Consider the following 57,671-nt stretch of genomic DNA (forward strand, 5'->3'; position numbering starts at 1 on the left):
GTGGTCGCTTGTTTATGCAGCTTGATGTCCATGAACTTGCTCCCGGATGAATTGCTGAAGAAGCTCTCTCGCTGCTAGCAGAGGATAACTTCTATAGGCGATCCTATCATCCGGGACCCTACACGTATTAGGTAATATTCCGTCAAAAGGTAAAAGGAGATTACTAACGAATTGATCGATATGGACAAATATCGTTGAAAGTCGCCGTTATTCGGCTAAAGAGCGCTGGATGGAGGCAATTAAATTCAGAGATTAAACTTTAGTGGTGTTTATACCATGGTCAAAATGAAAACTTACAACATCTTGCTAATAATGTCGTACATGGCAGACGCCACGCAGTCATCGCGTTTCGAGAACCACGGTATTCGAGAACAACAACAAGGGAACTCACATGCCAGCGCTCGACGGTTTCTGGTTCGACACGCTCCAGGCGTGGGCCAATGAGCCTTCGCCCATCATCCGGCCCCCGGGCGGCGGGCAGGCCGTCCCCACGCCGCGTCCCGATGTAACGCCGCGTGGCAAGGCGCCACGCATCCTGTTCACCGCCCCCAAGGGAGGAATTGCCGCACACCGCATGCCGGTGGCGAGCACGCCTGCCCGTGCCTTCGCCGCCCCCCTAGCGCCAAGCCGCGCTGCTCGCGTTGCGCTGACGCGAGTCACCAAGACCCACGACACGACCCATAACACAACAAGGGAAACTTCATGAGCACTTCACGCCAGTTCATGCGCCGGCCGCTACTCGCGACCCTGGTCGGCGCTTCCTGTCTCATGCCGGCGCTGGCCCATGCCGACATCAACCCCAACTTCTTCGGCTACGCGCGCTCGGGGATCGGCTCGACCGCCGGCGGCGGCAGCCAGACATGCTTCAAGGCGGCCGGGGCACCGGCCAAGTATCGTCTGGGCAACGAGTGCGAAACCTACGCCGAGCTCGGCCTGGGCGCCAACCTGTTCGACCAGCGCGGCACGAGTTTCGACTTCGCCAGCCGCGTCGCCTATGTCACCTCGCAGGCCAACGACGACGAATCGCTCAAGGACGACGACAACAACATCGCCCTGCGCGAAATGTACGTCACCGGCACCAACGCCATCGGCGGCCTGCCGGACGGCTCCACGCTGTGGGCCGGCAAGCGCTTCTACAAGCGCCACGACATCCACATGAACGACTTCTACTACTGGGACGTCTCGGGCCCGGGCGTGGGGATCTCCGACATCGACATGGGCATCGGCAACCTCAGCCTCGCCTGGGTGAGAAGCTCGGGCTCGGATAGTGAAAACTTTCCCGACGGAGAGCAGCGCCTCTCCGATGACACCGTCGACCTGCGCCTGACGGACATTGCCACCAACCCCGGCGGTTCGCTGCAACTCGGTGTCGACTACGGCCGCGCCTCGACTCCGGAGTGGCTTGAGGATTACTACGACGACAACGACATCGATTACGACGAAGGCGACAAGGGCTGGATGGGCACCATCGAGCATACCCAGTCGAACTGGTTCGGCGGTTCGAACACCGTGGCCCTGCAATACGCCACCGACGGCATCATCACCAGTAACGGCAATGCCGTTGGCCGTCCAACGAGCGGCCGACTCAGCCAGGACGGCGACATGTGGCGCGTGCTCGACCACGGCCATGTCTGGCTGATGCCCGACAAGCTCGACCTGCTCTACACCGCCATCTATGAAGACAAGAACATGGATGACGATACAGGCCGCAAGTGGTTCTCTGCGGGCGTGCGTCCGGTGTATTACTGGAACGACATCATGAGCACGGCGGTGGAACTCGGCTACGACCACATCGAGCCGCAAAGCAATGTCAGCAGCTACAATGGCGACGACCATCACGTCACCAAGCTGACCATCGCCCAGCAGTGGTCCGCCGGGCGCGGCGCCATGATCCGCCCCACCATCCGCTTGTTCGCCACCTACGCCAAGTGGAACGGCGATGCCTACGAAGAACGCGGCGTCGCGAATTCGCTGGACACCGGCGCGGGCCCCAACAACGTCGATTTCAACGACACCGACGGCCTGACCTTCGGCGCACAGATGGAGGTCTGGTGGGGCAGTTGATCGTACGGCGGGCGCCCCGGCGTCCGTCGACACCGTAGTGAGCTGTTTCGATCCTTCGGGCCCCGCCGCGTGAGCGTCGGGGCCGCTTTTGCCTTCGGGAGTTCATCGCATGCCGTTACGCCATTTCGCCGTCCTGCTCTCGGGACTGGCGCTCACCAGCCTGGCGGGTTGCACCTCGCTGTCACCGCAGAACGCCGCGCCGGCCCCCGCCGAGCACGGTCAGCAAGCGCTCGTCCAGGCCGTGGATTGTTGCGCGTCGCTCGCCGCGCTGCCCTTTCAGGCTCTGGACGCGGACCAAACACAACGATTGAAGCTGGATACCAGCGCCCCCGCGCACCGTTTCGAGGACGGCAAGAGCTTCTTCCAGGCCTTCGCGCTCCCTCGCGACGCCGGCCCGCTGTCGTTCGAGCTGACCAGCACCATCGTCGACGGGCAGGTCTTCGCCCCCACGGTGCTCGTGCTCGACGAGGCATTCCAGCCCTCGCAGCGCATCGCCAGCGACAAGTTCCGCTACCGGGGGCCCAGCGGCTTCGCTCCCGCGCGCCTCGCCGCCGCCTTCGACCTCACTCCCGGCCCCGAGGCCGCCTATCTCGTGGTCTACAGCAACGACGCCGCCCGCCAGGGAAGCACACGTTACGAAAGCGCGGAGAAAGTCTATGCCCGCGTGCGCGGCCTCGCACCGCCCCCGGGCCCCGACCCCGTGGCCGAGCATACCGCCACCGGCAACGTCACCCTGGCCAGCGAGCCGCATGACGGCGGCGGTGGCGGCCTGCTGACGCCGATCCTCGGGGATCGCGCGACGACGCCCACCCCCGAGCCACGCCCCGGCGCGACGACGGACACCTCGTCGACCGCCGTGGAACGTACGCGCGACAGGGATTTCGATTACCGCCGGATGATCGACGCCGCCCTCAAGGCCGGCGACATCGAGCTGGCCATGCAGCTGGCCGAGCGTGCCGAACGCGAAGGCCAGCACGGCACTCGCGCCTGGCTCGCCGAGCGCCTGCGCGCCGTCTCGCCGTAAGCATCGCGGCCGTCCCGGCGCGGCGGATGGGAACGCTCATTCGCCGCGCAGGCGGCCGCCCATCTCCTGGGCCAGATCGACGGCGTAGTGGTCGGTCATGCCGCCGATGAAATCGAGCATGCGCCGGTAGCTGGCATACAGCGACCAGGACGACTTGGGCGTGTTCTCGCCGATCAACGCCAGCACGCGCTGATGCTTGAAGGAGGACTGGCCGCTGTAGTGCAACTCATGGGCGGCACCGATGAAGGCTTCGAGCAGGATACCCAGCGTCGTGTAGGCACCGATCTCCAGCTTGGCCTTGCGCTCGTTCTGGAAGATGCGCTCGCGGGCGATGCGCTTGGCCGTACCCACGCCCCAGCCCAGGTCGGGGTGGCAGAGCTCGAGCAGATCCTCGCTCAGCGTACCGCCGAGCAGCGCGCTTTCATGCGCCACGAACACCGCAGCGACATCGTTCACCGCGCGCTCCATGGCCGCCCCGCGCAACGTCGCGATGCGTCGGCGCTGCGACACGCCCCGCGCGCGCATGCCGTCGTAGCCCTCGGGCGCGCCCCCGGCGATCTGGATCAGGATCTCCGCCACTTCGTCGAAGCGCAGGATGCCCATTTCCAGGCCATCCTCGAGATCCAGCAGCGCATAGCAGATATCGTCGGCGGCCTCGACGAGATAGGCCAGCGGGTGCCGGCACCAGGCGGTCTCGCCGCGCGGCAACAGTCCCAGGCGCTCGGCGACCTCGCCCAGCAGCTCGCGTTCCGATTGATAACAGCCGAACTTGCCGGCCCGCGAGGCGCGCTCCACGGTCCACGGATACTTGAGCATCGTGCCCAGCGTGGCGGCGGTCAGACGCATGCCGCCGTTGAACTGGTTGTACTCGATCTGGGTGACGATGCGGAACCCCTGGGCGTTGCCCTCGTAGGTCAGCAGGTCCTCGCGCTCGGCCGGCGCCAGATCGGCCAACAGCCCGCTGCCATCCGCCTCGGCACGCTTGAACCAGTCGCGGATCGCGTACTCCCCGGCGTGCCCGAAAGGCGGATTGCCGATATCGTGCCCCAGGCAAGCCGCCTGCACGATCACCCCCAGGTCGGCCGGCGTGATCCAGGCCGGCAACCGCTCGCGCAGCTGTTCGCCGACGATCATGCCCAGCGAACGTCCCACGCAGCCCACTTCCAGCGAATGCGTCAGGCGCGTGTGGATATGGTCGTTGTCGGTCAGCGGGTGGACCTGTGTCTTGCGTCCCAGGCGCCGGAACGAGCCGGCGAAGACGATGCGGTCGTGATCCTTGTGGAACGGACTGCGACCGATCTCCTCGCGCGAACCTCCGTGCTTGTCGTTGAGGCGGGTCGGGTCGAGTAGACGTTCCCACTGCATGGCACTCATCGCATTCTCCGGGTATCGGGTGGTCAACGGCCGCGAGCGGCAGGCGGCGACAGCTTGAACCACCCATGAGCGTGGTCAGCCATTCCCTGCTCGTGGCTCGTCAGCGTAACGCTACTCCTTGACGTCCATATAGTCGCGCGCCCATTCGCGGTATTCGTCGAGCGTCGAGTAGCGTGTCGCCAATTGCGAGGCGTTCAGTTCGCTGGCCGCGATGTCACGCTGCTCGCGCAGGCAGTCATAGGTCGCCTTGATGGCGGCGAAGTAGGCCGCATGGCCATTGACCACGACCCGCACTCCCAGCGCGGCCAGACGCGCACGGTCGCGCAGCTCGGGATTGCCGTAGGTGACCAGCATCAACGGAATGTCCAGCGGCGCGGCCAGGCGCTCGAGGTGGTCGAAATCGCGCACGCCCACCAGGCAGATGGCATCGACACCCGCCGCCTGATAGGCACAGACGCGCTCGACGGCGGCCTCGTCGTCGAGCTGACCGGCATTGGTGCGCGCGATGATCGCCATCGCCGGATCGATGCGCGCCTCCAGGGCCGCGCGCATCTTGCCCACGCCTTCGTCGAGGGGAATCAGATCGGTGGACTTATGCCCATACTGCGCCGGCAGCAGGGTGTCCTCGATGGTCAGCGCCGCCACACCGGCACGTTCCAGCTCGGTAATGGTCCGCATGACATTGAGCGCGTTGCCATAGCCGTGGTCGGCATCGGCGATCACCGGCAGGCGCGTCACTCGGCCGATGCGGGTCGCCTGCTCGACGAACTCGCTCAAGGTGATCAGGGCGAAATCGGGTGCCGCCAGTACCTGCAGCGAGGCCACCGAGCCCCCCAGAATCCCCACTTCGAAGCCCAGATCAGCGGCGATGCGCGCCGACATCGGGTCGAACACCGAGGCGGTGAAGTAACACTCAGAGGACGCCAGCAAGGCGCGAAAGTCATTACGCAGGTCATGTTGCGAGGGGGTTGCCACTAAAAACTCCTGTAATCACGCAAGCACCGCGCGCCTGGCTGGCAAGCGGCGGCACCCGGGTTGGACATGGCCAGACTGGCTGGCGGTGAACGACGACGCCTCCCGCTGACGATTACCTGTCAGAACCGACGGGAGGACTCGATTAGACCTTAGGGGGAGAAGGATATTACGCCGCCTGCCAAGATGCACGGGGCTTGGCGACGGCGCGACGATCACATGATGGCTTGGCGCACCCGCGCCGAGACCCACTCGCTGACGAGTACCGTGGCCAGGATGACGAGAAGGATCGTCGCCACCTGCGGCCAGGCCAGCACGTTGATCGATGCCTGCAGCTTGAGACCGATGCCGCCCGCGCCGACCAGGCCGAGGATCGTGCTTTCCCGGATGTTGATGTCCCAGCGGAACAGCGCGATCGCCCAGAATGCCGGCATCACCTGGGGCACGATGGCATAGTCGAGGCGTTGCGCAGCGCTCGCGCCGGTGGCGCTGATCGCCTCGACCTGACGTGCATCGGTCTCCTCGATGGCTTCGTAGAGCAGCTTGCCGACGAAGCCGATCGAGCGCAGGGCGATCGCCACCACGCCGGCGAGCAACCCCGGCCCGAGCACGGCGACCAGCAGCAATGCCCAGATCAGGGAGTTGATCGAGCGCGAGGTGACGATCACCCATAACGCCACCGGTCGCACCCACAGCCGCGAAGGCGTGGTATTGCGCGCGGCGAGGAATGCCACCGGCACCGCCATGATCACCCCGCCCACGGTGCCCAGGGTCGCGATGTTGAGCGTATCCCAGAGTGGCGCCAGCAGCTCGGGCAGATACGTCAGGCTCGGCGGCCACATGCGGCTGCCGAGATCGGCGGCCTGACGTGGCGCATCGGCGACGAACACCCACATCGTGTCGGCATTCATTACCCGCCAGCAGTAGACGAACAGCGCCACCAGGGCCAGCCAGCCAAACCACAGGGCCAGCCGCGCCCGGGGCGTGCGAAAGGTCCACGCGTCGGCATGACTGGCCGGCGCACCGGCGTTCGCGGAAGTCGACTTCATTGCAGGAACCTTCTCAGGTAGCTGGACCCGTATTCCGCCACCATCACGATGGCGATGACGATCAGCAGGATGGCGCCGGCGCTCCCGTATTCGTAACGGTCGATGGCGGTATTGAGGGTGGCGCCGATGCCCCCTGCACCGACGATGCCGATCACCGCGCTTTCGCGGAAGTTGATGTCCAGCCGGTAGAGCGACAAGCCGATCAGGCGCGGCATCACCTGGGGTTGAATGGCGTAGTGCAGTACCTGCCACCACCCCGCACCGGTGGCGCGAATGGCTTCCACCTGACGGGGGTCGGCCTCTTCGATGTCGTCGGCCAGCAGCTTGGCAATGAAGCCGATCGACGCGAACGACAGCGTCACGAACCCCGCCAGCGGACCGAAGCCGAACATCGCCACCAGGAAGATCGCCACGATGATTTCCTGCAGCGAGCGGCTGACGGCGATGATCGCCCGGCAGCACCGGTATATCCACGCGGATACCAGGTTGCGCGCGGCACCGATGCCGATGGGCACCGAGATCGCCACTCCGACCACGGTGGCGGTGAGCGTCATGGTCAGGCTCTCGATGAGTCCCTGGCGGATATCGCTCCAGCGGCTGGTGAAATCGGGTTGCAGAAATCCGTGGGCGAAGCGTTGCGCGCGTGACAGCCCTTCCACCACCCGCGCCCACTCGACGTCGAAGGACCCCAGCGCCAGGACCAGGTAGGCCAGCACCGACGCCTGCACGAGCCACCGCCAGCGACGGTCATGCAGCATTCGCGCCGGTCGCCGCCAGTGCGTGGGATAGGCGGGTGTCGCCTCGTTCATCGCCCCACCTCCGCCAGGTGCCGTTCGGTGTCCTCGGGCTCCCGTTCCGGAGCGGGCTCGCGGCCCGACGACGCCCAGTCCTCGGCGCCGTAGATAGTGGCGAGCACCGTCTCGTCGAGGGCCGTCGGCGCCCCGTCGAAGACCACTTCTCCCGCATGCAGCCCCACCAGGCGATGCATGAACTGCTGGGCCAGCGGTACGTCGTGAATGTTGACGATGGCCGGCAAATCGCGCTCTTCGCAGACCTCGAGAATCAAGCGCATGATCTGACGGCTGGTCTTGGGATCGAGGCTGGCGGTGGGCTCATCGACCAGCAACAGTGCCGGCTCCTGAGCCAGGGCACGGGCGATGCCCACGCGTTGACGCTGACCGCCCGACAAGGCATCGGCACGCTTGTCGGCATGCGCGAGCAGGCCCACGCGGTCGAGCAGACGGTAGGCGTTTTCGATATCGCGCCCCGGAAAGCGCCGCGTGAAGCTGCGCCAGAACGGCACGTACCCCAGGCGCCCCGAGAGGACGTTTTCCATCACGGTGAGCCGCTCGACCAGCGCGTATTCCTGGAAGATCATGCCGATCCGGCGCCGCTGCCGACGCAGCTCGGCACGGCCTACCGCGGCGAGGTCGACGTCGCCGAGCAGGATACGCCCGCCGCTGGGTGCCACCAGGCGGTTGATGCAGCGAATGAGCGTCGACTTGCCGGCACCGGAGGGACCGATCAGTCCCACCACCTGACCGCGCGGCACCGCCAGCGAGACCTCTCGCAACGCCGTGTCGCCGGTGGCATACGTCTTGGTGAGTCGTTGTAGTTCCAGCACATCCATCTCCCTGCCAAAACGGGCCGAGCGTCGCGTGGCAACGCCCGGCCCCCCCGTCGCGCACGGCTAGCCGGCGCTTACGAGCACTGGTAGTCGACGCCGTTGGCAGCGTCGATCTGGCGGATCACCGACCAGTGTTTCTTGAAGGTGATGGGAATGAACTGCGACTCGCCGTTCTTGCCGAATTCCTCGGCCAGCGCGGAGCCCTCCCAGTCGAAGCCGAAGAAGGCTTCCTTGATCGCTTCCTGCAGCTCGGGCGCGAGGTCGTGGGCCACCCCGTACGCCGTGGTCGGGAAGGTATCCGACTGGTAGATGACCTCGATCTGATCCGCGTCGATCACGTCGCGCTCGAGCATGCGCGCCTTGACCGAGTTGGCGATGGTGGCGACTTCATAGTCGTGATTGGCCACGCCCAGGATCGAGTTGTCGTGCTTGCCGGAGAAGTCGACCTCGTAATCCTCGCCGGAGGTCATGCCGAATTCCGAGGCCATCAGCGCGGTGGGCGCCTTGTAACCGGAATTGGACGTCTCCGAGGTATGGGTCAGGGTCTTGCCCTTGATGTCCTCGACCTCGTCGATGCCCGAACCGGGGTAGGTGATGATCTCCATCTCGTAGCCGAAGGAGCCATCCTCGGCGGCCATCATCGCGAAGGGCCGAAAGCCCGCGCAGGCCACCGCCAGCGGGTTGGAACCGGTGTTGAAACCGGCCACGTGCAGGCGGCCGGCGCGCATCGCCTCGATCTGGGCAGCGTTGGACTGCACGGGGAAGAAGCGCACTTTCTTGCCGGTGACCTCCTCCATGTGATCCAGGAATCCGGACCACACGTCCGCGTAGACGGCAGGATCTTCCACCGGGGTATAGGCGAAGACCAGCGTGTCCGGATCGCGCCACTGGGATTCGTCTTCCGGCACGTCGGCGACGAGGTCGCCATCGGCATCGGTGTAGCGTTCACTGAGCTGGAAATCGGCCTGGGCGGTGGACACCCCGGCGACCAGGGCAGCGAAGGCAAGCCCCAGGGCGGGGCGGGTCAGAGGAAGCGTCTGCGAGAACATGCGTTGTCACCTGGTTGCGAACGAATGAGCGATGCCCATTGTTCGGTCCAGCGAATGACAATGCCGCGTCCGTTCGATGACGTTCCCGTGACGTCGGCATGACCGCGCCTCGACGCCCCGCGCCGTCGTGGGTCATTCGTCTGCCAGCGCCGGCAACAGCACCTTGAGCTTGCGGGTGAGAGTGTTGCGCCCCCAGCCCAGCAGCTCGGCGGCTTCGCCCTTGCGCCCGCCGGTGTGCTTGAGCGCCGTCTCGATGAGGATGCGCTCGAAATCCGGCACCGCCTCCTCGAGCAGGTGCGTATGCCCGGCGGCCAGGGCGCGATCGGCCCACTCGCGGAAGGCGCCGCGCCAGTCGCCGCCGGCGCTCTCGGTGCCTTCGACATCGCGGAGCTCCGGCGGCAGGTCCTCGATCAACACCTCGCGCCCCGAGGCCATCACCGTCAGCCAGCGGCAGGTATTCTCGAGCTGGCGCACGTTGCCCGGCCATGGCAGGCGGGTGAGATGCTGCTCGGCCTCCTGGGTCAGCACCTTGGGTTCGGTGGCAAGCTCCTTGGCGGCCTCGGCGAGGAAGTGCTGGGCCAGACGCGGAATGTCCTCGCGGCGCTCTGCCAGACGCGGCAGGTGCACGCGGATCACGTTGAGGCGGTGGAACAGGTCCTCGCGGAAACGGCCGTCCTCGACCAGCCGCTCCAGATGCTGGTGGGTCGCGGCGATGATGCGAACATCGACCTTGACCGGCGTATGCCCCCCGACCCGGTAGAACTCTCCGTCGGCCAGCACCCGCAGCAGGCGGGTCTGGGTCTCGGCGGGCATGTCGCCGATCTCGTCGAGGAACAGCGTGCCGCCATCGGCCTGTTCGAAACGCCCGCGCCGCTGCGAGGTCGCCCCGGTGAAGGCGCCCTTTTCATGACCGAACAGTTCCGATTCCATCAGGTCCTTGGGAATCGCCGCCATGTTGAGCGCGATGAACGGCGCGGCGTGTCGCGGGCTGTGCTGGTGCAGCGCCTGGGCGACGCGCTCCTTGCCGGTCCCCGACTCGCCGTTGATCATCACCGTGATGTGGGATTGCGAGAGCCGGCCGATGGCACGGAAAACCTCCTGCATCGCCGGCGCTTCACCGATGATCTCTGCCGACAGTCCTTCGGGCACCGCCGCCGGCGTGCGTCGCTCGCGGGCATGCGCCACGCCGCGCCGCACCAGCGCCAGCGCCTCGTCGACGTCGAACGGCTTGGGCAGGTACTCGAAGGCACCGCCCTGATACGAGGCCACCGCGCTGTCGAGATCGGAGTGGGCGGTCATCACGATCACCGGCAGATCCGGATACTTTTCACGGATGCGCGCCATCAGGTCCAGCCCGTCCAGCCCCGGCATGCGGATATCGGTCAACAGGACATCCGGTGGCTGTCGCAGAATGCGCTCCAGGGCACTATCGGCACGCTCGAAGCTCTCGACCTCGAGGTCCGGCTGAGCCAGCGCGCGCTCCAACACCCAGCGAATGGCGCGATCGTCGTCGACGATCATGATGCGTGCGACGTCAGTCATGGGGCCTCCCAAGCCTCAATGATGGCTCTCAAGCGGAATCAACAAGCGGAATTCGGTACACCCGGGCACCGAGTCGCACTCGATCAACCCCTGGTGCTGATGCAGGATCGACTGGGCGATGGACAGCCCCAGACCACTGCCCTCGGCACGCCCCGACACCATCGGATAGAACAGCGTCTCGCGCAGCGTCTCGGGAATGCCGGGGCCGTTGTCGAGAATGCCCAGCTCGCAGACCAGCCGGTGGCGCTCGGCGCCCAGCGTGAACTGGCGTCGCGCCCGCGTGCGCAGAATCAGCCGGGGCGTCTCGACGCCGTGTTCCTCCATGGCCTGCACGGCGTTGCGGGCGACGTTGAGCACCGCCTGAATCAGCTGCGCTTCGTCACCTTCCAGATCCGGCAGGCTGGGGTCGTAATCGCGCACGTAGTCGATGCGCGGATGTTCGGCCTCCAGCAGAGTACGCACCCGCTCGAGCACCTTGTGAATGTTGAGCGGCTCGTGACGACTCATGCTGTTGGGCCCCAGCATGCGATCCACCAGATCGCGCAGCCGATCGGCCTCTTCGACGATGACCCGGGTGAACTCGGCGAGCTGCGGATCGGGCAGGTCTCGCTCGAGCAACTGCGCCGCACCGCGAATGCCGCCCAGCGGGTTCTTCACCTCGTGCGCCAGCCCCCGGGTGAGCACCTTGATGGTCTCCTGGCGCGCGATCAGCGCCTCCTCGCGGGAAATGCGCAACAGCCGGTCGCGCGGCTCGATCTCGATCAGCAGTTCATCGGCGGACAACGGCGTGACGGTGAAGTCCACCGTGGCCGTATCCCCCGACGGCAATACCAGCGTCGCCTCGCGCTGCGTGAAGGGATGCAACTCGTCGCGTGCCTTGATCAACACCGCCTCGACACTGCCCTCGACGCCCGCCAGGCTCTCCAGACACTGGCCGACGACCCGCACCCGGCTGGTCGCCAGCAGCGACTCGGCCGCGGGGTTCATCCAACGCAGCCGCAGCTCGCCGTCGAGCAGTACCACGGCGGTCGTCAAATGTTCGAGCAGGCGCTGCTGTTCGAAAAACTGCTGCTGGGAAGGTTCCGACATGGCCCGTCCATTATCCATCGTCATGTCCGTTAACAGTGCAAGAAGCGCGCCAGTCCCGACCGGCCCGGCATACGGCAGTGCAGCCGACATGGGATGACGCCACCATGCACCAAATTAGTGCAAAAGCAGCACTATCGATAGCGGCAGGCGCCAAATCGGCTCATGGGTTGCCGGAATTGCGAGGATTGTTGGGATTGGCGGGCAAGTACACGCTGGCACGTTGCACATAGAGGGTGACCGGCGCGCTACGCTGGCGCACCCGACCCTCGGCGTCGACCAGTTCGACGCGCAGGGTATGCTCGCCGCGCTCCAGCCCGGTGAGCGAGAACGTCGTGGCTTGCTGGGGAGGCTGGCGCACCTCGTCGTCGACCACCAGGCGCAGGCGGTGCCCCTCGCGCAGCTCGGGCGAGAGCGCCACGCTGACCTGCGTGTCGCCGGCCGCGCCGGTGGGCAGCGTGGACTCGTTCGTCGGTGCGGCGATGCGCAAGCGTTCGTAGGGGGTGAAGGTAGAGGCCTCGGGCTCGCCCGCTCCGGACGCTGCCTCGTTCGCCGCGGTCTCCCTTGGCGCGGGGGCCGGCCGGCTCGGCACCGTGTTCACCGGCGCGACCTCGACCTGATCGCCGCCGGGGCGATCCGAATAGGTGACGTTCCCTTGTGAGTCGACACTGCGGTAGATCGGCGTGGCCTGCGCCAACGAGACGCTCAGGCACGCGCCGACCATGAGCACTGTCCAGCCGCCGATGGGGATCAAGCCACGCATGTCGCTCTCCTTACGCCCACGATTCCTTGCGCCAACGCTTCATTGCGAACCGCCTGCCTCGCACCGAGGCGCATCTCGCGCCCGTGGCGTCCCAGTGTAGCGCACGCCCGGCCCCGCGAACGACCACGTAAAAGGCCCCGTCGTCCGACGGGGCCTCGATCAGCGCTACGGCTGGGATCGGTCGCGGTCGCGCGGGATCAGCAGCTGTAGTACATGTCGAACTCGATCGGATGCGTCGCCATGCGCAGGCGGTCGACTTCTTCCTGCTTGAGCTCGAGATAGGCGTCGATCATGCTGTCGGTGAACACGTCGCCCTCGGTCAGGAAGGCGCGGTCCGCATCCAAGGCTTCCAGGGCCTGGTCGAGGCTGCTGGCGACGGTGGGAACCGACTTGCCTTCTTCCGGCGGCAGGTCATAGAGGTTCTTGTCCATCGCATCGCCGGGGTGGATCTTGTTCTTGATGCCGTCGATACCCGCCATCAGCATGGCCGAGAAGCACAGGTACGGGTTGGCGGTCGGATCCGGGAAGCGCAGTTCCACACGCTTGCCCTTGGGGCTCGCGGTGTACGGAATGCGGATGGAGGCACTGCGGTTGCGGGCACTGTAGGCCAGCATGACCGGCGCCTCGAAGCCCGGGACCAGACGCTTGTAGGAGTTGGTCGAGGCGTTGGTGAAGGCGTTCAGCGCACGGGCGTGCTTGATGATGCCGCCGATGTAGTACAGCGCGGTTTCGGACAGCCCGGCGTATTCGTCACCGGCGAACATGTTGGTGCCGTCCTTCCAGAAGGACTGGTGCACGTGCATGCCGGACCCGTTGTCACCGACCAGCGGCTTGGGCATGAAGGTCGCGGTCTTGCCGTAGGCGTGAGCCACGTTGTGGATCACGTACTTCATTTCCTGAACTTCGTCGGCCTTCTTCACCAGCGTGTTGAACTTGACACCGATTTCGTTCTGGCCGGCGTTGGCGACTTCGTGGTGATGCACCTCGACCGACTGGCCGATGGCTTCCAGGGTGTTGCACATCGCGCTGCGGATGTCGTGGAAGCTGTCCACCGGCGGAACCGGGAAGTAGCCCCCCTTGACGCGCGGACGGTGCCCCAGGTTGCCGCCTTCCACGGTGGTGGAATCGGTCGCCCAGGCGCCTTCCTCGGACGTGATCTTGTACATCGCGCCCTGGATGTCGGCATTCCAGTGCACTTCGTCGAAAATGAAGAACTCAGGTTCCGGGCCGAAGAAGGCGGTATCGCCCAGACCGGTGGACTTCAGGTACGCCTCGGCACGCTTGGCGATGGAGCGCGGGTCACGTTCGTACCCCTGCATGGTGGCCGGCTCGATGATGTCGCAGCGCAGCACCAGCGTGGCATCTTCGGTGAACGGGTCGAGGTAGCCGCTGCCGTCTTCCGGGCGCAGGATCATGTCGGACTCGTTGATGCCCTTCCAGCCGGAAATGGAGGAGCCATCGAACATCTGACCGTTCTCGAAGAACTCATCATCGACGGCGCCGGCCGGAATCGTGACGTGCTGCTCCTTGCCCTTGGTATCGGTAAAGCGCAGATCCACCCACTTGATATCGTGTTCTTCGATCAGGGCGAGGGTCTTCTCAGACATGATTTCCTCCACTATGAGCCCACGGCTCGGGTCGTTTGCTTGCGTGTTCAGCGTCGTTTGTAGCATGCCCGCCGACGACTGCCCACGGGTATGCGTTTACGTTTTGCAATGCAGAAGCTGTGCCAACCATTGATGCATTTCGGGGCAAAAACGCTAAGCGCATGATCAAGCGATAAAAAATCGACCGGCGTTGTGCATGGCTCGGCACCAGGATAGCGCCCGCCCCGCCACATAAAAGTGCACGGGCACCACATGAGCATCATGAAGGTGCAGCCTTGCTGCCCAATGCACCATTTGTGTGCAATCGGTGACCTCATGCCATCAGGCGCCGATTTTCAGTCATGCCAAGCTAGAAAAACCAGCCACGACGGTGATTGCCAGGCGCCCCGCCGCCCCGCAGGCTTGAACCAGATTCCCGATTTCTTCCACGGGCTTGCACCCAAGGCATACTCGAGCGATGCGTACCTACAGCCTGCTGATCGACGCCAGCCATGCCCCCGAGCACCTGGAACGCTGCCTGAGCGCCCTGGCACGCAGCATATCCGGCTTTCGCGGACATACCGAAACGCTGGTCCAGTTGCGCACCCTTGATACGCGCACCCAGCTGCTGCTGGAGCAGCGCGACATTCGTTTCGCGCTACTGCCCCAACATGGACAGGGCGCACTGCGCCATCATGGCGCGACCCACCTCAATGGCGAGGTGCTGATCTTCCTGGATGCGGCACTGGAAGTGCCCGACGACTGGCTGGACCGTCTGGCGGAGGCGTTTCGCAAGCAAAGCGCCGATGCCCTCGTCTTCGCGCAGGCGCCGGCCGACCCGCTCGTTCCGGCGCTGGCGGACTGGTATGCCACACGCATCCGGCGCGGCTTCGGCGACCACCCCTGGGAGTGGCCCACCGGACAACTGGCCATCACCCGAGAGTGGTATGAACGCCTTGGCGGCCACGACCCACGCCTGGAGACCTGCGCCGACCTGGACATCCTGGTGCGCCTGTGGCGTTGCCATGCACGCCTGCGCTGGCAGACCTCGCCCTCGCTGATCGACCACGGCGCCCCTCGCCGGCTCGGCCCCTGGTGGCGCCGGCAACGTCGCCACCAGGCCCGCTATCTGTATACCGCCAGCGCCGCGCGCCACCCACGCTTCGTGATACCCCGGCTGGGTGGCACGCTGGTGCAATGGGGCAGCGTGCCACTGGCACTCTTGCTGTGGATTCCCCCGGCGCCGACGCCCGGCGTGGCCAGTCTCGTCATCAGCGCCTGGCCGGCCACCGTCATGACCTGGCGCGACGGCATGCCGCCCCGGTCCAGGGCGTGTCGCCTGGCACTCTGGCGCTGGTGTCTGCATGCCCTGCAACTGACCGCCACCGGAGCGGCATTGCTGAGCCCGCCCTGCCGGCGACGCCTGCGGCGCGACCCGGTGTGACTGGCTAAATCACCACAGCGAGATATGCTGATAGGCATCGCAACCGTCATCACAACGCCTATCAGAGGAGCCCACGAACGCCGCCCGCGACAGGACGTCCCGGCACGGCACCGTACCGACGGCATTGCGGAGGGACACGCCATGAGCCATCTCAGTCTTGCCTACGATGTCGTGCAGCGCCTGCGCGGGCACTGGCGACGCAGCCTCAGCGAACCGCTGCGCGGGCGTAGCGCGATTCTCGTGCTGCCGCGCGTGCTGGCCGACGACGCCACGGCGCGCCTGCCCCACCATGCGCCCTATGCCCTGGGGCCGGAGAGCTTCCGGCGGCTGCTCGACCATCTCACCGATCACGCCCAGATCGTCACCCTGGCGAATGCCCGGCGCCTGCACCGCGACCCACTGCCGCGCATCGCGCTGACCTTCGACGGCGGCTGGCGCGACACCGCCGAGGTGGCCCTGCGCCAGCTCGAACGCCTGGCGCTGCCGGCGAGCATGTTTCTCACCACCGGCTGGGTGAACCGTGCCCGCGGCGACTGGTGGAACACGCTCGGCGACGCCCTGTGGGAAGGCATTCAGCCGGCGCGCGTGCGCGACTGCCTCGGCGATGCCGGGCTGCCCCTGCCGCCAGCACGCCCCGCGCACCCCGGTACCGCCTACAGCCACGCCCTGCGCGCTTATCTCGAGGGGCTCGCTCACCACACCGATCCGCTGACGCTGACCCGGCTGGGCGACGCCCTGGGTGACGAACTCGACACCCCGCCCCAGACGCTCGACCCGTTCAGCATCCGACGCCTGGAAAGCAGCGGGCTGGTGCGCTTCGGCGCGCGCGGCGTCTCCGCCACACCGCTGGACGCGCTCGACGACGCCCAGGTTCAGTGGCAAATTCGCCAGTCTCGCCGACAGCTCGGCGTGCTGTGCCGCGACCCGCTGCCCGGCTTCGCCTATCCCCAGGCGGAAGCCTCGCCACGGGTCCGCCTGCTGGCCCAGCGCTGCGGCATTCAGGAAGGCCTGCACGGGCATGCCGGCTGGCTCTCGCACCGCGACGATCCACTGGCGCTGCCGCGCTTTCCGATCACACTGCCCGTTGCCAGCAGCGCAGGGCGTCTCTATGATTGGCTGCTCGGGCAACCATAGCCCATCCGAACCGGTGCGCTTTTCCGGCGTCAGGCCACCCAGCCGACGCTGTCGACGGCGACTCGCGAGCGTGCCGCCATTTTTTTGCGTATTTCCGTCCTGCCGCACAAGCGACCCAAGTCCCTGATAGCGCCACGGTTATCGCTGCGCCAACGCGCCTTTTGACGAGCCGCGCTCATGCGCAACGGTCATCAAACTGGCAGTCGTCGGCACCCTGACCCTATAATGCGCCCCAATTTCCCAGCAGGATCCCGTCGTGATCGAGAATCTTCGCAACATTGCTATCATCGCCCACGTCGACCATGGCAAGACCACCCTGGTCGACAAACTCCTGAGTCAGTCCGGCACCCTCGACCGCAAGGCCGAAGGGCAAGAGCGCATCATGGACTCCAATGACCAGGAGAAAGAGCGCGGTATCACCATTCTGTCCAAGAACACCGCGATCCGCTGGCAGAGCCCGGACGAACGGGACTATCACATCAACATCGTCGACACCCCCGGACACGCCGACTTCGGCGGCGAGGTCGAGCGCGTGATGTCGATGGTCGACTCCGTGCTGCTGCTGGTGGATGCCGTCGACGGCCCCATGCCGCAGACGCGCTTCGTCACCCAGAAGGCCTTCGACCGTGGCCTCAAGCCGATCGTCGTGGTCAACAAGATCGACCGTCCCGGCGCGCGCCCGGACTGGGTCATCGACCAGATCTTCGACTTGTTCGACAACCTCGGCGCCACCGAGGAACAGCTCGACTTCCCGATCATCTACTGCTCGGCGCTGGACGGCGTCGCCGGTCATGAGCCGGATCAGCTGGCCGACGACATGACCCCGATGTTCAAGTCCATCGTCGACATCGTCGAACCGCCCAAGGTCGAGCTCGACGCACCGTTCCAGATGCAGATCTCCGCGCTCGACTACAACAGCTACGTCGGCGTCATCGGCCTGGGCCGCATCAAGCGCGGCAGCGTGCGTCCGGGTCAGCAGATCAGCGTGATCTCCAAGGAAGGCAACGTCCGCAAGGGCAAGGTCGGCCAGGTCATGACGCACCTCGGCCTCGAGCGCGTGCAGACCGAAGAAGCCAGCGCCGGCGACATCATCTGCATCACCGGCATCGACGACCTGGCGATCTCCGATACGCTGTGCGATCCGGCCGCCGTCGAAGCCATGCCGGCACTCACCGTGGACGAGCCCACCGTGTCCATGACCTTCCAGGTCAACGACTCGCCGTTCGCCGGCAAGGAAGGCAAGTTCGTCACCAGCCGCAACATCAAGGAGCGCCTCGAGCAGGAACTGATCCACAACGTGGCGCTGCGTGTCGAACAGGGCGACTCGCCGGAGAAGTTCACCGTCTCCGGGCGTGGCGAACTGCACCTTTCGGTGCTGATCGAATCCATGCGCCGTGAAGGCTACGAGCTGGCCGTGGGCCGTCCCGAGGTGATCATCCGCGAGATCGACGGCGTCAAGCAGGAGCCGTACGAAGAGGTCATCATCGACTGCGAAGAGCAGCACCAGGGCGCGGTGATGGAAGAGCTCGGCTACCGCAAGGGCGAGATGACCAACATGAATCCGGACGGCAAGGGTCGCGTTCGCCTGGACTTCATCATCCCCGCACGCGGGCTGATCGGCTTCCGTGGTCAGTTCCTGACGCTGACCTCCGGCACCGGCATCCTGACCAGCCGCTTCGACCATTACGGCCCGCTCAAGCCCGATGCCTCCATCGAGCGTCGCAACGGCGTGCTGGTCTCCATGGTCTCCGGCAAGGCGCTGGCCTACGCGCTGTTCGCCCTGCAGGACCGTGGCAAGCTCATCGTCGAGCACGGCACCGAGGTCTACGAAGGCATGCTGGTCGGCATCAACAACCGCGCCGACGACATGGCGGTCAACCCGACCAAGGCCAAGAAACTCGACAACATGCGCGCCTCCGGCAACGACGAGAACCTCGTCCTCACGCCGCCGGTTCGCTTCACCCTCGAACAGGCCATCGAGTTCCTCGATGACGACGAGCTGGTGGAAATCACACCCCAGCACATCCGTCTGCGCAAGAAGCACCTCACCGAGAACGAGCGCAAGCGCGCCAAGAAGAAGTAATCGCGGCAACGCTCGTACGGCCCCACGAAGCCCACCTCACGGTGGGCTTCGTCGTTTCCGGTGACCATTCGCGAGCCTGGCGCGGCCTCCGGGGCCACGAAACCGCCAGGCGTCGATCGGCATTGACCAACATGCCTCTCCTCGGCGCCATGCCAGCGTTCTTGTCCTGGATTAATCATCGAGGAGATTGGGCGTATCCCTTTGATATACAACAAGCAGACGGCGGCTAAACTCAACAGGCCTCAAGCGGAAATGAAGCGATCGTCCTGATCGCTGACGCCGCTTGCCAATGCATTCGAGGACGCTCGCCCCAGGAAATCGTCAGGAGAGACGCCATGGCCGAATTGGGAATCTGCGCCTGCCCAGGTTGCGAAGAAGACGTCACCAGTGAGAATGCCGCGCTCAGCGAGGGCCAGGCATTCTGCTGTACCGGATGCGCCGCCGGCCATCCCGAGGGACTGCCCTGCGCCCACGAAGGCTGCCCTTGCACCGAACTCAACCGCCCCTCTTCCGGTGAACCGACGCGGGAAGGGTACTAAGCCGTGAGCCGGCGCCCCGGTGGAAGGAGGCACATATGCAAAAGCAAGCGCGCGTGGAACCCGTCTTCGACAGCGATGACCTGCAAGAGAACATCACCGGCTGGGTGGTGATCGACGAGAGCCAGCCCGACAACGAAAACGTCGTCTCCGAGCACGACACGCGGGGAGAGGCATTGCGTGCAGCCGAGCAGTTCGAGCAAGACGAGCACTGAGCCACCCCGCCCGACGCCACGCGGTCTGGATGGGAATGGCCATGCGCTCGCACTCCCACCAGGCCGCGGCATGTCGGGGTGGCAGCTCTCGCCTCTGACGGCACGCGGCAAGAACGCCTTTCGTGTCGCTCCTTGTGGAAGGCACCCCGTTCGCATCGGCAGCCAGGATGAGACTGCCGTCATCTGCTATCGACAGACATCAGTACAGGAGGTACTGACATGGCTGGAGCATTCGACAACGTCCCCCCGCCCCCTTCCGTCCGCATGGAACGGGATCCCCTCGAACTCGCCGCATTCGACGATCGCCATCGGGTAGCGCATCTGGACGCCGACAGCCCCGCACCGGGGGCCGACGCTCCCCAAGCCTGCTGCATGGCCGGGCCGACCAGCTCGGTAGCGCATCTCGGTTGCCGCCGGGAGGAGACCGTATGACGCGACTTGTCGTGATCTCCAACCGCGTTTCCGTGCCCGAACCCGGCAAGCCCCAGGCCGGCGGCCTGGCCGTCGCGATCACCGGCGCCCTCGAAGAATGCGGCGGGATGTGGTTCGGCTGGGATGGCAAGATCAGCCAAACGCCCTCCAACCACCCTGCCACCGTGCAACACGGCAACATCACCTATGCGACCCTACCGCTGTCCCGGGAGGACTACGAAGACTACTACCTGGGCTTCTCCAACGAAGTCGTCTGGCCAGTCTTTCACTTCAACCTTGGCGCCATGGACTTCCGCCTGAGTTACGCCAGGGCCTATCAACGCGTCAATGAGCGCTTTGCCGGCGTTCTAAGCACGCTGCTCGAAGGTGGCGAACTGATCTGGGTACACGATTATCACCTGATACCGCTGGGAAAGGCGCTGCGCCAACAAGGGGTTCAGGACCCGGTCGGGTTCTTCTTGCACATTCCTTTCCCCTGCTACGACTTGCTGCGCGCCTTGCCCGGCTACCGTGGCCTGCTCGACGACCTGCTGCACTACGACCTGCTCGGCTTCCAGACCGAAAACGACCTGCATGCCTTCCGACAAGCGGTGGTCGAGACCTTCGGTGCCGTGATCGTCGACGACACCATCGAGTGCAACGGCCAGCAGGTGCGCACCGGTGTCTACCCAGTGGGCGTCGACGTCGAGGAGCTGCTGGCCGAGGCCGAGCGCTCAAACGTCAACGAGCAGGCCCGCCAGCTCAAGGTGGATCTCGGCGATCGCGACCTGGTCCTCGGCGCCGACCGGCTCGACTACTCCAAGGGTCTGGTGCAACGTTTCAACGCCTTCGAGGCACTGCTCAGGGATTTCACGCACCGCCACCAGCGGACGGTCTTCATGCAGATCGCCAGCCCCTCGCGCTGCGCGATCCCCGAGTACGACGAGCTGCGCCGCCAGCTCGAGGAAATGGCCGGGCATATCAACGGCACTTATGCCGAATTCGACTGGATGCCGGTGCACTATTTCAACCAGACCTACCCTCGCGAAGTCCTGATCGGCCTGTTCCGTTCCGCCCGTGTCGGCCTGGTGACGCCCCTGCGCGATGGCATGAACCTGGTCTGCAAGGAGTTCGTCGCCGCCCAGAGCCCCGACGACCCCGGCGTGCTGGTGCTGAGCGAGCTGGCGGGCGCCGCCAACGAGTTGAGTGGTGCACTGCTGGTCAACCCGTATGACGTGAGCACCATCGTCAGCGCCATCGAACAAGCCCTGAACATGCCCCTGGACGAACGGCGCGAACGCTACCAGCAGATGATCAACGTGCTCAGGCGCAACAGCCTGCTCGAATGGCGCCGACGCTTCCTGAAGCACCTTCGCCGACAGCAACAGCAGGCCGCCTTCGGCAACTAGCCGGCGACTTGCCCTCCGAGCCTGATGCGCCGTCGGCCACAGCCGCTGGTCGACGCATGCCGGCCCTCGCCTCTGCCGCGGACGTCCGTGGCAGAGGCTCACCTCCTGCGCCACACCACGAGCGCATGTCGGGCCCAGCGGAGTGCGACATATAACCACATTTTTTATGTGGTTATTAGGTTTAGACTTGATGCATACGAAGCGCCCCGCGCTTCTCGCTTCATCTCACACCAAGGAGTCGTCCCATGCGCCGTGCCCTGCTCGTTTCCTCCCTCGCCCTCACCGCTGCGCTCGTGCCCGCCACTTCGGCGTTCGCCTACGGCGAAGGCGACTTCTACACCCGCTTCGGTGTCGCCAAGGTCGCCCCGCAAAGCGACAACGGCGACTTCGGCGCCCCGCTCGACATGCAGATCGACGCCAACGACGACAGCGGCTTCGCCTTCACGCTCGGCTATCGCTTCCACGACAAGTTCGGCGTGGAACTGCTTGCCGCGCAACGTTTCGAGCACCAGGTCGCCCTCGAGGGTGACGACCTGGCGTCCATCAAGCACCTGCCGCCGACACTGACGCTGCAGTACTACCCGCTCGGCGGCACCGATGCCCGCGTGCAGCCCTACCTCGGCGCGGGGCTCAACTACACTCACTTCTCCGACGAGCATCTCGACGGCGGCAAGCTCGACCTCGACGACAGCTGGGGCGCCGCCGCCCAGCTCGGGATCGACCTGCTGATCGACGACCACTGGGCGCTCAACGCCGCCGCCTGGTATCTGGACATCGACAGCGACGCCACCGCCACTCTCGCCGGCAACGACTACGATGCCAAGATCCACATCGACCCCATCGTCGTCATGGGCGGGCTCAGCTATCGGTTCTGAGTCGCTCGGCTAGGCGATACCCCGCACGGCGGGCTACCCTGTAAAGACACACGGATGCGACAGGAGCCCGCCAATGCATAAGCACATCGACTGGGACGCCCCCGGCAATGCCAGCGTGACCCGCCATTACGCCAGCGACAAGCAGCACGAAGTTCAGCCCCATCCCGGCATGATGCTCTCCGCCCGCTACCAGGGCATGGTGGTGCGCGTCGAGGTCGAGGCCTACCGCGAAGACGACGCCCTCAGCATCGGCAAGGTCGCCGCGCTCATCGACAGCCACGGCAAGCGTCATCAGACCCACGGCGACCTCAGCATCGGCGACTACGTCCGCCTTCCCGACGACAAGCGTGCCCTGGAGCCCGCCGTCGAGGATGAAGAGGACTGAAGGCCGCCTGGGCGATCAGCGGCAAGACCTTTGCGTCTAAAGCTTCTCTCCGCATGCCCCGTGGCGGGCTGCGCGATACTGCACGAACCCAAGACGAGACCCTAGCGACAAGATGATGCCCGAGACTCCACCGCCGCTGCCGCGTCACGACTGGGCGCTGTTCCTGGACTTCGATGGCACCCTGGTGCCCCTCGCCGATCACCCCCGTGATACCAGCGTCTCGGAGGCTCTGCGCCACCTGGTCGCCCGGCTCGCGCACGAACTCGACGGCGCAGTGGCCATCATCAGCGGTCGCCCGGTCGCCGACCTCGAAGCTCTGCTCGCCCCGCTCGACCTCCCCCTGGCCGGCGTTCACGGCCTGGAGTGGCGCGACACCTCGGGCGGTTACCACAGCGCCGTCGCACACCCCGAGCGGCTGGCCGCCTGCCGCGACGCGCTGGCCGACTTCGTCGCCGGCCACGACGGCCTGCACTACGAGGACAAGCGTGTCGCGCTGGCCCTGCACTACCGCGGCGCCCCGGAGCTTGCAGACGAATGCCGTCATTTCATGGCCGAATGGCAGCAGGCGCTGGGCGACGACGTCGAGACCGTGGCCGGCAAGTGCGTCATCGAACTGCGCCCGGCCGGCGTTCACAAGGGAACCGCCGTCGCCCGGCTGCTCGACGATCCGGTCTTCCAGGGCCGACGCCCCGTGTTCGTCGGCGACGACGTCACCGACGAGGACGCCTTTCGCGAGGTCAACGCACGCGGAGGCCTCAGCGTGCGCGTCGGCGGTGGGAAGACGGCCGCGACCTACTATCTTGAATCGGTAAAGAAGGTACTGACATGGCTGGAACACCTACCATCCCGTCCAACGTGACCGAATCGACCGATATGCCATCCACTTCGCTGGAGCTCGGGCTCATCGGCAATTGCCAGATCGGCGCCCTGATCGATACCGACGGCCGCATCGTGTGGTGCTGTCTGCCGCGCTTCGACGGCGATCCCTTCTTCTCGCGCCTGATGGACACCACCGATCGGGGCTACTTCGCCATCGAGCTGCAGGATCAGGTCGAAAGCCGCCAGTACTATCAGCGCAATACCGCGATCCTGTGCACCGAGCTCACCGACAAGTACGGCGGGCGCATCCGCATCACCGACTTCTGCCCGCGCTTTCGGCTCTATGACCGGACGTTTCGTCCCGAGATCGTGGTACGCCGCGTGAAATGCCTCTCCGGCACACCGGTGATCCGCATCCGCCTGCGCCCGACCACCGCCTATGGCGAGCGCGCGCCCGAGACCACTCACGGCAGCCATCACATTCGCTACCTCGGTCAGGGCCGAGTGACCCGGCTGACCACCGACGCCTCGATCACCCACGTGCTTCAGGAATCGCCGATCGTCCTCGAGGGCGAGCTCAATTTCGCACTCGGCCCCGACGAGAGCGTCACCGAGTCGGTCAACGCGATGTGCCAGCGTTTCGAGACCCAGACCACCACCTACTGGCAGGAATGGGCGCGCGGCCTGGCGATCCCCTTCGAATGGCAGAATGCCGTGATCCGCGCCGCCACCACCCTCAAGCTCAGCACCTTCGAAGATACCGGTGCGGTGATCGCTGCCATGACTACCTCGGTGCCCGAGGCCGCCGACACCCAGCGCAACTGGGACTACCGCTACTGCTGGCTGCGCGATGCCTATTTCGTGGTCCACGCCCTCAACCGCCTGGGCGCGACCGCGACCATGGAGAACTACCTCAACTACATCATCAACCTGGTGGTCGGCGCCGCCGAACACGAGCTGCAGCCGCTCTACGGCATCGGCGGCGAGACGCGCATCGAGGAGTACGAAGTCAGCGGGCTCGCCGGCTATCGCGGCATGGGACCGGTGCGGGTCGGCAACGCCGCCTACCATCAGGTGCAGCACGACGTCTACGGTGCCGTGGTGCTGGCCGCCAACCAGGCGTTCTTCGACGAACGACTGGCGCGCCCCGGCGACGAAGCGCTGTTCCGCCGTCTGACCATCCTCGGCGAGCAGGCCGCCAGGCTGTTCGACAAGCCCGACGCCGGTATCTGGGAGTATCGCGGTCGCGCCCGCGTGCACACCTACTCGTCCATCATGTGCTGGGCCGCCTGCGACCGTCTGGCACGCATTGCCGCGCATCTCGGGCTCGACGAGGACGCCACTCGCTGGCGCCAGCAGGCCGACCGCATGCATGACGTGATCTGCCGCGAGGCGTGGAGCGAGTCGCGCCAGGCCTTCACCGAGAGTTTCGGCGGCGACACCATGGACGCCAGTCTGCTGCTGATGCACGAGCTCGACTTCCTCGCCGCCGACGACCCGCGTTTCGTCAGCACGGTCGGGGCCATCGAGGCCGAGCTGCGCCGCGGCGACCACCTGTTCCGCTATGCCGCCGCCGACGACTTCGGCGATCCCGAGAACGCCTTCAATATCTGCACCTTCTGGTACATCGATGCGCTGTGGGCGATCGGCCGCCGCGACGAGGCTCGCCGGCTGTTCGAAAACATGCTCGAATGCCGCAACGCCCAGGGCTTGCTTTCCGAGGATCTCGACACCATCAGTCATGAACTGTGGGGCAACTTTCCGCAGACCTACAGCATGGTCGGCCTGATCAACTCGGCACTGCACCTTAGTCGAAGCTGGGAGGAAGCCGTATGACACGCCTGGTCGTAGTCTCCAATCGCGTCTCGATTCCCGAAGAAGGCAAACCCCAGGCCGGCGGCCTGGCGGTCGCCATCACCGGCGCGCTCAGCGAGCACGGTGGCCTGTGGTTCGGCTGGGATGGCCGCGTCAAGCAGGTCCCCTCGAATCGCCCCAGCGTGGTCACGCGCGACAATATCGATTACGCGACGCTGTCGCTCTCCAAGGAAGACTACGACAACTACTACCTGGGCTTCGCCAACGAAGTGCTGTGGCCGGTCTTTCACTTCAACCTCGGCGCCATGGACTTCCAGCTCGACCACGTGAAGGCCTACTCGCGGGTCAACGCTCGTTTCGCCGAGGCGCTGGTCACGCTCGTGAAGGGCGACGAGCTGATCTGGGTGCATGACTACCACCTGCTGCCGCTGGGCAAGGAACTGCGTGAGCGCGGCATCCGCCAGCCACTGGGGTTCTTCCTGCACATCCCCTTTCCCAGCTTCGACCTGCTGCGTGCGCTGCCCTGCTACCGCGAGCTGCTCGAGGACCTGCTGCATTACGACCTCGTCGGCTTTCAGACCGAAAACGACCGCCACGCCTTTCATGAGGCCCTGGTCGAGACCTTCGACGCGACCCTCGAGGGCGACAACGTCATCGACTGCCTCGGCCACCGCCTGCGCACCGGCGTCTACCCGGTCGGCATCGACGTCGATGAAGCCATCGCCGAGGCCGAGCACGCCATCACCCAGGCTCCGGCCTGCCAGTTCCAGGCCGACCTCGGCAAGCGCGACCTGATCATCGGCGCCGACCGGCTCGACTACTCCAAGGGCCTGGTGCAGCGCTTCAACGCCATCGAGACGCTGCTCACCCACTTCAAGCACCGCCGCCAACGCACCATCTTCATGCAGATCGCCAGCCCCTCGCGCAGCGCGATCCCCGAGTACGACGAGCTACGCCGCCAGCTCGAAGGCATGGCCGGGCATATCAACGGCACCTACGCCGACATCGACTGGCTGCCGGTGCACTACCTCAACCAGACCTACGCCCACGCCGACCTGATGGGCCTGTTCCGAGCCGCGCGGGTGGGCCTGGTGACCCCGCTGCGCGACGGCATGAACCTGGTCTGCAAGGAGTTCGTCGCCGCCCAGGACCCCGACGACCCCGGCGTGCTGGTGCTCAGCGACCTGGCCGGCGCCGCCCGCGAACTGAGCGGCGCCCTGCTGGTCAACCCCTACGACGTGCACGACATCACCAGCGCCATCGAACGCGCCCTGAACATGCCGCGCGACGAACGCCGCCAGCGCTACCGGGAGATGATCGACGTCCTGCGCCGCAACAGCCTGCTGACCTGGCGGCAGCGCTTCATCGACGACCTCGCCCAGCAGGCTGGTTAGGCACGAGTCCGGTCGATTGCTGGGCTGCCTGGGCGGCAGCTGACATGCAGGGTCAGGGCGCGCTGAATCTCGTTCATTTCTGAGCTGCCTGGGCGGCAGCTGACGCGGAAGCGGCGGTCGAGCGCATCCAGGAGCTTTTCTGAGCTGCCTGGGCGGCAGCTGACAAAAGACAAGATCACCAAGCCCCGTATCGATGATTTCTGAGCTGCCTGGGCGGCAGCGCACGCCCCGAGCGGCTGCTCACGTTCATCAACGATTTTCTGAGCTGCCTGGGCGGCAGCGCACCCGCGCAACGTGCCGGGCCTGCGCCTCGGCGTTTTCTGAGCTGCCTGGGCGGCAGCTGACGGGCAGCCGGCCCGTGTGGTGAACGCCAAGACTTTCTGAGCTGCCTGGGCGGCAGCTGACGCGCCCGTTGTGAGCAGCCTTCTGCGCCGCCTTTTCTGAGCTGCCTGGGCGGCAGCTGACTCGGGGTGCACTCTCCGTCGAGGATGTCGCCGTTCCTGAGCTGCCTGGGCGGCAGCTGACGACCGAGCCTCCTCGTGGTTCATGCCCAGCAATTTCTGAGCTGCCTGGGCGGCAGCTGACGCATCCGCGACTGGCTGGCTGATGAATCGCAATTTCTGAGCTGCCTGGGCGGCAGCTGACGTTGGACAAAATCCCGACCGGCTGGCCCTCGATTTCTGAGCTGCCTGGGCGGCAGCTGACTCCTCCATGAATCGCTTGAAGGTAGCCTCACCTTTCTGAGCTGCCTGGGCGGCAGCTGACCGATCGGCCTCTGTGACCATGCGCTCGGTGAATTTCTGAGCTGCCTGGGCGGCAGCTGACGTGGAGCTCAAGGATGCTACCGAAGCGCTGATTTTCTGAGCTGCCTGGGCGGCAGCTGACGGAGCACGCCACCCGGGGCTGTCGAAATGCCGTTTCTGAGCTGCCTGGGCGGCAGCTGACGGCCACGCTTACGACATCGGCGGTCAGCAGCTTTTCTGAGCTGCCTGGGCGGCAGCTGACGTGGGCGGCTTTGGCTAGGCGTTGTGCTGGCTTTTCTGAGCTGCCTGGGCGGCAGCGCACACGGCGGGCACGCGCCAGACCTCATCTTCCGATTTCTGAGCTGCCTGGGCGGCAGCTGACTCCACCGTCTACGCCTCAGCCCCAGCGGCTGATTTCTGAGCTGCCTGGGCGGCAGCTGACCTCGGTCAGCCAGTCGAAGCGGCACCGCAACATTTCTGAGCTGCCTGGGCGGCAGCTGACGCGGAGTGTTAGTCGCATTGCGGTTGCATACCTTTCTGAGCTGCCTGGGCGGCAGCTGACGAAGAAGCACTGGACTACATGCTCGACACGCTTTTCTGAGCTGCCTGGGCGGCAGCTGACTGAAAATTCTACCGCATGAGTACCCGCACGCATTTCTGAGCTGCCTGGGCGGCAGCTGACGGCGTGCAGCAGCGTCACCCCGCGCGACTGCTTTTCTGAGCTGCCTGGGCGGCAGCTGACCGCGTGCCGACATTGGTGGACGTGGCCAGGTATTTCTGAGCTGCCTGGGCGGCAGCTGACGCGATTGCTGTAGGGGTCAGCGGCTACCGCCATTTCTGAGCTGCCTGGGCGGCAGCTGACAAGACTCGCGATGCGCTGGTCAAAGCGCGGATTTTCTGAGCTGCCTGGGCGGCAGCGCACTTGGTGCCGTATGGCGATCGCCATGCGCGACATTTCTGAGCTGCCTGGGCGGCAGCGCACGGGGCCGCTGTCCGCCGCCGATCTTGACGATTTTTCTGAGCTGCCTGGGCGGCAGCGCACCGCGGCACTATCTCATTGCGCATTGCCAAGCATTTCTGAGCTGCCTGGGCGGCAGCGCACGATGGCGCGCGTCTCGGCGAGCTCGTCGTGCATTTCTGAGCTGCCTGGGCGGCAGCGCACCCCATCGCGCTGATCGGCGGTTTCGCCCTGGTTTTCTGAGCTGCCTGGGCGGCAGCGCACCACGCGCATATAACCTTGATCGGTCATCTGGCTTTCTGAGCTGCCTGGGCGGCAGCGCACAAGTTCTCACGACGCAACCCGCAGCGCGTTGATTTCTGAGCTGCCTGGGCGGCAGCGCACGTCGGCGCCGCCGGCAAGAGCTATGTGATCGATTTCTGAGCTGCCTGGGCGGCAGCGCACAGCCTGACCAACGACGCGAAGTTCGACAACAATTTCTGAGCTGCCTGGGCGGCAGCGCACATGCAGTGCGCGACGGCGTCGACCCCTCGCGTTTTCTGAGCTGCCTGGGCGGCAGCGCACCTTCTCCTCTGGCAAGGCCTCATGGGCGTTCATTTCTGAGCTGCCTGGGCGGCAGCGCACTCGTGCGCCTCTACTGCGCGGCGCAGGGTTACTTTCTGAGCTGCCTGGGCGGCAGCGCACCTGATAGGCCGCATGCAGGTAGGAGCGCACCCTTTCTGAGCTGCCTGGGCGGCAGCGCACCCCTCCGTTGTCTTTATGTGGCGGCGTGCATATTTCTGAGCTGCCTGGGCGGCAGCTGACGTGGGCGGCTTTGGCTAGGCGTTGTGCTGGCTTTTCTGAGCTGCCTGGGCGGCAGCGCACGGCCCATTCGCCCTTTGTGTGCGGCAGCAGCTTTTCTGAGCTGCCTGGGCGGCAGCGCACTTGGTCAGCGGCGCCAAGAAGTGCCTTTTCATTTTCTGAGCTGCCTGGGCGGCAGCGCACGATGCTGTTCAATGGTTTCGGCGGAGCAATGTTTTCTGAGCTGCCTGGGCGGCAGCGCACACGCCGAGCGCGCCAAGCTGTGGGGAAAAGCTTTTCTGAGCTGCCTGGGCGGCAGCGCACGTCCATTGCGTTTTCTATCTCGTCTAGAACACTTTCTGAGCTGCCTGGGCGGCAGCGCACCTTGCCCTTGCGCTTCTTGCCGTTGTGTTCCTTTTCTGAGCTGCCTGGGCGGCAGCGCACCATGGGTGAATCCGGCCCAGCGCAGACCAGGGTTTCTGAGCTGCCTGGGCGGCAGCGCACGGTGTTGCTCGACGGCTCGCCGATGCCGGACTTTTCTGAGCTGCCTGGGCGGCAGCGCACCGCTAGTCGGCATTGCCTGGGCATCGAAACGATTTCTGAGCTGCCTGGGCGGCAGCGCACGGAACGCCCCGGCCAGGGCCGGGGCACCACAATTTCTGAGCTGCCTGGGCGGCAGCGCACGCGTCATCGGGAACTGTCGGGCACCCCCGGTCTTTCTGAGCTGCCTGGGCGGCAGCGCACCGAACCTACATACATACATACGTCGAGCGCCATTTCTGAGCTGCCTGGGCGGCAGCGCACAAGATGGCTGAGCCAAAGTGGGCGCACCCTGATTTCTGAGCTGCCTGGGCGGCAGCGCACAAGATGAAGGGCCTGGCCGAGCTGATCCAAAATTTCTGAGCTGCCTGGGCGGCAGCGCACAGGCTCGCATTGAAGCCGACACGTCTCGCCTGTTTCTGAGCTGCCTGGGCGGCAGCGCACGTGCTCTTTGGCCTTGGACTCGAGCTCCAAGCTTTCTGAGCTGCCTGGGCGGCAGCGCACAAGGGCGTGGTGCAGACGCTCCAGCTCGAAATTTTCTGAGCTGCCTGGGCGGCAGCGCACGTTCGCGCTTACGACTGATGTCGGGCATGTGATTTCTGAGCTGCCTGGGCGGCAGCGCACTACCAGATCAGACACTGCGACGTTCATCAGTCTTTCTGAGCTGCCTGGGCGGCAGCGCACCGCGTCAGCAATCCTCATCGGTTGCCGTCGCTTTTCTGAGCTGCCTGGGCGGCAGCGCACTGTCACGCACGTCTCCTACGCGGCAACGATGTTTTCTGAGCTGCCTGGGCGGCAGCGCACAAATTCTTTCCGCATACGTTGTTGCTCGGTAATTTCTGAGCTGCCTGGGCGGCAGCGCACACATATCGCCGAGAGTGAACACTTCACTCATCTTTCTGAGCTGCCTGGGCGGCAGCGCACGCATACGAAGCGTATGATCGTATTCGTGTCATTTTCTGAGCTGCCTGGGCGGCAGCGCACGTGCGGAATCCACCCCACCCGGTAAGCGCGATTTTCTGAGCTGCCTGGGCGGCAGCGCACGCCCAGCAGCGCCGCAACAGTCATGCCATGCATTTCTGAGCTGCCTGGGCGGCAGCGCACCCGTCCAACGACGCGATGGCCGGACAGCATGATTTCTGAGCTGCCTGGGCGGCAGCGCACCTGTTGACTGTCACCGGCTCCACGTTCGTTACTTTCTGAGCTGCCTGGGCGGCAGCGCACTACTATCTGATTGCGACGAGGTGTCTTTTTCATTTCTGAGCTGCCTGGGCGGCAGCGCACATATACCACTCGGTCAGAGTTTACCTTGCCGATTTTCTGAGCTGCCTGGGCGGCAGCGCACGTGACGGCTTTACACGACGAGGATTCCAGATTTTTCTGAGCTGCCTGGGCGGCAGCGCACCAGTTTATGCTGCGCCTTGCCGATCAGCTAGATTTCTGAGCTGCCTGGGCGGCAGCGCACAGAAGCGCACAATGCTGTGATGAACTGGGTGCTTTCTGAGCTGCCTGGGCGGCAGCGCACTCCTCCGATAACCCAGTTGTTTTCTGTGGATTTTTCTGAGCTGCCTGGGCGGCAGCGCACGCGCTAGCGGCAAGACCATGGAATTTTTGATCGTTTCTGAGCTGCCTGGGCGGCAGCGCACCTGGTCCGCATCGCCGAGCGCCTGGAATCGCTTTTCTGAGCTGCCTGGGCGGCAGCGCACGAGAAGCGCAGCGGCCGCTATCCGGAGCCAGATTTCTGAGCTGCCTGGGCGGCAGCGCACTAGAGCTTATCACGGCTAAATATCTGATTGTTAAAGAGCATTCACCTAAAGAAAGCGCCACACCCTTTTACAGGAGGTGGCGCTAGGTTGTTGATTTAAAAGGACGCTATAGAGCCTTCTCAAAAAGGGTCAAAACCACGGCACTGTCGCTTCACGGCTCAGCCCGTAGTGATTGAAGCGCCCTGCTACTGGGGTCTCTTGCAGTTGGCCGTGTTCGATAAACAGCGCAAAGCGCTGGCCGCTGGATCGGCTGTTCACTTGCACGAACGGCAATGAGATCTTGCGCTCAGCAGGTGCCGACATGCATTGGCGCGCTTCTTCTTCGCTGATGTCGTGCCGGCGCGCGTAACGCTTGACCCGGCTAGGCCCGCCCGTATTGAACTGGCGGCGTACCACACGACGATGACTCACTTCCGCCGGAACCGGTGCAATGTCCGCCAACTCGACATGATCACGCATCCCCGCCAGCCACGGGAGCGCCATGAGCTGTTCCAGGCGATTGTGTCGAGCGTGGAGCCGAAGCCGATCCCCCGGCGTGCGCGCACGCACGCCGGTCTTGTGGTCGGGCAGGCTCACGCCGATATCATCGGCCTGCAGATCGAACAGTGCCCGATGGAGCTTGCTGTAAAGCGCATTCATCAGCATTGCTGCCGGAAACTCCGGGTCGGGGCGCAGCCGAATATCGAGATAATGATCCATGGCTTACCCCGCTTCGCCGAAGACACCACCGCGAATCAAGGTCGCCATCACGAAGTGCTGTTGCGGGGTATCCGGCACTTGGTCCTTGATCATCCAGTTATCCAGCAGCGAGTAGAAATCCACCTTTTGCTTGGGCTGGCGGTAAGCGCTGCCCTGAGTGGTCACGGAGCCATAAGGCTCGACGGCGATGGGCCCGAGGTCACTGCCATCTTCCGGCGCCGGGTACCAGGTATCGATGGTGCGGATGGCATTGCCCAGCTTCTGGGAGTGGATGGCGGCCACGTCGCCAACGCTATAAAGCGTCTTGCTTTTATCGCCCCGCCCGCGCTCCAGAATCAGCTCTTGCGATGGGAAAACTTCCTGCCCGTTACCCACATGCGCAAAGGCGATGACTTCCAGAATCAAATGACGCTCGCCCGCGAGGGCATCTGCAATATCCTGAGCCAACTCCGAGGTTTGCGTATCACTGTCAAAACCGCGGAGTGACAAACTCAGTGCATCGAATGTCCATTCTTTGGCGACGTGGCCCTTTTCCATGCGCCGAATGCGCACCTCGACTTGCTCGGCGCCGACACGGTTACGCCACAAAAAGCGCCCATTCGCCAGATTGTGGGCATAACGCCGGGCCAGTTCACCAAACCCATGCGTCTTCACATAGTCCGCAACGGCCTGTTGTAACTTGGCTTGATAGTCGGCGTTGTTGCACGCCGACGGGGTTCCCGCGCCGCCAAGCACTCGCAACGTAAAACGTGCCATCAGCGTATCGGTATCATGGGGCAAGGTGGCGACATCAACGGTCTGGAGGTTTGGGTTCTCGATTGCAGCATCGAGCTTCGCAGGATCTTGCTCTTTGGCCTTGAGGCGGTTGGAGATCGTACCGCGTACCGACTTTTCACGAACCGACACCGCCTGCCAGTCTTCCAGCGCATCACGCTGCGACCATTGCCCGGCATAGAGCAATGCATCGGAGGGGTCTAGCTTGCGTTCGAAGGCAAGAACGGAGGCAGTTTTCAAAGCATCATCTTTCTTAGCCATTGTTGGGCTCCTTGTCATTAGGCGCGATGTGCGCGCTGGGCATAGTCGTTGTTAAGGCGATACAGGCCGGCATCGAGATCGTTATCGACGTACCAGAGCAAGTCTTCGGGACACGCCAAACGGTGAGGACTAATCCATTGACCGATGGAATAAATACTTTCCACGAAGCGAAACGGGATCTGCGTATCTCGCGCATTCGTGACGTTACCTGGCTCGAACTGCTCCGAGATGGCGCCATAGCCGACCGGAATCGGCACCAACCAACCGGGATAAGGGCGCCGTACTTCCCAGCGCACTTCCTCGCTCTCAGGATCGACATGGCATTCATGATTGAGGCGCGAAAGATCGAGCCAGGCATCCAGTGGCGTCGCGTTTTCGTCTTGGGCTTGAAGGGTCCCGGTGTGCTCGGCGAGCCGGTCATCGCGTAACACCAAGGCAAAACCTGGCAACCAGCGACGCTTCAACTTCTTGAACTGTTTTTCACGTTCACTTGAGTTGTCATCCAACGCGACCCAAGCCGGTTGCTGACGGTGGGCGGAGACGCTCCGGTTGGGCATCACGCTGCCGCCGGCGATACGCATCCCGGCGACCATCTCACTAGCCCGCTGCGCAATACTCTGACGCTCGTCCTCCGCCACTTTGCCGGTGATGGCAAATATCAGGGTGATATCCAAGTGAATCCGCCCTTCCTCGACGATGGCGGCGGTATTACCCGTTTTATCGACAGGATTGCGAGTGAGGTGAAACGCACGGGTATAACCACCCTCGGTCGCTTGTGCTTCGACGTCGTGGCAGACAACGCCGACACGGTCCAACGATACCTGGATATCCGCTGCGACCAGCTTGCGTTCCAAGGCATGCATCATGCCTATAAAGGCACTCATCGCCGGAAAGCCCCATGTCATCGGGCTGGAAATCGCATTGGCGTTTTGCACGCGGAGACGCGGCAGCACCAGAAGGTTCTTGACGTCACTCATCGTCTTCCCCTCCTTGGAGCTCATCCAGGTCATCGAGTTCTTCCATCAGAACGGCCATCCAGCGGCGGTCCTTATCCAGCAGTCGTTGATGAGAAGCATCTTGACCGAGTTCTTTCTTCCAGTGCCGAAACTCGACATCCCCTAGCGGCAACTTGCCGCCAAGCGCCTCGTTAAGCCAATTGGCGAAACGCTGGCGAATCTCGTCGGGCCAGTCAGATTCATGACGCGCCTTGCGGAACTCGGCATCCTCCTGTGCGCGGCCAGGGTCAAGCCAGAAGGCTTCTTTTATCGCCAGGCGACAGTTTTCATCGGCACTCCATCCTGGCTTGAGGCTGTGCATCTGCATCGTGAACAGCATCAGTTCATCCATGATCATCGCGGTGTAGTCATCACGGAGATCACGGGTATGCATATCCGTGTTGGGATTGGTTTCCAGAAACCGCTTCAGATCACCGACCAATGCCCGCACTTCCTTGCGCCGACCGAACATTCCACGGCGGGAAAGTACGGAGTCCACCTTTAATGGCGGATGGATATCGCGTGAATTCCAAGTAGGCGGAAGCGATGCAAGAAGATAGTTATTACCGCCTCGCTCGCTATTCAGTTGCGAGATATTCTGCGGCTTGGTACCGCCCATCTTTTGTGACGCAATATTGGGATAGTCATGAACCTCCTGCTCACCCAACTTTCCTTCGCGTTTGGCCTTGCGGGCCTCCTTGGCCTCGTCACTAAATCGATCGTGATTGATCGTCTGAAAGACCTGATGCGCAAGAGATGTTGCATATAGCGGCGCTAATAGATGGAAGTCATCATCATCGGCAGCATCTTCGCCCGCCAGCCAATACACCTGCTTGGCACGAGTATGGGAGGCGTGTTCACCACTAGGTTCGGTAATAGCGGCAAAGGCCTTCATCCAAGCTTGTGACTGCTCTGCATTATCACTCAAGGCACGCGCTAGCTCGGCATCTTCTTCCAGCACTCGCTCCAGCAGCGATTTGTCATCGTATTCGAGTTTCAGGAATTTATAGACGTCGAGCGCAGCAGCATTACCTACGACATCGCCATCGAAATCTGCCGGTAACACATGGCTTCCCACCCCTTGATGATTAGCCAGAGACTCTGGGGGCGCATACAGATTAGAGCCCTTTGCATCTGGATGAATGGGTTTAAGGGAGTGGGTTACGACTTGCAATTGGCTGACACGCCGCGCGGCGTCTTGGAGCCAGCTTTCACGCTGAAAATATTCAACCAGTACTTGGTACTTGGGATCATCGGGGGCCAGCTTTTCCGCTTTGGTATCGAAGCGCTCTTTCAAGAACGCCTCAATTAGCTTACGTAGATCTTGCCAGCCACCAGAGACAGTGGGCATAACATGTCCTTACGAGATGGGGCTTGGTAAACACAAGCGCTAATGGGATAATAAGCCCCGAGGCAAGAACCTCGGGGCTGTTTGGGTAGAAAATCTATACCCTCCTAACGGAGCAATAGCCAATCACCCTCTCACCTCCTTACTGCTAGAACGCAGCTACCAGACCATTTTTGTCTCACCACTGGGCGGGGCCTCTCTCCCCGTCCAGTGATTAATAGGTTAGCAGCTTGCGCATGGCTTAACAATCCTATCAACTCACGCTTTGAATAAGGGTACCTCATCCCTTCCTCTGTGGCCCTATGCTATAGTTCGATCGCTGCCGAAAAGCAGCTCAGAAATATCACCCCACTCTATGAATGCTCAGCTGCCGCACAGGCAGCCCGGGCTGGCCTCCACCAGCCCTTACCTTTTCACAAACCCCAATACGGGATGATAGCGCCAGCCATGTGTGCTCTCGGGCGCGTTGACGATGCCGAACGTGCGTGCGGCTTTATCAAGCGAGATATCCAAGTCCTCGGCGAGATCGGCAAGCGCGGTCAGGTAGTCATCGGCGCCCCAGGGCTGGATGCGCTCGCCGCATTCATGCTCCAGGTCTATCCGCGCCATCAGGCTTTCTTCGACTTCTACGTAAAGCGTTTCACCACGTTTGGCACCGTCTTCCACGCGATGCAGTGTCCAGGTTTCGCCGCTCTCGTCGGGTAATAGCGCAAGCGCTACGTCGGTCTGGGTGGGTTGGCGGAAACGCTGACGCTGAGTGAGTAAGCCGGTCAGGTGCATGCGCGGCACGGCATACCAGCTATAAGCGCCTAAGGGCGGTGGCGATGCCTCCATGCCCAGCCTGCGCTCTTTCTTGGTCAACGGTTGCGTGGGCGGCTCCAACATTTGCGTTATCAGCCGTTGGTGTTCCAAGTCGACCAGGCTATCGCGTGGGGATAGCGTCTCGCGCGCCAGCACGCGTGGCCGGGCGTCGATGACCTTGTATTCCTCCAGCGTGAGCAACGCATTCAGCGAGTGGCTATTGAGCCGCCAGGACTCATCGGTCTCGAAACCCGGACGCTGGAAGGCGAGGCATCCAGAATCCTCCAGGTGTTTGAGGTTGGTCTCCAGAAGTTGGATATTCGGCGTGTCGCAGCGCTTGTCTCGATGGCGCCAGACCCGACCGGCAAGCTGAATGATCGAGCGCATGGAGGAGGGTTCTACGATCGCCCAGTCATAATCGTGATCGCGACCAACTTCGGTGACCGGGCTCCCTAGCACGATAAAAAGATGGTCGGCTTCGTCACTGCCATCGAGTAAACGCCGAATGTCGGCCTGCTCGAACACGCGGCCCGGCTCGGCTCGCTGCAACGTGCGGTCCAAGCGGCGCTCGATTCCCGAGCGCATCACCAGCGGATGCCGCGAGTGATAAACGCAAAGGTGGATGCGTTGCCCAACGCAGGCGCCTTGCTGAAAGAGCGACCTGGCGACATCGACCAGCGGATCGATATTGGCCATGCGGATCAAACCGAAGCTCACGCGCTTGCCGGTGACAGGATCAGACGAATGGTGACGCTCGTGTAGCTGAGCAGCCTGTGTGCGCAGCACCTCAGCCAGGCCAGGACGAATCTCGTCAGGGCGCTTGCCCAATGCCGGCAAGGGAAGGAGTTCGCCTCGGCGGCGCACGGGGCTATCGGCCAAGCGCTTGAGCCGACGTTCGGCAAAGGCGGCATGCGCGGCGCTGAAGGCGTCACCGTCGGCGCAGTCGTAATGCTGGCGATCATTTTCGTCGAACCACGCACAGCAGATATCCACGGGCAGGCCTGGCTCGCCGCGATGGCGCTGATAGGCTTCTCGCCCGCTGCGGTATGCCTCATACAGCCCGTGCACCAAGGCGGGCGGCAAGGTGGCCGATGACAGCAATACTCGCGAGCCGAGTAAGCCGGCCCAGTTCACCAATCGGGTAAGTGCTGGCAGATCGTTGATATCAAAGTCGTCGATTTCATCGAGCACCAGATCGCTGCTCATCAGTCGCAGCATCGGTGCAATCTGACGGCCGCCTCGCGTGCTTTCAGTGGCCGGCACCAGATGGTCCACGGTGCAGACGAGAATGGGCGCGGCGATCAGCGAGCGTGTGCCCGGCTCATCCCCCAGGCGGCGAAGCACGGGATGAGTGTCGATATTGCCTTCGAATACTACATGGGCGTCTTCATCGATCAGCCCTTGCGTCGAGGCCGAACCGCTGGCTTCGGCGTCTTGCTCGTAGCGCTCGAATAGCGCCTTGTTGGCACTGCCGCCGACCCGCACCGCGAGTTCGTCTTCACCGAGATGCAAGCGCTCACGCAGCGCCTGGCCGGTTTGCAGCGTGAGCGTGCGAAGTCCCAGCGCGATACTAAAGCGCGCACCTTGCTCTGGATCGGCCAGCGCATACATGATTCGCCCGTTGGCCAGCGTTTTACCGCAACCGGTGGAGGCCATATTGATGCCGAAAAAGCCCTGACGCTGGCTACGCTCACGCAGCGACTGGGCAAGATCAAACGCCTTGTCTTGCCAGCGAAAGCGAGGATGATCGCTTCTCTTGCGAAAGCCCTTGTGCCGCGCCAAACGCGATAAATGGCTATTCACGGTAGGCAAGGCACGCGCGATGGTACTGGCGTGCTTTTCGACCCCCAGAATATGCTCATCGAGTAATTGATTGGGTTGCCCCGTCTTGCGCACGGTATTGGCTACCAGCGGATAGTCGGTCTCTCCCATCACCCGTTTGGCCGGATCTTCAAGACTCGAATAGTAATGATCCCCCAGCATCAGACACAGGCGCGAGAGATGCATGACATAGGGGCTATCGAGCCAGTTCGTGTCATCGGATAACCGCGCCAGTAGTCGTTTCGCCTGTTTGGCGGCGCGCTCGCGCCAACGTCGCGTGGAAAGCGGTAGCCCTTGGCTGAACGTCCAATACGGCGTGATCCGTTTAGACTCTTGGGTCGTGGGAATCTCGTTCCATTGCGCATTGATCAGTGATAGCACGTCCCCCAACTGGTCCATTTGCAGCGTGACATTCTGGCTGCCCCAACGAGCCGCGGGGCTCGATATGTCGTCGGGTGGCTTGAGAGGTAACCGGTGGTGACTCACGATCAGCCACCCGAGAGCAGCGGCCAAGGGCGGCAAACGTCGGAATATGGCGGAGGGCTCGGGGTCGAGACCATCGCGTTCCATATTCTCTAACCAGTCTTGCTCTTGATAACGCCCCTCGGCGAGTCGCGTGAGCCAGGCCGCGTCACCGTCGTTGCCAACGAAGGCCTGGAAGAGCCGTAACGATACCCATTCATGGCGGTACAGGTTGCGCCCTTCCAGCTTGCCTTGTAGCCGCTGCTGGAAGGCGGCGGATGCTTTGCCCAGGTCGTGCAGCAATGCTGACATGGACGCCAGCAGCAGGATGTCTTCGCCGCTATGCCAGTCGTTTTCGTCCTCGCGGCGCAGAATATCCCGTGATGTGGTATTGGTCGGCACCGCGCCCTGGAGGTTGAAGCGCTTGGCATCGCCGACGATCCACACCAGTTCGCTGTGATCGTGACCACGAATCCAGTGACACGCTACGGCGGTATTCTTGCGCGCGGATTTGCGCAGCAGTTTGCGAAGCGTTTCGAGCCCAGCCTGCGTAATCGGAGTTTGCCAGGTGCGCTCTCCCCGGCGCTCGGCGAATTGATCGAGAATGCGCCGTGTTTCCTTGAGCGCGTTCTTGTTGCACTGGGAGACCAGCAGCACATTCATGTGTCAGGCCCTCCGAGGTCGAGGGCCACGGCTTTGAGCGTATCGATCATGAAGTCGAGGGATTCGGTACGCGTCAGCCGTTCGATACACGCCTGGCGAAATTCCTGTTCCTCATCGCCTTTCATGGCCGAGAGAAACGCTTGGGGGAGGATAATGGCATCCTTGACCAGGTCCGCAACATCAAAGACCAGGCCACCCCGCCGCGTCTTGCCATGCAAGACCGCCAAGCCATGGGGAATCCCCAATACCCAGGTCGCCGTTGCCGCCAGGCCGTAGGCGAGGTAATTGCCATGATCGAGAAACCGGTTCGCGGGATCGGCGCCGCTGCCACGTTTGGCACGCGTGAACTGGCCATACTTGACGGCTTGCGCCGCCAGCTTGAACAGCGTCTTGGTCAAACGTGCTTCGAGCGTCAGCAATTCCAAGGTATCGGACGCACTGGCAATCGCTTCTCGATGTTGTGCCAAGGCATCACTCAAGTGCTGGGCGGATATGTCAAAACCTGCCTCCTTGAGCGGCCGACTTTGCCAGAGCGATTCAATGCGCGATAACCGCGCCATCTGGAAGGCACGGGCAGCGTCGAGACGCTTGTCGTCATCGAACCAGAAACGCACCCAATGCTGCATATACTCGGTTGGTCGATACTCACTCTGCGGCGTCAGCCAGGCGACATCCACGTCCACTTCATTGGCCGCGAAAAGCGGCGTACCGCCACCACCGCAAAAACCGACCAGAACACCGGCCTTGGCCAATTCGCGCATCGCGGCCTGGGTAATCGAGGTGCCGGTCCCCAGCAGCAGCGAGGTGGTGTTGGCGATGGGAATGTTCCAGTAACGCGACTGCTTGCCCTCGTCGGTGACGTACTCAACACGGCCTCCATTGACCAGGACCCGGCAATGCTGGAGGTAATACAAATTCGCGCGTTTGGAGTGCAGGATCGTCTTTAGATCCGACGGTGACAAATCATCCATGGAACCTCCGGCATTGGGGGCGGCTACAACGGCTTACGTTCTGTTACCCTCATATAAGCAAAGTCGATTGAGCCCGACTACCCCATGGATAAAACACCAGGGGAATTTTCCGGCCGGTTGCGCAAGGGGAAGAGCATGAAGGAGACGGCATCGCTCGCCTGGGATACCTGGGCGCGGTATCACGTGATCGAGCTGCTGGCGTTCTGGGAGGGGCGTGTTACGGCTTCGGCGCTGCGCGAGGCGTTCCACCTGGGCAAGGACCGGGCGCAGCAGGTGCTACGCACCTATCGCGAGGAAGTTGCGGTGGGTAATCTTGTCTATGACACCTCTCGCAAGGCCTGGATGCCGACACCGCAGTTTACCCCGCACTTCATTCGCGGCCACGTGGATGAATATTTGCACCTTCTCGGCACGCACGATGCCTTGAATCCACAGTTCGTCGGGCTGGGCCTGGGTGCGGCCAATACGGAGTCAGTGCCGATGCCGATTCGGGATGTCTCGCCCGAGGTCGTGCGGGCAGTGGTCTCGGCGGCACGTGAACGGCAGCGGCTGGAGGTGGTGTACGCGAGCTTTTCATCGCCACGCGGCGAGGACAGGGTCATCGCCCCGCATACGCTGGTCTATGCCGCGGGTCGCTGGCATGTCCGCGCGTATTGCGAGAAGAATGCAGCGTTTCGCGACTTCGTATTATCGCGCTTTCGCGGCGTCCCCGAGGCTATTGGCGATGCCTTGCCCGCCGCGGCCCAAGCGAACGATGAGGACTGGGAGAATCGCCTGACACTGGAGATCATCCCCGACCGGCGCCTCAGCCAAGCGGAACGCGAACTCATCGCGCAGGACTACGCCATGGAGGAGCACATGCTGGCGATCAACTGCCGCTGTGCGCTCGCCCAATACGTGCTGCGCGAATACGGCATCAACCATCGCCACGTGGAAGGCGATCCGCGTGCCCAGCAAATCGAACTCGGCAATCGCGAGGCCCTGCGCCAGTGGCTTTATTGAGGCCATTGACTCACGACTGGTGGCTTAAAACCGATACCCCAGGCTTGCCCACACCCTGGGATCACGCTGCCTGCCTTCGGACTGGGCGTTACCTCCCTGTGTTTTCCAGGCGCTGGCGACATTCAGGTTGAAGTCATCGGTCTGGTAGCGCAGCCCGACGCCAACACCGGCGATCTCACGGCTCTCGCCCAGATCTTCACCGCCGTCCGGGGTGCGCCCGGCATCGTAGAACGCATAAGGCGAAAAGCCCTTGCCCGCGTCGTAACGCAATTCGAACTGGGCCAGCCAGCCACGGCTGCCCGAGCCCTCGCCGACCGGATACGCACGCACGCCGTTGGGGCCCCCGAGGCTGAGGCTTTCCGAACTGTCCAGATCGTCGCGGTCCGCCCACTGTGCGTTGACACGGCCATACAGCTCGACCCCGTGGCCCAATGCCTGCAGGCGCGCTATATCCAGGTTCACCTTGGTGAAGCCGTAATCCTTATCCGTCATCACGGGGTCCGAGCGTTCCAGCTTGCCTGGGGTCAGCGTCAAGGCACCGAAGGTGATACCTCCACGCCCCAGGGCATCGCGCGTGTCGAACTCCAAACTCAGTGGCAACCCATGACTTTCAGTGGCACGCAGGTAGTCGACGAATTCAATCTCATCGTCCAGGTCCTTGTACTGATAGCGCGCGCTGATCGACAGGTTGCTGCGCTGGCGACGGACCAGGGGATAGCGCAACTCCGCCGAATAGACGTCCGCCGTACCGGTGTAGCCTTCGAATCCCTGCCCCAGCGTGTAATCGGTGTGGGCATAACCCAATGCGCCGCGCAAGCCGCTGACACCGATCGGAGACTCGTAACGCAGGTTACCAAGCCATGTCTTTTCGCTGCTATATAGTGCGGTCAGGCTGAGCTGGTCACCCATCCGGGCCAGGCGATTGACGTTGATGCTGGTACGACCGCGGTACTCGCCCGAATAGCGGCTGCCGTGATTGTCGGCACCGACCACCCCGGTGACGCGCTGCGTAGGCCGTACTTCGACCTCCAGTTCGCCAGTGCCGGTACGGCTACCGGGGCGCATTACCGGTGTCGCCGCCACTCCGGGCAAATCTCCCAGCAGCAGCAATCGCCGCTCCAATGGTGCAGAGGCAATCAGCGTGTCGGGTTGCAGCGATGCCAACCAGGGCTGAACCTCACTGGCCAGCGGCTCTGGGCCGCTGGCGTGTACGCGATCATAGCGTCCCTCGACTACCCGAATGGTGAGAATGCGATTCCCCAGGTCCTGTTCCGGTAACAGGGCCCGGGCGAACGGGTAGCCCTGGTCGCGATAGAAGCGGCTGATGCGGTTGGCAAGGCTCTGCAGGCCGGCCAAGTCCTGTGGCCGATTGGCGGCCTCGCCAATTACCGCTCGTAGCCGTTCGTCGTCGAACACCGTGTTGCCACGAAACCGCACCGCCTTGAGTGTCACCTCGGCGCCCCCCGGATCGCCTTCGGTGAGTGGCTCGCCGTCGAGATCGAGCTCGACGGACGGCGCCTGCGGCGTGACTCGGTTTTCCTGACTTTGCTGCAGCACCTGACCCGCATCGGGTGGGGTCTGAGCGAGAACCGGTGAGGCCATCAACAGGACCAGACTGGACGCCAAGGCAGCGCGTGCCATCGTGTCGTGCTTCATGAATGCAATCATCCCGAAAAATTACTGGGCACCAGAAGTCGGCTCATCCTGAACGGCAGGTAGTGCAATACCGCCGTTCTCCACCCTGAGCCCCGGAAGCTCGACATCGGCGGCGTTGAGGGACGTCAGAACCTCGTTGCCCGCCGAATGCAGCATTAGCCCTTCATCGGCATCGGTGTGATCCGACTCGTCGCCCGCCCCCCGTTGCTGCAAGGCGCTGATCGTGCTGCGAGCCGGCAAGGGGAAAAGGGTATCGCCAGGCTGTGGCGCGGCATTCGCCTCGGCAATGCCCAGCCGGCCGGGCACGAAGTCGATGGCGTAGTTGGGATTCGTGGCATCATTCACGCTGCCCTGGCGAATCGCATAATTGCCGGGGGCTTCTCCTGGATCGCGCGTCAGTGCGCCGTCGAGACGCTCCCCCGCTACCAGGCCACAACCGGAGGTCAATGCCCCACAACCGGTCTGCCAGGTGAACGTCGGATCGGCGTTACCTGCGGTCTTGCGCTGATCATCCGCGGTCACCACAACGGGACGGCGCTCGATGATCAGACTGGCCGCGTCATAACTGATGTCGTAGCCCTGCTGACCGGAATAGAGCCCCGATAGAACGAGGCTTCCATCACGGGTGCGGTAGTGACCGGCACCGGCCGCATCGGTCCTGTAGTTCAAGCGACCCTTCAGGGCCGTACCGCTCACGTTCGTGGCATAGCCAGTGGAGCCCGTGGCGGTGTTGCCATCATAGGTATGGCTAGAGAGGCCGCTGCCATCGGGAGAAACGCTCACTGGCGTGAGGAAGCGGCGCAGCAGTGGTGTGGTGTGGCCTTCATAGAGGCGCCAGGTCGCATCGGTGCTGCCCCGAGCATCGATATCGTCTCCCCAGGCCGAGAACGTATCGAGCTGGGTCAGTTCCGCGTATGGCTGTCCGTTGCCGGCGCTGTTGGTGTAATCACCATCGATGGCACTGCCATCGGCATCGGTGGTGGCATAGAAACTGGCATTGATCGTTCCATCGTTGCGCCCGATCAACCCACCGAGGTAATCCCCCGCCCCCTCTACGTCACCGGTGGCGTAGGTATGGTGTATAGCGCCCTGACCGGTGTTGAAACCGGCCAAGCCACCCACGCCAGCACCCTCGGCCGCCACGCTGCCGGCGGCATAGGCATGGCGGATGCGTCCATCATTGCGCCCGACCAGGCCACCGACGATGTTGCCAGCCGTGGCGCCATTGGCCGTGGTAGAGACCGCGCCTGTGGCATAGGCATTGCTGATCGTGGCGTCGCTGTTACTTCCGGCGAGTCCGCCCACCTGGTTGCCCGTCGCCATCACGGCGCCAACGGCATGCACCCGATCAAGATCGCCACGATTTTCACCGACCAGCCCGCCGACATTATTGATCCCGGTCACGCTGCCGGTGGCATAGGCATCGGTGATGGCGTCGTGATTCATCCCGACCAGTCCGCCAACCTTGTCGCCGTCACTGGTGTTCGTCGCCGTGACCGAACCCGAGGCATGGGCGCCACTGATTTGACCATAGTTAGTGCCCACCAGGCCGCCGATCTCATTACCGGCTCCGGTGACATCGGTCATGGCATAGGCGTTGGCAATCCGTCCTCCGGCATTGAAACCGATCAGCCCGCCGACATCATGGTCGCCCGACATCTGACCGCCGTTCAGGCCGAGGTTCTGTATTTGGCTATCTTCAGTGGCGACATAGCCGAACAGCCCGACATAGCTCTCGCCCGGACGATCAACGAACAGGTCGTAGATGACATTTTCCCGACCATCGAAGGTCCCGATGAAGGATGAGCCGGCGTCACCGATCGGTTCCCAGCCCTTTCCGCCATTGGCGCTTTCATCCGCCAGATCGGCATAGCCGGATGTTCCGCTGTCGAGATTGTTGGCAAGATCGAAGTGGTAGCCACCGCCCAGCACATCGTCGTTGAAATTGACGTTCTGCAACTGCTGCCAGTCGGTGAGGATGTAAGGGTCGCTCGAGGTGCCGGTACCGCTCTGGAAGAGGGTATCGGTGACGCGACCCGCCGTCGGCGTGACATCATCCAGCCACGGCAGCGCGACCTGGTAGCCATCTACATCGGCGTCCCCGCCGAAATTCCAGATAACTTCGTCCCAGCCCTCGAACGTCGTCGAATTCATCAGTTCCAGGCGAGTCCTGGGTGTACCGATGCTGTTGGTGTAGTCGCCATCGATGGCATTGCCATCGGCATCGGTAGTGGCGTAGTAGCTGGCGGAGGGACTTGTGCCGCCCCCAACCAGGCCGCCGACATCTTGGTTACCCGTCACCGCGCCCGTCGCATAGGCGTTTGCGATGCTGTCCCAGTTAATCCCGACCAGACCGCCAACACCTTCTTGACCCGTCACCGCCCCCGTCGCGTAAACGTTTGCGATGTCACCGTTGAAACTATATCCAACCAAACCGCCGACATACTGGTCACCCGTCACCACGCTCGACGCATAAGCGTTTGCGATGCTGTCCCAGTTAATCCCGACCAAACCGCCGACTTGCTCGCCCCCCTTCACTGTCCCGGTCGCATAGGCATTTGTGATGCTGCCATGGTTACGCCCAACCAGACCGCCGACATTATAGGTACCCGCTCCCCTCACCGTACCGGTCACATAAGCATTCGTGATGCTGCCATCGTTGTTCCCGACCAAGCCGCCGACATAATCGTTGCCAGTGACACTGCTCCCGGGCAGTCCGACATTACGGATCACACTGCTGTCGGTGGCGGTGCCGAACAGGCCGACGTAGTCCTCGCTGCCACGGTTGATGGTGAGATCGCTGATCACACGCTCCAGGCCATCGAAAGTGCCGGTGAATGGCGCCCCATCATCGCCAATAGGATCCCAGCCCTTGCCGCCATTGGCGTTTTCACCCGCCAGATCGGCGTAACCGGCAGTGCCGCTGTCGAGATCATTGACAAGGGCGAAGTGGTGGCCGCCCCCCAGCACATCGTCATTGAAATTGACGTTCTGCAACTGCTGCCAGCCAGTGAGGATGTAAGGGTCGCTCGAGGTGCCGGAACCTCTCTGGAAGAGGGTGTCGGTGACGCGATCCGCCACCGGTGTGACGCCATCCAGCCGCGGCAGCGCGACCTGGTAGCCATCTACATCGGCGTTCCCGCCGAAATTCCAGGTAGCTTCGTCCCAGCCCTCGAACGTCGCCGGGTTCATCAGTTCCAGGCGAGTCCTGGGCGTACCGACGCTGTTGGTATAGTCGCCATCGATGGCATTGCCATCGGCGTCGGTGGTGGCGTAGTAGCTGTCGGTGACAGTACTGGACGTATCGTTGCCGACCAGCCCGCCCACGTAAAATTCTCCGCCTTTCACCGAGCCCGTCGCATAGGCATTATTGATGGTATTGTGTGAGTTGCGGCCCACCAGACCACCTACGCTTGTCTTGCCGTTGACAGCCCCCGTGGCATAAACATCGTTGAGTTCAGCCGACAGGGTACGCCCTATCAGCCCGCCAACCCGGTCGTCGCCGGTGACCTGACCCGTGGCATATGCCTTGGACATGTCCCCACCGTTGTCCCCCACCAGTCCACCGATGCTACTGTCGCCCTCGACATCGACGCTGGCACGGACGTTCTCCAGGCCGCCGCTGTTGCTGCCGATCATCCCCCCGACAGCAAACTCACCGGCAACGTGGCCACTGGCAAAGGCATCCCTGACACTGCCGGTGCCGGAGGTCGTGCCAACCAGGCTACCGACGTAGCCTTTACCCGTGATATCGGCATCGGCCATCGCGATATTGCGGATCGTGCTGTTGCGGCCCAAGGCGCCGAACAACCCGATATGGTCCTCGTCGGGACGGACGATGGTCAGGTCACCGACGCGATGACCCTGCCCCTCTAAAGTCCCCTTGAACGCATCGATGCGACCGCCGATGGGATCCCAGCCCTTTCCGCCATTGGCGCTGGAACTGGCCAGATCGGCATAGCCGGCCGTGCTGTTGTCGAGATCATCGATCAGGGCGAAGTGGTAGCCACCCGTGAGAACATCGTCATTGCGCTTGATGTTGTGCAGTTGCTGCCAGCCGGTGAGGGTGAAGGGATCGACCGATGTACCGGCGCCGTCCTCGAACAGGGTCGTGGTCTGACGATCCTGCTGGCGAGTGACACCTACGAGATAGGGCAGGCTGACCTGATAGCCGGGCTCACCGGCATCGGTGGAAAACGCCCAGCTTGCCGAGGAATCCCAGTCACTGAAGGTGTCCGGATTGGCCAGTTGCGTATAGCGAACTCCGACACCCTGGTTGGAGTGGTTGGACGTGTTGATGGCATTGCCATCAGCATCGGTAGTGGCGTAATAGCCTTCAGTGACATTGCCACTGTTATTGATGCCGACCAGGCCACCGCTGGAGTTGCCCGTAACGGCACCCGTGGCATAGACGTGGTCGATACTGCCACCGTTATTATTCCCGACCAGACCGCCAACTGACGTGCCCCCCGTCACATCGCCGGTGGCGTAACTGTTGATGACCTCGGACACTTGGTTGTGCCCCACCAGCCCACCAACGTCGTCGCTACCTGTCACATCGCCGGTGGCGTAACTGTTGCTGATGGTGGAGCCGTAGTTGAACCCAATCAGCCCACCGACATATTCCTGGCCATCTACACTGCCGCCCTCCAGCCCGATGTTGCGAATGGTCGCGCCATTTGTGCGACCGAACAGCCCCTGATAGCGGGAATCCCGGTCGATGGTCAGTCCGTTGATGGTATGGCCCAAGCCGTCGAAGGTGCCTATATAACTATTACCGAGTCCATCACCAATAGGCTCAAAACCCTCGCCGCCATTCCATCCCGAGGTGGCGCTGGCATCGATATCCTGACCCAGGGCGGCGTAGTGGTCGCCGAGGCCATCGCTCATGGCCTGAAGGTCGTCGACATTCTGGATCAGGGTGTAATCGGTGCCGTTGACCGACAGGCTGGCGTTGGCGCCGGAGAGGGTCACCGGCGCGTTGACGTGATAATCGTCGCCGTCGTAGTCGAGCGCGAGTCCAGCGGCGTCTCCGGTAGCGGTCAGGGCGGCATTGAGGTTGATATCGCCATGGGCGTCGAGGGCCAGCGTCGTATCGGCATCCCAGCTCACCTCGGCATTGACGTTGATATCGCCATCCTCGTTACCGGTGGAAACGGTCTCCAGGGTGACATCGTTGTTGGCGAGGTTGGACGACAGCGTCTCGGCGCCGATGCCGCTATCACTCTGCGAGTCCGTGCCGTCGCTGACAGTAAAGTCGGTGGGGTCGATCAACCATTCGCCTGTCTCGCCGCTCGTTTCCGGCCCATCAGCAGCGCGGGTAGTGACCTGCACCTCGTTGGCGATCGAGACCTTGGCTGCCGAGGTTTCGACAAACCCGCCATCACCACCCTCGGGGGCGCTGGCATCCAGCCGGCCCGCCACCTCGACGCGGCCGCTGTCCATGTCGCCCATCAGCTTGATCTCGCCGTTCTCGCCGCTGGCCAGCGTCTTCGCTTCGGTGATTCCCGAGTGGTTGATGACACTGGCGGTCAGCTCATCGGCGGCCTTGGCGGTGAGCAGGACGCGCCCACCGTCGGCGCGAATCGCGCCACCCTGTTCGATCACGGTCTCGAGGCGCGCTTCTTCCACCTCGATCTGCACCGGGCCGCCTAGATCCAGGGTGACGGTACTGCCGGCCCCCATCAGGGTATTGCCCTGCGGCGTCTCGATGGTGCCGGTGTTGACGATCTCGGCGGCAATCATCGCCACCGTGCCGCCTTCGGCGGTGGTGATGTTGCCCTGGTTCACCACCGCATTGGCGCTGTCGCCTGAGAAGCGATAATCGCCGCTCATGAAGTCTTCGGTCGAGATATCCAGCGTGGAAGCGACCAGCGCGCCGACATCGACTCGGGCCGAGGACGAGAAGTGAATACCATTGGGGTTGACCAGAAACACCCGGCCGTTGGCTTCCAGGGCACCGCGAATCTCCGATACCTGATCGCCGGTAACGCGGTTCAGGGCGGCGGCATCGGCCCCAGGCTGGTCGTAGCGTACGGTGCTGCCCTCACCGATGGAATAATCATCCCACTCGATGGCAGCCCGCTGACTGTTCTGCTTGATGGTGAGGTTATCGCCCTGGCGCTCCAGGTTGGCTTCCCCGTCGACGACCACTCCGCCCGACGGCAACTCGCTCGCCATGGCAAGCGCCGGGAGCAGAAACAAGGTGCCCATGACGCCTCGACACGCCGTGCCACACCAATTGCTACCCTGTTTGCCGTGGCGCGCCCCGACTTCCGACGCGACGCGCCAGCTAGCGTGGCTCATGCTCCAGACCAGCCGATACGTATTGTTCATTGTGACGCTCGTTCAGTCCCGTTGCGTGACGGTGGAAGGGCGAAACGCCATCTGAAGGTGGGATGGCCGAACGCCCATGCCGGCTACCGAACGTTTCTAACAATGTAAGAAAGTGTGACCAAGGGAGGAACGGCTTATTGAGACAGTGGGAAAAGGCCAAGAGGTCAAAAAGAGACGCTCAGACAGGCCGTAGCCTGTAGCTATCGACCAAGCCGACGGACAAGAGGTCCCAGCGCGGTAGTGTCACTGTCGCGAGGAGAGGAGCACGACTGGCGTATGCCATGCCGAAGCTCGCGGGGAGCAATGTCGAACAGCTCGCGAAAACGCCGCGAGAAATGTGAAGGGTTGCCAAAGCCATGTTGCTCGGCGATCTCGCTGATCCCTCGCGTATCGCTCGGATCTTCGAGACGCCGCCGTGCGGCGGCCAGGCGGCGGAACTGAATATAGCGTGCCACACCGCCTTCCTCCTCGAACAGGCGATAGAGGTTCGCGCGCGACACGCCGATGACGCGGCAAATACGATCGGGGGTCAGCGCCGGGTCCTTCAGATGCTTTTCGATATACTGACGGATGCGCTCACGCAAGACACCATGGACGGCAGGCTCTGCCCGTCGGTGGGCATCGGCGTCGTGGGCAATGGTCGTCAGGATCATGTCTCGGGTGATACGGGCCAGATCGCATGCCTCGGCCTGCGGCGTAACCGGTAGCCGACGGTACAGTGACATCAAGTAAGTCGCTAGAAACTCTCGGCGCTCAGGGGCCAGCTGCAGACCATGCCAAGCGTTCAGAGACGTGTGACGTTCCAGACTCTCGCGAGGGAGCATGACATTCAGGTTGGTCAAGGGGCCGGCCAAGGTATCGAGTGGCTTGGCAAGATCGACGATCGTGATGTCGCCGGAGCCGACCCGAGCGTCTCGACCATCCAGCTCTCCGATATAACCTCCCTCGCAGTAGAGCTGAATCAAGATATGATCTTGGCGCTCCAGCGGTTTGGCGCGACGGAACCGCTGGCCGGAAGCTGAGACGGATCCCATCAGGATGTTCCCGACCTGGTAGGCTTCCGTTGTCGCCGTGAAAGAAGACTCTCTGGCACCAGCAGGAAGCTCGATATCGAAAATGGGCGCCACGTTCTGGCGCCAGGCATCGAACCGATCTTCCGACGGCAAGGTATGCGTATCAAAGTGCGTGCAAGGTAACCGTGACTGCGACATGGATGACGATCGAACCAGTTGCCTCGTGTAATGCTGTAATTTCTAAATCATGCAGGTTTCACCATACCGCTACACTGCCAGGCAAACCAGCCAGCATGCCAGTGGCCACTGATTGCGACGCCTTGAACACTTCACACCCTGGCAAGAGCTTGGCGCTGTCGTTGGCCATGCGCCCAGGCGATTCTCGGCATCGGGTATTGCTCGCCCCTCCCACGCAAAAACCCCCGGCCGCATCGCGACCGGGGGCTCAAGCTTCTCAAGAAGGCCGACCGCCTGACGGTGGCGGCCGGCCGGGCACGCCTTATGAGGGCGGCTGTTCCGGGCTGTCGGGCATGTTGATGTTGCCCGGCTCTATCCGGTTGAGGTGCAGGAACTGCATGTGCAGTTCGTACTGGTCGAGGATGTCGCCGATCACCTGATCGCGGGTGTAGCCCATCAGGTCGTAACCCTGGCTACCCTCGAGCAGGTAGACCTCCAGCCGGTAGTAGCGCGAGTCGGCATGCGGGGCATGCATCGCGAACCCGGGCGTCGTGAAGCCCTGACTCCAGACCTGGTAGGTGAAGTTCTGCTCGTCCTCGAAATCGACGTTGAGCGACAGGTAGTCGTCGCCGTTCTGCACGCCTTGATTGATCTCGACGGACACGCCTTGCTCCTGCAGCGAGTCGCGCACGGCTTCCATGGCGGGCTTGCAGGTTTCCTCCATGAAGCGCCGTGCCTGCTTCTTGCCGGGGAAGCTCATGGCACGACGAAGGCGCTGCTGCCAGTTGCGGGAGTCGCGCTCGCCGCCACCGGTACGACCGGAAAGCTGGCCGGCCAGGCTCAGGCGCCGGCTGTCTTCCTTGAAGGCCTCGAGCTTCAGTGCCTTGAGCAGCCCCGCCATCATGAAGAACAGCACGATCGAGAACGGCAGTCCGGTGATCACCACCGCGCTCTGCAAGGTGGTCAGCCCCCCGGCGAGCAGCAGCGACAGGGTCAGGATGCCGATCACCGCCGACCACAGAATACGCATCCAGACCGGCGCATCGCTGTTGACGTTCTTGAGCTTCGAGGTGAAGTTCGAGAGGACCAGCGCCCCGGAATCCCCCGAGGTGATGAAGAACACGATCGCCAGGATGCTCACCGCCGCGGTGGTCAGGAGCGGCATCGGATACGATTCGAGGAACAGGTAGATCCCCGCCGGCGGATTGTTCATCACCTGCTCGCCGAACTCGCTGGCGCCGTTCATCGCCATGTCGATGGCACTGTTACCCAGCAGCGACATCCACAGGAACATGAAGATGATCGGCAGCGTCATGGTGCCGAGCACGAAGGTGCGGATCGTCCGGCCCCGCGAGATGCGCGCCAGGAACAGTCCGACGAACGGCCCCCACGCGATCCACCAGGCCCAGAAGAACAGCGTCCAGCCGTTCAGCCAGCCGGTCGGCCGGTCGAAGGCATAAGTGTTGAACGACAGGCTTACGAAGTTGGTCAGGTAGTCGCCGATGTTCATCACCAGCGCGTTGAGCAGGAAGATCGTCTTGCCGGCGAACAGCACGAACAGCAGCAGCAGGACCGCGAGCAGGATATTGAACTCGGAAAGACGGCGGATGCCGCGTTCCACCCCGGTCACGGCGGAAATGGTCGCGAACAGCACGATGCCCAGCACCAGCACCACCTGGGTCCAGGTGCCCTTGGGAATGCCGAACATGTAGTCCAGGCCGAAGTTGAGCTGGATGACCCCGATCCCCAGGCTGGCCGCGATGCCGAAGACCGTGCCCAGCACGGCAGCGGTGTCGACCACGTGGCCGATCATGCCGTAGATCCGCTCGCCGAAGATCGGATAGAGCGCGCTGCGGATGGTCAGCGGCAGGTTGTGCCGATAGCTGAAGAAGGCCAGCGCCATGCCCACCAGGGTGTAGATGCCCCAGCCGGAAAGCCCCCAGTGCAGAAAGGTCAGTTCCATGGCGTGGCGTGCCGCAGCGACCTGATCCTCGGGCGCGTCGGGCGCGTTGTAGAACTGCGTCAACGGCTCGGCCAGCGCGAAGAAGATCACGCCGATGCCGATCCCCGCGGAGAACAGCATCGCCGACCACGAGAAGATATTGAAGTCGGGGCGCGAATGCTCTGGCCCCAGTCGGATGCTGCCGTAGCGCGAGACCCCAAGATAGATCACGAAGACCAGGTAGATCACGACGGTCAGGAAGTAGTACCAGCCGAAGGTGTTGGAGATCCAGCCGAGAATGGCATTGATGATGGTATTGGCCTGGTCGGTGGCGATCATGGCCCACAGCGAGAAGGCGACGATGCCGATCACCGAGCTGTAGAACACCGGCCCATTGAGGCGATCGCGTGTCGGCGCCTCGTTATTGGATTGTGTCGTCATAGGAGTTCCTGATGTGGTTCAGGCAAGGTTTGCGTTCACGGAAGCCGGCACACGAGCGTTTCGCGGCGCTCGTCACGGCGCAGTTACTAGCTTAGAGGCAATAAGGAAAAACACCGCTTATCGATCAAGGCGTCGCAAGAAAACAATTATTTATAGGATAGTCAAGCCTTGTCACGCTCGGCGCCCACTGCGTACCGGCCCGGCGCTTGCGTGCACAAGCGCTTTTTCGCCCTTCCCCACGACTCGCCGAAAACGTTATCCTATTGCGCTTTTCGCAGGTGACGGCAAAACGCTTGGCAAAAGTTTTGTTACGTTATAACCTTCTGCATGGTACCGAGGAGTCGTCATGTCACACCGTCACCGCCCGGATGGGCCTTGCCACTTTTCCCTGATGTCGATGGGCGCCGGGCGTCGCGTGCTTTTGGCACTGTTGCCGCTGGGGCTGCTTTGGCTGGCCGTGGCGTGGGCGATGGGAGCCTTTGCATGAGCCGCTTGACGCTCGACAAGCTGACCCTCGCCCAGGGCGGGCGCACGGTATTGGAGGACGTCAGCGGGACGTTCGAGGACGGCGCGATCACCGCGCTGGTCGGCGCCAACGGAGCCGGCAAGAGCACCTTGATACAAGCGATCATGGGGTTGCTGTCGCCGCTTTCCGGCCAGGTGCATTGTTCCATGCCCAAGGAACGCCGCGCGTGGTTGCCGCAACAGCTGGCGCTGGACCTGACCTTTCCGATGAGCGTCGAGGAGCTGATGCTGACCGGGCGCTGGCCCACCCACGGCACCTTCAAGCGCTACGGCCCGGACGACTATCGCCACATGCACGGCGTGATGCAGCGCCTGGGGCTGAGCGGCCTGGCACACCGCCCGCTCGGCGAGCTTTCCGGCGGCCAGCGTCAGCGAGCCCTGCTCGGTCGCACGCTGATGCAGGAAGCGGAGCTCTTGCTGCTCGATGAGCCGTTCGCCAACGTCGATACCCATACCGTGGAGATTCTCTGCGACACCCTGCGCGACATCGCCAACCAGGGTGCCACGGTCATCGTGGTCCTGCATGACATGGAGCAGCTGGCGCGCCTGGCGGATTGCGTGCTGCTGCTGGCGGGCGGTCACGCCCAATGGGTCGAACCGGAAACGCTGCTCGAACGGCATCATGCCCCCGCGCGCCGCCATGCGCATACCCAGGCGCCCTTCATTTCCCTGAACCTGCCGGACGTGCCGCCATGCTCGACCTATTGACCACGCTGAATGCATGGCTCATCGCCCCGCTGACCGATTACGCCTTCATGCGCCGCGCCCTGGTGGGCGGCCTGGCGCTGTCGCTGGCCGCACCGCCGTTGGGCGTGTTCCTGATGCTGCGCGGCATGAGCCTGGTCGGCGATGCCATGGCCCACGCGGTGCTGCCGGGCGTGGCGCTGGGCTTCGTGCTGGCGGGCTTCTCGCTGCCGGCGATGAGCCTAGGCGGCCTGGTGGCCGGGCTGCTGGTGGCCGGTCTGGCGGGCAGCGTGTCGCGCATGACCGGTCACCGGGAAGATTCGGCCATGGCCAGTTTCTATCTGATCTCTCTGGCGCTGGGGGTGATGCTGGTCTCGCTGCGCGGCAGCAGTGTCGATCTCACCCATGTCCTGTTCGGCTCGATCCTCGCCATCGACGATACCGCCCTGTGGCTGATCGCCTCGGTGACCAGCGCCACCCTGCTGGTGCTGGCGCTGATCTTTCGCGTGCTGGTGGTGGAATGCCTGGACCCGCTCTTTCTGCGCGGCCAGGGGATTCGCGGCGGCCTGGTGCATGGCATCTTCCTGGGGCTGATGGTACTCAATCTCACCGCCGGCTTTCAGACCCTGGGCACGCTGATGGCGGTGGGCCTGATGATGCTGCCCGCCACCGCCGCGCGTTTCTGGTCTCAGCGGCTCGAAGGCCTGATCGGACTGGCGATCGTCATCGCCATGCTGTCGAGCGCCGGGGGCCTGCTGCTGTCTTACCACCTCGGCCTGCCTTCCGGCCCGTGCATCATCCTGATCGCCGGCACCATCTATCTCGTCTCGGCGCTCTGCGGCCGCCATGGCAGTCTGTTGGCACGCCTGCGCCGTCGCGCCGCGCCGCTGGAAAAGAACGAAGACACCTGCACGTCGCCATGAACGCTTCAAGGGCCTGACCGGCCTCGTCCATCGATAAGAGGAAGTTCGCATGTCCAAGTCTTTCACCTTACTGCTCGGTGCCGCTGCCCTGACGCTGTCCGGTGCGGCACGCGCCGAGGCCCCGATGAGCGTCGTCGCCAGCTTCAGCATTCTCGGCGACATGGTCGAGGAAGTCGGTGGCGAGCATGTCGACGTCACCACGCTGGTCGGTCCGGACGGCGACGCCCATGTCTTCTCCCCCAGCCCCACCGACGCACGCGCTGTCGGCGAGGCGGACCTGTTCGTCGTCAACGGGCTGCATTTCGAAGGCTGGCTGGACCGTCTGGTGGAAGCCAGCGGCTACGAGGGGCCGGTGGTCGTGGCAAGCCGGGGCATCGATGCCCTGAGCTTCGACGAGGAGCGCGAAGAGCGCTCTTCCGATCATGAAGGTCACGACCACGCCGCAGGCCACGACCACGACCACGACCACGATCATGACCATGACCATGACCATGACCATGACCATGACCACAGCGAGCATGCGGGCCACGACCACGGTCCGGAAGACCCGCACGCCTGGCAGGATCTGCAAAACGGCAAGCAGTACGTGGCCAACATCCGCGATGCGCTCGTCGCGGCAGACCCCGAACATGCCGCTGACTATCGCCGCAATGCCGAGCAATACGTCGAGGCCATGGATACTCTGGATGCCGAGGTCCATCGGCGAATCGGCGCGATTCCCGAGGCCAATCGCGTGCTGATCACCAACCACGATGCCTTCGGCTATTTCGCCAACGCCTATGGGCTGGACGTGCTCTCGCCGGTCGGCCTCTCCACGGCCGCCGAGCCCAGCGCCGCCGGCATGGCCAAGCTGATCGAACAGATCCAGGCACGTAACGTCAAGGCACTGTTCCTGGAAAACATGACCAGCCCCGCCCTGCTCGAGCAGCTGGCCGACGAAACCGGGGTGACCATCGGCGGCACGCTCTACGCCGGCGCCCTGGCGGCCGAGGGCGAAGCCAGCACCTACCTCGGCATGTTCCGTCACAATGTCGATACGCTGACCGAGGCCTTGAAGGACTGAGCGTCATCAGCAAGCGCCATCGAAAAGGGCGGTGCCTTGGCACCGCCCTTTTGCGTTGGCTCCGCGGGGAGCGGCCTACAGGTCGAACGCTTCTTTCACCACCGGCCAGGCAGGCTCGCCGTCACGCGTGGTGACGCCATCGACAAAGCCTTCCACCTTGTCGGCGTTGTCGCGCATCCAGGCGATGGCAGCTTCGTCCTTGGGCATCCCGTCCTGATCGTAGCGACGGATCATGTCGCTCTGGTCGTCGGCGGTGAAGTCCAGTTGATCGAGCAACCTGGTGGCATTGGGGTGCGTCTCGGAGAATGTCTTCGTGACCAGGGTGCGCACGTCGCTGCGACCGCCGTCCTCTCCCCACAAGTCCTCGGGGTCGTCGAGATAGGCGATGTCGTACTTGATGTTCATCCAGTGCGGCGTCCAGCCGGCGAAGACGATCCACTCCTGGTTGTCGATGGCACTGTCGGCGGCGCCGAGCATGCCCGGCGTGGATGTCTCGGAAAGCTCCCAGTCGCCCAGGCCGTAAGTATCGCCATCGACGCCGGCATTGAGCTGCTCGCTCATGCCCGTGCCGGTCTCGATGGAGTAGACGGTACGCCCGAAACGCTCGGCGTTTTCCGGCGTGTCGAGATCCTCGGCGGAGGTGACGCCGGCATCGAAGACGTAGCTGGGCACCGCGAAGCCGATGCGCGCGCCATCGACGTTGTTGCCCAGATCGACCAGCTTGCCCTTTTCCAGGGCGGTGTCGTACATGCCCTGCTGGGCGGGCAGCCATCCGGCGAGGAAGGCGTCCAACTCGTTCTGGTTGAGCGCCTGGTAGGTGATGGTGGTGCCGAGCTGCTCCTGCTGCGGCGTATACCCCAGCGTCTCGAGCAACTGCGCGGCGAGTTCGGTCTTGACCGTCACGCCCGGCCACGGTGGTACGGAAAAGCGCACGTCCGCCGTGTCGTCCTGCGCCTGCGCCATGCCCAGCGGCAGGCCGGCCAGGCAGGCACCAAGCAGCGCCGCCTTGGTGCCGCGCGCCAGCGGGTGGGATGCAGTCATCATGTCGATCCTCCTGTTTTGATGATTGTTTATTGTCAGAGCACATCATGATAACACTGTTTTATAGAAAGACAGTGACCGCCGGCTGTCAGTCATCGAGCGGATGCGGCGGATGCTCGCGCTGCTCCGGCGGTGGCGGAAAGTACTGATAGAGCCAGGTTTCGCTCAGGGGGTCGCCGTCGCCCTCCAGCACCATGCGCATGTCGATGGGATCGGTCGAGGCATCCGTGGGGTACCAGTCGAAAATGACGCGAATGCCTTCGAACTCCTCGACCTGAAAGATCTGGATATCGCTGGTCCTGCCCCCCGATATCTCCAACTGCGCCATGATCGGAGGACCGTTCTTGGCAATGTTCAGGATATCGCCGCCCACGTAGTCCACGGCGAAGCGCCGCGCCCACTCCTCGGGATAGTGCTCCCCCGGGGCCCAGCCTTCGGGAAAGGCGCCCATGCCGCTGCGCGTCTCGCGAATGCGTGCCAGGTCGGGCCGCACCGGCGGCAGTGCGCTCCAGTACTGGCGATATGCAAAGGTCAACGAATCGCCGGGCTCGACGGGCGCGGCGGGTTTCCAGAAGGCCACCACGTTGTCCATGGTTTCCCCGGTGGTGGGAATCTCCATCAGCTGGATCT

General features: G+C 63.4%; 41 protein-coding genes and 1 CRISPR repeat array (1 of these 42 running past the window's edge). Of the genes, 19 read left to right on the plus strand and 22 right to left on the minus strand.

Going from position 1 to position 57,671, the window contains the following annotated elements; genetic code table 11:
- Positions 1-702 precede the first annotated feature (702 nt).
- Both ABGX75_RS01000 and ABGX75_RS01005 read left to right on the plus strand, forming a co-directional pair.
- Positions 703-2,064 (plus strand): maltoporin, encoded by a 1,362-nt coding sequence (locus ABGX75_RS01000; protein WP_179152544.1) that lies wholly within the window; start codon positions 703-705, stop codon positions 2,062-2,064.
- Positions 2,065-2,173: 109 nt separating this feature from the next.
- Positions 2,174-3,088: a MalM family protein gene (locus ABGX75_RS01005; protein ID WP_347410901.1), complete on the plus strand. Its 915-nt coding sequence runs from the start codon at positions 2,174-2,176 to the stop codon at positions 3,086-3,088.
- 36 nt (positions 3,089-3,124) lie between these two features.
- On the opposite strand, the gene ABGX75_RS01010 is transcribed toward ABGX75_RS01005, so the two are convergent.
- From ABGX75_RS01010 to glnA, 10 genes are all read right to left on the minus strand, one after another.
- A complete protein-coding gene (locus tag ABGX75_RS01010) occupies positions 3,125-4,462 on the minus strand; it encodes a deoxyguanosinetriphosphate triphosphohydrolase (RefSeq protein ID WP_011505562.1) in 1,338 nt (445 codons plus the stop codon).
- Between the two features lie 111 nt (positions 4,463-4,573).
- Positions 4,574-5,437, minus strand: a complete 864-nt coding sequence (locus ABGX75_RS01015) for an oxaloacetate decarboxylase (RefSeq protein ID WP_011505561.1) — start codon at positions 5,435-5,437, stop codon at positions 4,574-4,576.
- A gap of 212 nt (positions 5,438-5,649) precedes the next feature.
- The gene (gene phnE, locus ABGX75_RS01020; RefSeq protein ID WP_011505560.1) at positions 5,650-6,483 is read right to left on the minus strand and encodes a phosphonate ABC transporter, permease protein PhnE; all 834 of its coding nucleotides are present in this window, start codon (positions 6,481-6,483) and stop codon (positions 5,650-5,652) included.
- Entirely contained in the window at positions 6,480-7,292 is an 813-nt protein-coding gene (gene phnE / locus ABGX75_RS01025) for a phosphonate ABC transporter, permease protein PhnE (RefSeq protein ID WP_347410900.1), read from the minus strand. Before phnE (ABGX75_RS01025) ends, phnE (ABGX75_RS01020) begins: the two co-directional genes overlap by 4 nt.
- Positions 7,289-8,107, minus strand: coding sequence for a phosphonate ABC transporter ATP-binding protein (gene phnC / locus ABGX75_RS01030; RefSeq protein ID WP_128689695.1), 819 nt, complete (start codon positions 8,105-8,107; stop codon positions 7,289-7,291). Before phnC ends, phnE (ABGX75_RS01025) begins: the two co-directional genes overlap by 4 nt.
- A 77-nt stretch (positions 8,108-8,184) precedes the next feature.
- On the minus strand, positions 8,185-9,159 hold the full coding sequence (gene phnD, locus ABGX75_RS01035) for a phosphate/phosphite/phosphonate ABC transporter substrate-binding protein (RefSeq protein ID WP_011505557.1): 975 nt from the start codon (positions 9,157-9,159) through the stop codon (positions 8,185-8,187).
- Between the two features lie 132 nt (positions 9,160-9,291).
- Positions 9,292-10,701: a nitrogen regulation protein NR(I) gene (ntrC, locus tag ABGX75_RS01040; RefSeq protein ID WP_011505556.1), complete on the minus strand. Its 1,410-nt coding sequence runs from the start codon at positions 10,699-10,701 to the stop codon at positions 9,292-9,294.
- Positions 10,702-10,716: 15 nt separating this feature from the next.
- Complete coding sequence (gene glnL, locus ABGX75_RS01045) at positions 10,717-11,790, minus strand: nitrogen regulation protein NR(II) (RefSeq protein WP_301968604.1); 1,074 nt, start codon at positions 11,788-11,790, stop codon at positions 10,717-10,719.
- Positions 11,791-11,950: 160 nt separating this feature from the next.
- Positions 11,951-12,550: a DUF4124 domain-containing protein gene (locus tag ABGX75_RS01050; RefSeq protein WP_287124382.1), complete on the minus strand. Its 600-nt coding sequence runs from the start codon at positions 12,548-12,550 to the stop codon at positions 11,951-11,953.
- Positions 12,551-12,747: 197 nt separating this feature from the next.
- Positions 12,748-14,157 (minus strand): glutamate--ammonia ligase, encoded by a 1,410-nt coding sequence (gene glnA / locus ABGX75_RS01055; RefSeq protein WP_011505553.1) that lies wholly within the window; start codon positions 14,155-14,157, stop codon positions 12,748-12,750.
- Between the two features lie 457 nt (positions 14,158-14,614).
- Here glnA and ABGX75_RS01060 point away from each other — a divergent pair, with 457 nt between their 5' ends.
- The 12 genes from ABGX75_RS01060 to ABGX75_RS01115 all read left to right on the plus strand — a co-directional run bounded on the left by ABGX75_RS01060 (position 14,615) and on the right by ABGX75_RS01115 (position 26,656).
- Complete coding sequence (locus ABGX75_RS01060; protein ID WP_347410899.1) at positions 14,615-15,580, plus strand: glycosyltransferase; 966 nt, start codon at positions 14,615-14,617, stop codon at positions 15,578-15,580.
- A gap of 141 nt (positions 15,581-15,721) precedes the next feature.
- A complete protein-coding gene (locus ABGX75_RS01065) occupies positions 15,722-16,714 on the plus strand; it encodes a polysaccharide deacetylase family protein (RefSeq protein WP_347410898.1) in 993 nt (330 codons plus the stop codon).
- Between the two features lie 256 nt (positions 16,715-16,970).
- Positions 16,971-18,797, plus strand: coding sequence for a translational GTPase TypA (gene typA / locus ABGX75_RS01070; RefSeq protein ID WP_011505549.1), 1,827 nt, complete (start codon positions 16,971-16,973; stop codon positions 18,795-18,797).
- A gap of 335 nt (positions 18,798-19,132) precedes the next feature.
- Positions 19,133-19,336, plus strand: a complete 204-nt coding sequence (locus ABGX75_RS01075; RefSeq protein ID WP_347410897.1) for a hypothetical protein — start codon at positions 19,133-19,135, stop codon at positions 19,334-19,336.
- Between the two features lie 35 nt (positions 19,337-19,371).
- Entirely contained in the window at positions 19,372-19,548 is a 177-nt protein-coding gene (locus ABGX75_RS01080) for a hypothetical protein (RefSeq protein ID WP_164915595.1), read from the plus strand.
- Between the two features lie 219 nt (positions 19,549-19,767).
- Positions 19,768-19,980, plus strand: a complete 213-nt coding sequence (locus ABGX75_RS01085; RefSeq protein WP_347410896.1) for a hypothetical protein — start codon at positions 19,768-19,770, stop codon at positions 19,978-19,980.
- Positions 19,977-21,368: a trehalose-6-phosphate synthase gene (locus tag ABGX75_RS01090; RefSeq protein ID WP_347410895.1), complete on the plus strand. Its 1,392-nt coding sequence runs from the start codon at positions 19,977-19,979 to the stop codon at positions 21,366-21,368. Before ABGX75_RS01085 ends, ABGX75_RS01090 begins: the two co-directional genes overlap by 4 nt.
- A 245-nt stretch (positions 21,369-21,613) precedes the next feature.
- On the plus strand, positions 21,614-22,243 hold the full coding sequence (locus ABGX75_RS01095) for an OmpW family outer membrane protein (protein WP_347410894.1): 630 nt from the start codon (positions 21,614-21,616) through the stop codon (positions 22,241-22,243).
- A gap of 73 nt (positions 22,244-22,316) precedes the next feature.
- Complete coding sequence (locus ABGX75_RS01100; protein ID WP_011505547.1) at positions 22,317-22,628, plus strand: hypothetical protein; 312 nt, start codon at positions 22,317-22,319, stop codon at positions 22,626-22,628.
- Between the two features lie 115 nt (positions 22,629-22,743).
- The gene (gene otsB / locus ABGX75_RS01105) at positions 22,744-23,487 is read left to right on the plus strand and encodes a trehalose-phosphatase (RefSeq protein WP_347410893.1); all 744 of its coding nucleotides are present in this window, start codon (positions 22,744-22,746) and stop codon (positions 23,485-23,487) included.
- Positions 23,454-25,283: a glycoside hydrolase family 15 protein gene (locus ABGX75_RS01110; protein ID WP_347410892.1), complete on the plus strand. Its 1,830-nt coding sequence runs from the start codon at positions 23,454-23,456 to the stop codon at positions 25,281-25,283. The genes otsB and ABGX75_RS01110 overlap by 34 nt, the downstream gene beginning before the upstream one ends.
- Positions 25,280-26,656: a trehalose-6-phosphate synthase gene (locus tag ABGX75_RS01115; RefSeq protein ID WP_287124389.1), complete on the plus strand. Its 1,377-nt coding sequence runs from the start codon at positions 25,280-25,282 to the stop codon at positions 26,654-26,656. The genes ABGX75_RS01110 and ABGX75_RS01115 overlap by 4 nt, the downstream gene beginning before the upstream one ends.
- A gap of 16 nt (positions 26,657-26,672) precedes the next feature.
- Positions 26,673-31,443: a CRISPR direct-repeat array (repeat unit 24 nt; unit sequence TTTCTGAGCTGCCTGGGCGGCAGC).
- A gap of 129 nt (positions 31,444-31,572) precedes the next feature.
- On the opposite strand, the gene cas6f is transcribed toward ABGX75_RS01115, so the two are convergent.
- From cas6f to cas1f, 6 genes are all read right to left on the minus strand, one after another.
- On the minus strand, positions 31,573-32,142 hold the full coding sequence (cas6f, locus tag ABGX75_RS01120; RefSeq protein WP_347410891.1) for a type I-F CRISPR-associated endoribonuclease Cas6/Csy4: 570 nt from the start codon (positions 32,140-32,142) through the stop codon (positions 31,573-31,575).
- A gap of 3 nt (positions 32,143-32,145) precedes the next feature.
- Positions 32,146-33,177: a type I-F CRISPR-associated protein Csy3 gene (gene csy3 / locus ABGX75_RS01125; protein ID WP_128689684.1), complete on the minus strand. Its 1,032-nt coding sequence runs from the start codon at positions 33,175-33,177 to the stop codon at positions 32,146-32,148.
- Between the two features lie 17 nt (positions 33,178-33,194).
- Complete coding sequence (gene csy2, locus ABGX75_RS01130; protein ID WP_347410890.1) at positions 33,195-34,154, minus strand: type I-F CRISPR-associated protein Csy2; 960 nt, start codon at positions 34,152-34,154, stop codon at positions 33,195-33,197.
- Complete coding sequence (csy1, locus tag ABGX75_RS01135; protein ID WP_347410889.1) at positions 34,147-35,523, minus strand: type I-F CRISPR-associated protein Csy1; 1,377 nt, start codon at positions 35,521-35,523, stop codon at positions 34,147-34,149. Before csy1 ends, csy2 begins: the two co-directional genes overlap by 8 nt.
- A gap of 402 nt (positions 35,524-35,925) precedes the next feature.
- A complete protein-coding gene (gene cas3f / locus ABGX75_RS01140; protein ID WP_347410888.1) occupies positions 35,926-39,267 on the minus strand; it encodes a type I-F CRISPR-associated helicase Cas3f in 3,342 nt (1,113 codons plus the stop codon).
- Positions 39,264-40,238 carry a type I-F CRISPR-associated endonuclease Cas1f gene (cas1f, locus tag ABGX75_RS01145; protein ID WP_347410887.1) on the minus strand — a complete coding sequence of 325 codons (975 nt, stop codon included), beginning with the start codon at positions 40,236-40,238 and terminating at the stop codon, positions 39,264-39,266. The genes cas3f and cas1f overlap by 4 nt, the downstream gene beginning before the upstream one ends.
- Before the next feature lie 135 nt (positions 40,239-40,373).
- On the opposite strand from cas1f, the gene ABGX75_RS01150 reads away from it, so the two are divergent.
- Complete coding sequence (locus ABGX75_RS01150) at positions 40,374-41,240, plus strand: WYL domain-containing protein (RefSeq protein WP_347410886.1); 867 nt, start codon at positions 40,374-40,376, stop codon at positions 41,238-41,240.
- A gap of 24 nt (positions 41,241-41,264) precedes the next feature.
- Here ABGX75_RS01150 and ABGX75_RS01155 read toward each other — a convergent pair whose 3' ends face one another.
- From ABGX75_RS01155 to ABGX75_RS01170, 4 genes are all read right to left on the minus strand, one after another.
- Positions 41,265-42,896, minus strand: coding sequence for a ShlB/FhaC/HecB family hemolysin secretion/activation protein (locus tag ABGX75_RS01155; RefSeq protein WP_347410885.1), 1,632 nt, complete (start codon positions 42,894-42,896; stop codon positions 41,265-41,267).
- A gap of 21 nt (positions 42,897-42,917) precedes the next feature.
- Complete coding sequence (locus ABGX75_RS01160; protein WP_347410884.1) at positions 42,918-49,232, minus strand: GLUG motif-containing protein; 6,315 nt, start codon at positions 49,230-49,232, stop codon at positions 42,918-42,920.
- 200 nt (positions 49,233-49,432) lie between these two features.
- Positions 49,433-50,359, minus strand: a complete 927-nt coding sequence (locus ABGX75_RS01165) for a helix-turn-helix domain-containing protein (protein ID WP_347410883.1) — start codon at positions 50,357-50,359, stop codon at positions 49,433-49,435.
- Between the two features lie 385 nt (positions 50,360-50,744).
- Positions 50,745-52,805, minus strand: coding sequence for a choline transporter (locus ABGX75_RS01170; RefSeq protein ID WP_287124390.1), 2,061 nt, complete (start codon positions 52,803-52,805; stop codon positions 50,745-50,747).
- Positions 52,806-53,151: 346 nt separating this feature from the next.
- Here ABGX75_RS01170 and ABGX75_RS01175 point away from each other — a divergent pair, with 346 nt between their 5' ends.
- From ABGX75_RS01175 to ABGX75_RS01190, 4 genes are read left to right on the plus strand one after another with little or no spacing between them, the layout of a single operon-like run.
- Positions 53,152-53,292 carry a hypothetical protein gene (locus ABGX75_RS01175; protein WP_164915593.1) on the plus strand — a complete coding sequence of 47 codons (141 nt, stop codon included), beginning with the start codon at positions 53,152-53,154 and terminating at the stop codon, positions 53,290-53,292.
- Positions 53,289-54,038 carry an ABC transporter ATP-binding protein gene (locus ABGX75_RS01180; RefSeq protein ID WP_011505532.1) on the plus strand — a complete coding sequence of 250 codons (750 nt, stop codon included), beginning with the start codon at positions 53,289-53,291 and terminating at the stop codon, positions 54,036-54,038. The genes ABGX75_RS01175 and ABGX75_RS01180 overlap by 4 nt, the downstream gene beginning before the upstream one ends.
- On the plus strand, positions 54,023-54,937 hold the full coding sequence (locus ABGX75_RS01185; RefSeq protein WP_179152529.1) for a metal ABC transporter permease: 915 nt from the start codon (positions 54,023-54,025) through the stop codon (positions 54,935-54,937). The genes ABGX75_RS01180 and ABGX75_RS01185 overlap by 16 nt, the downstream gene beginning before the upstream one ends.
- A gap of 49 nt (positions 54,938-54,986) precedes the next feature.
- The gene (locus ABGX75_RS01190; RefSeq protein WP_347410882.1) at positions 54,987-56,000 is read left to right on the plus strand and encodes a zinc ABC transporter substrate-binding protein; all 1,014 of its coding nucleotides are present in this window, start codon (positions 54,987-54,989) and stop codon (positions 55,998-56,000) included.
- A 75-nt stretch (positions 56,001-56,075) separates the two neighbouring features.
- Here the strand turns inward: ABGX75_RS01190 and ABGX75_RS01195 are convergent, their stop codons facing one another.
- Both ABGX75_RS01195 and ABGX75_RS01200 read right to left on the minus strand, forming a co-directional pair.
- A complete protein-coding gene (locus ABGX75_RS01195) occupies positions 56,076-57,044 on the minus strand; it encodes an ABC transporter substrate-binding protein (protein WP_301968613.1) in 969 nt (322 codons plus the stop codon).
- An 85-nt stretch (positions 57,045-57,129) separates the two neighbouring features.
- A protein-coding gene (locus tag ABGX75_RS01200; protein ID WP_110060906.1) for a glucan biosynthesis protein D crosses the window boundary here: on the minus strand, positions 57,130-57,671 show its final stretch. 1,111 nt of this gene lie beyond the right edge of the window; the window shows 542 of its 1,653 coding nt (coding positions 1,112-1,653); the start codon falls outside the window, past its right edge; it ends in the stop codon at positions 57,130-57,132.

It is taken from the genome of Chromohalobacter sp. (genome assembly GCF_039830575.1).
GTDB lineage: Bacteria > Pseudomonadota > Gammaproteobacteria > Pseudomonadales > Halomonadaceae > Chromohalobacter > Chromohalobacter israelensis.

What these genes read in the sequence shown, in the direction of transcription:
- ABGX75_RS01000 (WP_179152544.1), top strand. Translation starts at nt 703, where the DNA reads ATGAGCACTTCACGCCAGTTCATGCGCCGGCCGCTACTCGCGACCCTG.
- ABGX75_RS01005 (WP_347410901.1), top strand. Translation starts at nt 2,174, where the DNA reads ATGCCGTTACGCCATTTCGCCGTCCTGCTCTCGGGACTGGCGCTCACC.
- ABGX75_RS01010 (WP_011505562.1), bottom strand. Translation starts at nt 4,462, where the DNA reads ATGAGTGCCATGCAGTGGGAACGTCTACTCGACCCGACCCGCCTCAAC.
- phnE (WP_011505560.1), bottom strand. Translation starts at nt 6,483, where the DNA reads ATGAAGTCGACTTCCGCGAACGCCGGTGCGCCGGCCAGTCATGCCGAC.
- phnE (WP_347410900.1), bottom strand. Translation starts at nt 7,292, where the DNA reads ATGAACGAGGCGACACCCGCCTATCCCACGCACTGGCGGCGACCGGCG.
- phnD (WP_011505557.1), bottom strand. Translation starts at nt 9,159, where the DNA reads ATGTTCTCGCAGACGCTTCCTCTGACCCGCCCCGCCCTGGGGCTTGCC.
- ntrC (WP_011505556.1), bottom strand. Translation starts at nt 10,701, where the DNA reads ATGACTGACGTCGCACGCATCATGATCGTCGACGACGATCGCGCCATT.
- glnL (WP_301968604.1), bottom strand. Translation starts at nt 11,790, where the DNA reads ATGTCGGAACCTTCCCAGCAGCAGTTTTTCGAACAGCAGCGCCTGCTC.
- ABGX75_RS01050 (WP_287124382.1), bottom strand. Translation starts at nt 12,550, where the DNA reads ATGCGTGGCTTGATCCCCATCGGCGGCTGGACAGTGCTCATGGTCGGC.
- glnA (WP_011505553.1), bottom strand. Translation starts at nt 14,157, where the DNA reads ATGTCTGAGAAGACCCTCGCCCTGATCGAAGAACACGATATCAAGTGG.
- ABGX75_RS01060 (WP_347410899.1), top strand. Translation starts at nt 14,615, where the DNA reads ATGCGTACCTACAGCCTGCTGATCGACGCCAGCCATGCCCCCGAGCAC.
- ABGX75_RS01065 (WP_347410898.1), top strand. Translation starts at nt 15,722, where the DNA reads ATGAGCCATCTCAGTCTTGCCTACGATGTCGTGCAGCGCCTGCGCGGG.
- ABGX75_RS01075 (WP_347410897.1), top strand. Translation starts at nt 19,133, where the DNA reads ATGGCCGAATTGGGAATCTGCGCCTGCCCAGGTTGCGAAGAAGACGTC.
- ABGX75_RS01080 (WP_164915595.1), top strand. Translation starts at nt 19,372, where the DNA reads ATGCAAAAGCAAGCGCGCGTGGAACCCGTCTTCGACAGCGATGACCTG.
- ABGX75_RS01085 (WP_347410896.1), top strand. Translation starts at nt 19,768, where the DNA reads ATGGCTGGAGCATTCGACAACGTCCCCCCGCCCCCTTCCGTCCGCATG.
- ABGX75_RS01090 (WP_347410895.1), top strand. Translation starts at nt 19,977, where the DNA reads ATGACGCGACTTGTCGTGATCTCCAACCGCGTTTCCGTGCCCGAACCC.
- ABGX75_RS01095 (WP_347410894.1), top strand. Translation starts at nt 21,614, where the DNA reads ATGCGCCGTGCCCTGCTCGTTTCCTCCCTCGCCCTCACCGCTGCGCTC.
- ABGX75_RS01100 (WP_011505547.1), top strand. Translation starts at nt 22,317, where the DNA reads ATGCATAAGCACATCGACTGGGACGCCCCCGGCAATGCCAGCGTGACC.
- otsB (WP_347410893.1), top strand. Translation starts at nt 22,744, where the DNA reads ATGCCCGAGACTCCACCGCCGCTGCCGCGTCACGACTGGGCGCTGTTC.
- ABGX75_RS01110 (WP_347410892.1), top strand. Translation starts at nt 23,454, where the DNA reads ATGGCTGGAACACCTACCATCCCGTCCAACGTGACCGAATCGACCGAT.
- ABGX75_RS01115 (WP_287124389.1), top strand. Translation starts at nt 25,280, where the DNA reads ATGACACGCCTGGTCGTAGTCTCCAATCGCGTCTCGATTCCCGAAGAA.
- cas6f (WP_347410891.1), bottom strand. Translation starts at nt 32,142, where the DNA reads ATGGATCATTATCTCGATATTCGGCTGCGCCCCGACCCGGAGTTTCCG.
- csy3 (WP_128689684.1), bottom strand. Translation starts at nt 33,177, where the DNA reads ATGGCTAAGAAAGATGATGCTTTGAAAACTGCCTCCGTTCTTGCCTTC.
- csy2 (WP_347410890.1), bottom strand. Translation starts at nt 34,154, where the DNA reads ATGAGTGACGTCAAGAACCTTCTGGTGCTGCCGCGTCTCCGCGTGCAA.
- csy1 (WP_347410889.1), bottom strand. Translation starts at nt 35,523, where the DNA reads ATGCCCACTGTCTCTGGTGGCTGGCAAGATCTACGTAAGCTAATTGAG.
- cas3f (WP_347410888.1), bottom strand. Translation starts at nt 39,267, where the DNA reads ATGAATGTGCTGCTGGTCTCCCAGTGCAACAAGAACGCGCTCAAGGAA.
- cas1f (WP_347410887.1), bottom strand. Translation starts at nt 40,238, where the DNA reads ATGGATGATTTGTCACCGTCGGATCTAAAGACGATCCTGCACTCCAAA.
- ABGX75_RS01150 (WP_347410886.1), top strand. Translation starts at nt 40,374, where the DNA reads ATGAAGGAGACGGCATCGCTCGCCTGGGATACCTGGGCGCGGTATCAC.
- ABGX75_RS01155 (WP_347410885.1), bottom strand. Translation starts at nt 42,896, where the DNA reads ATGAAGCACGACACGATGGCACGCGCTGCCTTGGCGTCCAGTCTGGTC.
- ABGX75_RS01160 (WP_347410884.1), bottom strand. Translation starts at nt 49,232, where the DNA reads ATGAACAATACGTATCGGCTGGTCTGGAGCATGAGCCACGCTAGCTGG.
- ABGX75_RS01170 (WP_287124390.1), bottom strand. Translation starts at nt 52,805, where the DNA reads ATGACGACACAATCCAATAACGAGGCGCCGACACGCGATCGCCTCAAT.
- ABGX75_RS01175 (WP_164915593.1), top strand. Translation starts at nt 53,152, where the DNA reads ATGTCACACCGTCACCGCCCGGATGGGCCTTGCCACTTTTCCCTGATG.
- ABGX75_RS01180 (WP_011505532.1), top strand. Translation starts at nt 53,289, where the DNA reads ATGAGCCGCTTGACGCTCGACAAGCTGACCCTCGCCCAGGGCGGGCGC.
- ABGX75_RS01185 (WP_179152529.1), top strand. Translation starts at nt 54,023, where the DNA reads ATGCTCGACCTATTGACCACGCTGAATGCATGGCTCATCGCCCCGCTG.
- ABGX75_RS01190 (WP_347410882.1), top strand. Translation starts at nt 54,987, where the DNA reads ATGTCCAAGTCTTTCACCTTACTGCTCGGTGCCGCTGCCCTGACGCTG.
- ABGX75_RS01195 (WP_301968613.1), bottom strand. Translation starts at nt 57,044, where the DNA reads ATGATGACTGCATCCCACCCGCTGGCGCGCGGCACCAAGGCGGCGCTG.